Origin of the sequence: Denitromonas halophila (assembly GCF_007625155.1) — a bacterium.
GTDB classification, from domain to species: domain Bacteria; phylum Pseudomonadota; class Gammaproteobacteria; order Burkholderiales; family Rhodocyclaceae; genus Nitrogeniibacter; species Nitrogeniibacter halophilus.
This window is the reverse complement of the sequence record NZ_VMNK01000005.1, coordinates 1-56,233: the sequence shown is the minus strand read 5'-3', so window position 1 is coordinate 56,233 and position 56,233 is coordinate 1. Positions and strand designations below refer to the sequence as shown.

56 protein-coding genes (1 of these 56 cut by a window edge) are annotated in these 56,233 nt (G+C 62.3%); 21 read left to right on the top strand and 35 right to left on the bottom strand.

What is annotated here, in order from left to right; genetic code table 11:
* Positions 1-323, top strand: the 3' portion of a protein-coding gene (locus tag FHP91_RS06435; RefSeq protein WP_144308807.1) for a hypothetical protein. The gene continues 199 nt to the left of window position 1, outside the view; only the last 323 of its 522 coding nucleotides appear in the window; the start codon falls outside the window, past its left edge; its stop codon occupies positions 321-323.
* A gap of 40 nt (positions 324-363) precedes the next feature.
* Here FHP91_RS06435 and FHP91_RS06430 read toward each other — a convergent pair whose 3' ends face one another.
* The 5 genes from FHP91_RS06430 to FHP91_RS06410 all read right to left on the bottom strand — a co-directional run bounded on the left by FHP91_RS06430 (position 364) and on the right by FHP91_RS06410 (position 4,639).
* Positions 364-1,119 (bottom strand): UDP-2,3-diacylglucosamine diphosphatase, encoded by a 756-nt coding sequence (locus tag FHP91_RS06430; protein ID WP_246116237.1) that lies wholly within the window; start codon positions 1,117-1,119, stop codon positions 364-366.
* Positions 1,116-1,610: a peptidylprolyl isomerase gene (locus FHP91_RS06425; RefSeq protein WP_144308806.1), complete on the bottom strand. Its 495-nt coding sequence runs from the start codon at positions 1,608-1,610 to the stop codon at positions 1,116-1,118. Before FHP91_RS06425 ends, FHP91_RS06430 begins: the two co-directional genes overlap by 4 nt.
* 28 nt (positions 1,611-1,638) lie before the next feature.
* Entirely contained in the window at positions 1,639-2,199 is a 561-nt protein-coding gene (locus FHP91_RS06420) for a peptidylprolyl isomerase (protein ID WP_144308805.1), read from the bottom strand.
* Between the two features lie 74 nt (positions 2,200-2,273).
* Entirely contained in the window at positions 2,274-3,455 is a 1,182-nt protein-coding gene (locus FHP91_RS06415; protein WP_144308804.1) for a L,D-transpeptidase family protein, read from the bottom strand.
* Positions 3,452-4,639: a nuclear transport factor 2 family protein gene (locus FHP91_RS06410; protein WP_144308803.1), complete on the bottom strand. Its 1,188-nt coding sequence runs from the start codon at positions 4,637-4,639 to the stop codon at positions 3,452-3,454. The genes FHP91_RS06415 and FHP91_RS06410 overlap by 4 nt, the downstream gene beginning before the upstream one ends.
* Before the next feature lie 212 nt (positions 4,640-4,851).
* On the opposite strand from FHP91_RS06410, the gene cysS reads away from it, so the two are divergent.
* Both cysS and FHP91_RS06400 read left to right on the top strand, forming a co-directional pair.
* Complete coding sequence (cysS, locus tag FHP91_RS06405) at positions 4,852-6,231, top strand: cysteine--tRNA ligase (protein ID WP_144308802.1); 1,380 nt, start codon at positions 4,852-4,854, stop codon at positions 6,229-6,231.
* Between the two features lie 129 nt (positions 6,232-6,360).
* Entirely contained in the window at positions 6,361-7,011 is a 651-nt protein-coding gene (locus FHP91_RS06400; RefSeq protein ID WP_186301462.1) for a Crp/Fnr family transcriptional regulator, read from the top strand.
* Between the two features lie 105 nt (positions 7,012-7,116).
* Here FHP91_RS06400 and FHP91_RS06395 read toward each other — a convergent pair whose 3' ends face one another.
* The 4 genes from FHP91_RS06395 to grpE all read right to left on the bottom strand — a co-directional run bounded on the left by FHP91_RS06395 (position 7,117) and on the right by grpE (position 12,507).
* Complete coding sequence (locus FHP91_RS06395) at positions 7,117-8,238, bottom strand: ABC transporter substrate-binding protein (protein ID WP_144308801.1); 1,122 nt, start codon at positions 8,236-8,238, stop codon at positions 7,117-7,119.
* Between the two features lie 451 nt (positions 8,239-8,689).
* The gene (gene dnaJ, locus FHP91_RS06390; RefSeq protein ID WP_144308800.1) at positions 8,690-9,817 is read right to left on the bottom strand and encodes a molecular chaperone DnaJ; all 1,128 of its coding nucleotides are present in this window, start codon (positions 9,815-9,817) and stop codon (positions 8,690-8,692) included.
* 86 nt (positions 9,818-9,903) lie between these two features.
* Complete coding sequence (dnaK, locus tag FHP91_RS06385) at positions 9,904-11,832, bottom strand: molecular chaperone DnaK (protein WP_144308799.1); 1,929 nt, start codon at positions 11,830-11,832, stop codon at positions 9,904-9,906.
* 87 nt (positions 11,833-11,919) lie between these two features.
* Positions 11,920-12,507, bottom strand: a complete 588-nt coding sequence (gene grpE / locus FHP91_RS06380; RefSeq protein WP_144308798.1) for a nucleotide exchange factor GrpE — start codon at positions 12,505-12,507, stop codon at positions 11,920-11,922.
* Between the two features lie 198 nt (positions 12,508-12,705).
* Between grpE and FHP91_RS06375 the strand changes: the two genes are divergently transcribed.
* Entirely contained in the window at positions 12,706-14,067 is a 1,362-nt protein-coding gene (locus tag FHP91_RS06375) for a protein kinase domain-containing protein (RefSeq protein ID WP_144308797.1), read from the top strand.
* 8 nt (positions 14,068-14,075) lie between these two features.
* Here FHP91_RS06375 and trxC read toward each other — a convergent pair whose 3' ends face one another.
* Positions 14,076-14,513, bottom strand: a complete 438-nt coding sequence (gene trxC, locus FHP91_RS06370) for a thioredoxin TrxC (RefSeq protein ID WP_144308796.1) — start codon at positions 14,511-14,513, stop codon at positions 14,076-14,078.
* Positions 14,514-14,660: 147 nt separating this feature from the next.
* Here trxC and FHP91_RS06365 point away from each other — a divergent pair, with 147 nt between their 5' ends.
* Positions 14,661-15,191, top strand: coding sequence for an AP2 domain-containing protein (locus FHP91_RS06365; RefSeq protein WP_144308795.1), 531 nt, complete (start codon positions 14,661-14,663; stop codon positions 15,189-15,191).
* A 24-nt stretch (positions 15,192-15,215) separates the two neighbouring features.
* On the opposite strand, the gene FHP91_RS06360 is transcribed toward FHP91_RS06365, so the two are convergent.
* Genes FHP91_RS06360 through hrcA form a run of 3 tightly spaced genes read right to left on the bottom strand, consistent with a single transcriptional unit; the run spans position 15,216 to position 17,773 of the window.
* Entirely contained in the window at positions 15,216-15,614 is a 399-nt protein-coding gene (locus FHP91_RS06360) for a phage holin family protein (protein ID WP_246116236.1), read from the bottom strand.
* Complete coding sequence (gene hemH, locus FHP91_RS06355) at positions 15,611-16,723, bottom strand: ferrochelatase (RefSeq protein WP_144308794.1); 1,113 nt, start codon at positions 16,721-16,723, stop codon at positions 15,611-15,613. Before hemH ends, FHP91_RS06360 begins: the two co-directional genes overlap by 4 nt.
* Before the next feature lie 24 nt (positions 16,724-16,747).
* A complete protein-coding gene (hrcA, locus tag FHP91_RS06350; RefSeq protein ID WP_144308793.1) occupies positions 16,748-17,773 on the bottom strand; it encodes a heat-inducible transcriptional repressor HrcA in 1,026 nt (341 codons plus the stop codon).
* A gap of 126 nt (positions 17,774-17,899) precedes the next feature.
* On the opposite strand from hrcA, the gene FHP91_RS06345 reads away from it, so the two are divergent.
* Positions 17,900-18,784: an NAD kinase gene (locus FHP91_RS06345; protein ID WP_144308792.1), complete on the top strand. Its 885-nt coding sequence runs from the start codon at positions 17,900-17,902 to the stop codon at positions 18,782-18,784.
* Positions 18,785-18,814: 30 nt separating this feature from the next.
* Positions 18,815-20,482 carry a DNA repair protein RecN gene (gene recN, locus FHP91_RS06340; RefSeq protein ID WP_144308791.1) on the top strand — a complete coding sequence of 556 codons (1,668 nt, stop codon included), beginning with the start codon at positions 18,815-18,817 and terminating at the stop codon, positions 20,480-20,482.
* 1 nt (position 20,483) lies between these two features.
* Here the strand turns inward: recN and FHP91_RS06335 are convergent, their stop codons facing one another.
* Positions 20,484-21,044 (bottom strand): TMEM165/GDT1 family protein, encoded by a 561-nt coding sequence (locus FHP91_RS06335; protein WP_144308790.1) that lies wholly within the window; start codon positions 21,042-21,044, stop codon positions 20,484-20,486.
* 15 nt (positions 21,045-21,059) lie between these two features.
* Positions 21,060-21,500, bottom strand: a complete 441-nt coding sequence (gene fur / locus FHP91_RS06330; RefSeq protein WP_144173008.1) for a ferric iron uptake transcriptional regulator — start codon at positions 21,498-21,500, stop codon at positions 21,060-21,062.
* A 118-nt stretch (positions 21,501-21,618) separates the two neighbouring features.
* Here fur and FHP91_RS06325 point away from each other — a divergent pair, with 118 nt between their 5' ends.
* From FHP91_RS06325 to FHP91_RS06295, 7 genes are all read left to right on the top strand, one after another.
* On the top strand, positions 21,619-22,068 hold the full coding sequence (locus FHP91_RS06325; protein ID WP_246116235.1) for an outer membrane protein assembly factor BamE: 450 nt from the start codon (positions 21,619-21,621) through the stop codon (positions 22,066-22,068).
* Positions 22,065-22,880, top strand: coding sequence for a 4-hydroxy-tetrahydrodipicolinate reductase (dapB, locus tag FHP91_RS06320; protein ID WP_281281772.1), 816 nt, complete (start codon positions 22,065-22,067; stop codon positions 22,878-22,880). The genes FHP91_RS06325 and dapB overlap by 4 nt, the downstream gene beginning before the upstream one ends.
* Positions 22,881-22,994: 114 nt before the next feature.
* Positions 22,995-25,577 carry a response regulator gene (locus FHP91_RS06315; RefSeq protein ID WP_144308789.1) on the top strand — a complete coding sequence of 861 codons (2,583 nt, stop codon included), beginning with the start codon at positions 22,995-22,997 and terminating at the stop codon, positions 25,575-25,577.
* A gap of 247 nt (positions 25,578-25,824) precedes the next feature.
* Positions 25,825-26,964, top strand: a complete 1,140-nt coding sequence (gene carA / locus FHP91_RS06310) for a glutamine-hydrolyzing carbamoyl-phosphate synthase small subunit (RefSeq protein ID WP_144308788.1) — start codon at positions 25,825-25,827, stop codon at positions 26,962-26,964.
* A 78-nt stretch (positions 26,965-27,042) separates the two neighbouring features.
* Positions 27,043-30,261 (top strand): carbamoyl-phosphate synthase large subunit, encoded by a 3,219-nt coding sequence (gene carB / locus FHP91_RS06305; RefSeq protein ID WP_144308787.1) that lies wholly within the window; start codon positions 27,043-27,045, stop codon positions 30,259-30,261.
* 4 nt (positions 30,262-30,265) lie between these two features.
* Positions 30,266-30,742, top strand: coding sequence for a transcription elongation factor GreA (gene greA, locus FHP91_RS06300; protein WP_144308786.1), 477 nt, complete (start codon positions 30,266-30,268; stop codon positions 30,740-30,742).
* Positions 30,743-30,750: 8 nt separating this feature from the next.
* The gene (locus FHP91_RS06295) at positions 30,751-31,245 is read left to right on the top strand and encodes a DUF4149 domain-containing protein (RefSeq protein ID WP_144308785.1); all 495 of its coding nucleotides are present in this window, start codon (positions 30,751-30,753) and stop codon (positions 31,243-31,245) included.
* On the opposite strand, the gene FHP91_RS06290 is transcribed toward FHP91_RS06295, so the two are convergent.
* Positions 31,234-31,668, bottom strand: coding sequence for a YhbY family RNA-binding protein (locus tag FHP91_RS06290; RefSeq protein WP_144308784.1), 435 nt, complete (start codon positions 31,666-31,668; stop codon positions 31,234-31,236). The genes FHP91_RS06295 and FHP91_RS06290 overlap by 12 nt on opposite strands.
* A gap of 41 nt (positions 31,669-31,709) precedes the next feature.
* Here FHP91_RS06290 and FHP91_RS06285 point away from each other — a divergent pair, with 41 nt between their 5' ends.
* The 3 genes from FHP91_RS06285 to FHP91_RS06275 all read left to right on the top strand — a co-directional run bounded on the left by FHP91_RS06285 (position 31,710) and on the right by FHP91_RS06275 (position 36,195).
* Positions 31,710-32,336: an RlmE family RNA methyltransferase gene (locus FHP91_RS06285; RefSeq protein WP_144308783.1), complete on the top strand. Its 627-nt coding sequence runs from the start codon at positions 31,710-31,712 to the stop codon at positions 32,334-32,336.
* Between the two features lie 97 nt (positions 32,337-32,433).
* Complete coding sequence (ftsH, locus tag FHP91_RS06280) at positions 32,434-34,326, top strand: ATP-dependent zinc metalloprotease FtsH (protein WP_144173047.1); 1,893 nt, start codon at positions 32,434-32,436, stop codon at positions 34,324-34,326.
* An 87-nt stretch (positions 34,327-34,413) separates the two neighbouring features.
* Entirely contained in the window at positions 34,414-36,195 is a 1,782-nt protein-coding gene (locus FHP91_RS06275; protein ID WP_144308782.1) for a M61 family metallopeptidase, read from the top strand.
* A 55-nt stretch (positions 36,196-36,250) separates the two neighbouring features.
* Here the strand turns inward: FHP91_RS06275 and FHP91_RS06270 are convergent, their stop codons facing one another.
* The 4 genes from FHP91_RS06270 to FHP91_RS06255 all read right to left on the bottom strand — a co-directional run bounded on the left by FHP91_RS06270 (position 36,251) and on the right by FHP91_RS06255 (position 40,686).
* Positions 36,251-37,432: a vWA domain-containing protein gene (locus FHP91_RS06270; RefSeq protein WP_144308781.1), complete on the bottom strand. Its 1,182-nt coding sequence runs from the start codon at positions 37,430-37,432 to the stop codon at positions 36,251-36,253.
* 63 nt (positions 37,433-37,495) lie between these two features.
* The gene (locus tag FHP91_RS06265; protein ID WP_144308780.1) at positions 37,496-39,526 is read right to left on the bottom strand and encodes a TIR domain-containing protein; all 2,031 of its coding nucleotides are present in this window, start codon (positions 39,524-39,526) and stop codon (positions 37,496-37,498) included.
* 49 nt (positions 39,527-39,575) lie between these two features.
* On the bottom strand, positions 39,576-39,809 hold the full coding sequence (locus FHP91_RS06260) for a hypothetical protein (RefSeq protein ID WP_144308779.1): 234 nt from the start codon (positions 39,807-39,809) through the stop codon (positions 39,576-39,578).
* Between the two features lie 34 nt (positions 39,810-39,843).
* Complete coding sequence (locus FHP91_RS06255; RefSeq protein WP_144308778.1) at positions 39,844-40,686, bottom strand: AAA family ATPase; 843 nt, start codon at positions 40,684-40,686, stop codon at positions 39,844-39,846.
* A gap of 175 nt (positions 40,687-40,861) precedes the next feature.
* On the opposite strand from FHP91_RS06255, the gene FHP91_RS06250 reads away from it, so the two are divergent.
* The 3 genes from FHP91_RS06250 (at position 40,862) to FHP91_RS06240 (ending at position 42,630) form a co-directional block, all read left to right on the top strand.
* On the top strand, positions 40,862-41,794 hold the full coding sequence (locus FHP91_RS06250) for an SGNH/GDSL hydrolase family protein (protein ID WP_186301461.1): 933 nt from the start codon (positions 40,862-40,864) through the stop codon (positions 41,792-41,794).
* A 192-nt stretch (positions 41,795-41,986) separates the two neighbouring features.
* Positions 41,987-42,307 (top strand): c-type cytochrome, encoded by a 321-nt coding sequence (locus tag FHP91_RS06245; protein WP_186300180.1) that lies wholly within the window; start codon positions 41,987-41,989, stop codon positions 42,305-42,307.
* On the top strand, positions 42,304-42,630 hold the full coding sequence (locus tag FHP91_RS06240; RefSeq protein ID WP_144308777.1) for a c-type cytochrome: 327 nt from the start codon (positions 42,304-42,306) through the stop codon (positions 42,628-42,630). The genes FHP91_RS06245 and FHP91_RS06240 overlap by 4 nt, the downstream gene beginning before the upstream one ends.
* 33 nt (positions 42,631-42,663) lie before the next feature.
* On the opposite strand, the gene FHP91_RS06235 is transcribed toward FHP91_RS06240, so the two are convergent.
* From FHP91_RS06235 to FHP91_RS06180, 12 genes are all read right to left on the bottom strand, one after another.
* Positions 42,664-43,095 carry a DUF1841 family protein gene (locus FHP91_RS06235; protein WP_144308776.1) on the bottom strand — a complete coding sequence of 144 codons (432 nt, stop codon included), beginning with the start codon at positions 43,093-43,095 and terminating at the stop codon, positions 42,664-42,666.
* A complete protein-coding gene (gene nth / locus FHP91_RS06230; RefSeq protein ID WP_144308893.1) occupies positions 43,088-43,750 on the bottom strand; it encodes an endonuclease III in 663 nt (220 codons plus the stop codon). Before nth ends, FHP91_RS06235 begins: the two co-directional genes overlap by 8 nt.
* 19 nt (positions 43,751-43,769) lie before the next feature.
* Positions 43,770-44,462 (bottom strand): electron transport complex subunit E, encoded by a 693-nt coding sequence (locus tag FHP91_RS06225; protein WP_144308775.1) that lies wholly within the window; start codon positions 44,460-44,462, stop codon positions 43,770-43,772.
* Positions 44,459-45,151 (bottom strand): electron transport complex subunit RsxG, encoded by a 693-nt coding sequence (gene rsxG, locus FHP91_RS06220; RefSeq protein ID WP_144308774.1) that lies wholly within the window; start codon positions 45,149-45,151, stop codon positions 44,459-44,461. Before rsxG ends, FHP91_RS06225 begins: the two co-directional genes overlap by 4 nt.
* Positions 45,152-45,155: 4 nt before the next feature.
* Positions 45,156-46,145 (bottom strand): RnfABCDGE type electron transport complex subunit D, encoded by a 990-nt coding sequence (locus FHP91_RS06215; RefSeq protein WP_144308773.1) that lies wholly within the window; start codon positions 46,143-46,145, stop codon positions 45,156-45,158.
* On the bottom strand, positions 46,145-47,824 hold the full coding sequence (gene rsxC / locus FHP91_RS06210) for an electron transport complex subunit RsxC (RefSeq protein ID WP_144308772.1): 1,680 nt from the start codon (positions 47,822-47,824) through the stop codon (positions 46,145-46,147). Before rsxC ends, FHP91_RS06215 begins: the two co-directional genes overlap by 1 nt.
* Positions 47,821-48,372, bottom strand: coding sequence for an electron transport complex subunit RsxB (gene rsxB, locus FHP91_RS06205; RefSeq protein ID WP_144173078.1), 552 nt, complete (start codon positions 48,370-48,372; stop codon positions 47,821-47,823). Before rsxB ends, rsxC begins: the two co-directional genes overlap by 4 nt.
* A gap of 40 nt (positions 48,373-48,412) precedes the next feature.
* Positions 48,413-48,997, bottom strand: a complete 585-nt coding sequence (gene rsxA, locus FHP91_RS06200; protein WP_144173080.1) for an electron transport complex subunit RsxA — start codon at positions 48,995-48,997, stop codon at positions 48,413-48,415.
* A 93-nt stretch (positions 48,998-49,090) separates the two neighbouring features.
* Positions 49,091-50,104 (bottom strand): quinone-dependent dihydroorotate dehydrogenase, encoded by a 1,014-nt coding sequence (locus FHP91_RS06195; RefSeq protein ID WP_144308771.1) that lies wholly within the window; start codon positions 50,102-50,104, stop codon positions 49,091-49,093.
* Positions 50,105-50,146: 42 nt separating this feature from the next.
* On the bottom strand, positions 50,147-50,878 hold the full coding sequence (locus tag FHP91_RS06190; protein WP_144308770.1) for an arginyltransferase: 732 nt from the start codon (positions 50,876-50,878) through the stop codon (positions 50,147-50,149).
* Positions 50,879-50,881: 3 nt separating this feature from the next.
* Positions 50,882-51,598, bottom strand: a complete 717-nt coding sequence (gene aat, locus FHP91_RS06185; RefSeq protein WP_144308769.1) for a leucyl/phenylalanyl-tRNA--protein transferase — start codon at positions 51,596-51,598, stop codon at positions 50,882-50,884.
* On the bottom strand, positions 51,595-52,686 hold the full coding sequence (locus FHP91_RS06180) for an ABC transporter ATP-binding protein (RefSeq protein ID WP_144308892.1): 1,092 nt from the start codon (positions 52,684-52,686) through the stop codon (positions 51,595-51,597). The genes aat and FHP91_RS06180 overlap by 4 nt, the downstream gene beginning before the upstream one ends.
* 101 nt (positions 52,687-52,787) lie before the next feature.
* Here FHP91_RS06180 and FHP91_RS06175 point away from each other — a divergent pair, with 101 nt between their 5' ends.
* Positions 52,788-54,446, top strand: a complete 1,659-nt coding sequence (locus tag FHP91_RS06175) for an ABC transporter permease (protein WP_144308768.1) — start codon at positions 52,788-52,790, stop codon at positions 54,444-54,446.
* Between the two features lie 375 nt (positions 54,447-54,821).
* Here the strand turns inward: FHP91_RS06175 and FHP91_RS06165 are convergent, their stop codons facing one another.
* The 3 genes from FHP91_RS06165 to FHP91_RS06155 form a co-directional block, all read right to left on the bottom strand.
* Positions 54,822-55,124, bottom strand: a complete 303-nt coding sequence (locus FHP91_RS06165; RefSeq protein ID WP_144308767.1) for a hypothetical protein — start codon at positions 55,122-55,124, stop codon at positions 54,822-54,824.
* A gap of 24 nt (positions 55,125-55,148) precedes the next feature.
* Entirely contained in the window at positions 55,149-55,850 is a 702-nt protein-coding gene (locus FHP91_RS06160; protein ID WP_144308766.1) for a hypothetical protein, read from the bottom strand.
* A gap of 95 nt (positions 55,851-55,945) precedes the next feature.
* Positions 55,946-56,233, bottom strand: a 288-nt coding sequence (locus tag FHP91_RS06155; RefSeq protein WP_222105127.1) for a hypothetical protein, incomplete at its 5' end; no start/stop codon positions are given.

Below are 56,233 nucleotides of genomic sequence, written 5' to 3'. Positions count from 1 at the left end.
ACGAAGAGCGCTTCCCGCGCGGTCACTACAACATGGGCTTGTTGTGGGACCACGCGCGGATTGTCGATACGCCGTCGCGTCTCGTTTTTCCGCTTCGTTATGTACAACGCCAGGAGATTGGCGGAGGAATCCCCGATCAGCCGCGGCGTGTGACGCCGCGTCGGCCGGCGCAATTCCAGCTGCGCGATGGCGAACAGATTCGATGGACATGGGATAAGGGGGTGTTGTCGGGGCGTGCCGAGGTTGAGGGCGATACGGTGACGGTGACGGATGTTCCGTTGGTCTCGGGGGTGCCGTACAAGTTGCTGGAATTCTACAAGTAGTAGCTATCTGGCTGGTTTGTCGGTGATGGTTACCATGAGGTCAGATGAACAGTTCTTTTCGGGTCAGGGCGCCGTCCGTCCAGGCAAGGTAGGGTGCGGTTCCGTGCCAGTCTGAGAGCACCCAGCGCTCGCACGGCCGGCCATTGACGGAATGAATATGGGTGGCCGGGCGGTGGGTGTGTCCGTGGATCATCAGGTCGCATTCGGCGCTCTGGAAGGCTGAAACAACGGCGGATTCGTTGATATCCATGATGTCGGCCGTTTTTTGCTGCTTGCCAGCTTCGCTTTGCGCGCGGATGCTTTCGATAATGGCTCGGCGCTCGTCGAGCGGGCGGGCGAGAAATGTGGCTTGCCAGCCGGGGTTTCGGACTTGTTGTCGGAAGACTTGGTAGGCGTGGTCATCGGTGCACAGGACGTCGCCGTGCAAGAGAATTGCCGGGCGAGCACTCAGGGATAGCGTGACGGGCTCTGTGGCCAGCGTGATGCCGGTGGCGGTGCAGAAATCGGTCCCGATCAGGAAGTCACGGTTGCCTGCGACAAAGATGATCTCGGTGCCGGCCTTAGTCAGTTCGGCGAGGAGATCGGCAATGTGGCGGTGATACGGGGCGGCGAGATCGTCGTCGCCGGCCCAGTACTCGAAGAGATCGCCGAGGATGTACAGCGTTTTTGCCTGGCGGGCAGGCCCCGCCACGAAGGCCTCAAAGGCGCGGGTCGTGGCGGCCTCGGCCGCACACAGGTGCAGATCGGCAATGAAGAGAACCGGTCCTTCCACCTGTGTGTTCATGGGCGCGATCAAATGATCTCGGCGCGCTCGATGATGACGTCTTCGGTCGGCACGTCCTGGTGGAAGCCGGATGAGCCGGTCTTGACCGCGCGGATAGCGTCAACCGTCTCCAGGCCTTCGGTCACACGGCCGAAGACACAGTAGCCCCAGCCCTGCGGCGACGGGGAGCGGTGGTTCAGGAAGTCGTTGTCGGACACGTTGATGAAGAACTGGGCGGAGGCCGAGTGCGGGTCTTGGGTGCGCGCCATGGCAATCGTGCCTTTGTCGTTCTTCAGGCCGTTGTCGGCTTCGTTCTTGACCGGGTCGTTGGTCGGCTTCTGCTTCATGCCGGGCTCGAATCCGCCGCCCTGAATCATGAAGCCGTCGATCACACGGTGAAAAATGGTGTTGTTGTAGTGGCCGGCCTCGACATAGGCCAGGAAGTTCTTGACCGTCTCGGGTGCTTTTTCAGCGTCGAGTTCGAGGGTGATGGTGCCGTGGTTGGTGTGCAGTTTGACTGCCATGTGATGCTCCTTGCGTGTTCGGGTGAAATTATTTGGCGCTGGTGATTTCACGGGCGCTGCGAATGGTGATGTCCTCCGTGGGGACATCGCGATGACCGCCAGCGATGCCGGTCGGTGCGGCGCCAATGGCTTTGACCACGTCCATGCCTTCCACGACTTTGCCGAATACGGCGTAACCCCAACCATCAAACGAGGGGTAGTCGAGTTTGCTGTTGTCGACGAGGTTGATGAAAAACTGAGCGCTGGCCGAGTGCGGATCGCTGGTGCGTGCCATGGCGATGCTGCCGGGGACGTTGCTGAGGCCGTTCTTGGCTTCGTTCTTGATGGGCTCGCGGGTGCTCTTCTGCTTCATGCCGGGCTCAAAGCCGCCGCCCTGAATCATGAAACCGGGAATGACGCGGTGAAAGATCACGCCATTGTAGAAGCCGTCATTGACGTACTTGAGAAAATTCTGGGTTGTCACCGGTGCCGCCTTGTCATCGAGTTCGATGACGATCTGGCCTTTGTTGGTTTCGAGTGCGACCTTGGGGCCAGCGTAGGCGGCGCCTGTGGACAATGCAAAGCTCAGCGCGAGCAACAGTGCTTTCATGGTGTTTACCTGTGTCGGTTTTGGGGTGAGCGGGGTGGTGTGCCCCGGTACGTCAATTGCGAGAGATCAGCGAATCAGGCGTTGCCTTCATAGGCAATTCGCCACTGGCCGTCTTCCTTGATCCAGTATTGCTTCTTGCGCCGCTGGTCGTCGTGGTTGTTGCTTTCATAACGCTGATCGAAGCTTACTTCGACCAATTCGTCCTTGCCGGGGCTGCGCAGCATGCTGATGCGATCCAGTCCGACTTTGATCCAGGTCTTGCCGCCGGCTACTTTGCTTTTGTGCTTCGACCAACTGGCCAGATCGGTGCTGCCGCTCTTGAAGTTTCTGGCGTAGTGCTTGAGATAGCGGGCAACATCCCGGCTCTCCCAGTCTTTGCGCCAGGATTCGATGGCCGCATTGAGCGAACCGCGCTCTGCCTGCCAATCGTCCATCGACAGCCATTCGATCTGGTTGCTGATGATGACCGGTGTCAGCCCGACCTGAACATAATTGGACAGGGTGTTGAAGTCCTGATTGGCGAGCACCACGCAGCCCTCTGAAGCGCGCGGTGGGCGAGCATAGGTGTCTTGCGGCACGCCATGCAGCCAGATGCCGTAGCCGGTGCGGCCGACCCGTTTGTCCCACTCGTTGGGGTAGTTGATCGGGAAGGCGCCGTCGCCGTAGAGGTCGGGGAGCTTGCTGCGATCAATTTGGGAGATGACGTGATAGACGCCCACCGGCGTCTTGTTGTCGCCTTCGCGGATTTTTTCAGCGCCGGCCTTGCCGTGACTGGCATAGAAGTCGGCCACGAAACGCGGTGTACCGTTCTCGTTCTTGTAGACGTAGAGTCGGGCGCGGCGGGTATCGACCACCACTGCGTACTTCTGCTCAGCGCCCATTTGCAGCAAGTAGCGTGGTACGTAATGCGTCTGTGGTTTGTCACGGTAGGCGCTCAGCCGGGCCAGCGCTTCGTCACGCAGATCGTTGATCGCGCCACTGTTGCTGCCGGTGTTGCCGAAACCTTTGAGTGCGCCCCCGCGCGCGAGCAGGAGATCGCCTTTGATCAGGTGAGCCAGCCGGAAATTCGGATATACCTTGATGATGGCCTCGGTCTGCGCGAGTGCCTCGTCAAGACGCTTTGATTCAATGGCTTGAAACACCCGCAGCAGATCGGCATCCGGACCGCTGTCCGACAGTGTTGCCGCGGATACGCCAAGTGCGACCGTTGCGAGCGCCCCGATGACACCGAGGCGGAGGGTACTGAATACGTTCATTGGAGACCAATCAATTCCTGCTGAATGCGCCACCGGCCATCTTGCTGAACAAAGACCAGTGTTTTGTTGGTGGAGCCGCTAAAGCCCGATGAATCATAGTGTTGGCGGAATGTGGCTTTGGCCGTTTGGCCCTTGATCGTGACGTCGATATTTTCGAGCACGATTGAAATCTCACCGGGTTTGTCACCCACGCGCGCCTGACGTTCATTTTCCCACTGCGATCGGCTTCGGCCGCCTGGTACGCGGAAGTCTTTGGCGTAGTGCGACAGGTAGGCCTTGACGTCTTTGCGTGCCCAGTCGCGTGCCCAGCCGCTGAGTGCTTCGCGGACTGGATTGGTGGCGTCGACTTTGGCCGGCGCCTTGATGGGCGCGGTCGGTGTGGCTACGGCGACTGGCGCCGGAGGTGTTGGTGCGGCAGCGACTGGCGCGGGGGTCGGGGCAGGCGAAGCAACGGGGGCGGGGGTCGGGGCAGGCGTCGGAGTGGCCACGGCGACTGGCGCCGCTGGTGTTGGTGCGGCAGCGACTGGCGCGGGTGTCGGGGCAGGTGCCGGTATGACCACCACGGGTGGCGGCAAGGGCGTCTGTGCGGGCTTGGCAACGGCGACCGGTGCGACGGGCTTGGCTGGTGCTGGGTCGGCCTGAGCCATGACCACTGGCGGTGTGCGCCCGCCCGAAGCGGTCATGAGCTCGCGAATCAAGGCCAGTTTGGATTGCGCGACGGTATTGCTGGAGTCGAGCTGCAAGGCCTTATCGTAGGCCTGGCTGGCCATGCGGGCGTAGACATCGCCGAGGTTTTCGTGTGCCGTGGCGTAGCTCGGATGCGTGCGAATCGCCATTTCGAGCGCCGCCTTGGCTTTGTCGAAGGATTTTTGCTGGGCGTAGAGTACGGCCAGATTGTTGTACGGCTCGGGCAGCTCCGGATAGTCCTCGGTCAGCTTGCGGAATACACCGATCGCCTCTTCGACCTTGTTCAGTTCGGTGAGAGCGACGGCTTTCAGGAAGCGGGTCTGAGGATCCGTCGGATTGCTGGTCAAATCGACGTCAGCAACACGGATTGCTTCAGGGAATTGGCCACGCGCGACCAGGGCCTGGATTTCCTGAACAGACGCGACGGCGCTCTGCCCGAAAGCGAGGAACAGCGCAGCGGATGCGGCGTGCAGGACGGAGGAGTCGCGTTTTTTCATTGTGATATACTTCGGCACCAAATTTGCCGCCGTTGATAGCTCGAAAAACAACGGGGCATTCTACCAATAAACATCAGTCGAGTCTCACCCGGGGCGCTTTGCCGGTTGCCGACTTGCCGCCGAAAAAGGCGGGTTCCCCTTGTGGGGCCCGCCTTTTTTGCGATTGGCGTGGGCGTTGGTACGTAGGCCCCATCTGAACAGGCACTTGTCCCATGTTGATGATCCACAATTCCCTTTCGCGTGAAAAAGAGCCGTTCCGCCCGATAGAGGCCGGAAAAGTGCGGATGTATGTGTGCGGGATGACGGTATATGACTATTGCCATCTGGGGCACGCCCGGGTGATGGTGGTGTTCGACATGGTGGCGCGCTGGCTGCGGGCCAGTGACTACGATGTGACCTATGTGCGCAATATTACCGACATCGATGACAAAATCATCCGACGAGCGGGCGAAAATGGCGAATCGATTCGCGCCCTGACCGATCGATTCGTCGCGGCCATGCACGAAGACGCGGCCAAACTGGGCGTCTTGCCGCCCGATCATGAGCCGCGCGCGACCGAGTACGTCGAGGGCATGCTCGGCATGATCGGCCAACTCGAAACCCGCGGCCTGGCCTATGTGGCGGACAACGCCGATGTTTGCTATGCCGTTCGCAAGTTTGCACCCTATGGTCGTCTGTCGGGCAAAACGCTGGACGAGTTGCGGGCGGGCGAACGTGTGGATGTTGTCGATGGCAAGCGCGATCCGCTCGATTTTGTGCTCTGGAAGCGCGCCAAGGAAGATGACCCGCGTGACGCACGCTGGGCGTCGCCGTGGGGCGAAGGGCGTCCGGGATGGCACATCGAGTGCTCGGCCATGGGCTCGGCCTTGCTCGGCAAGCAGTTCGATATTCACGGCGGCGGCCAGGATCTGCAGTTTCCGCACCACGAGAACGAAATCGCCCAGAGCGAAGGCGCGCATGATTGCCAGTATGTGAATTACTGGATGCACAACGGATTCGTTCGAGTCGACAACGAAAAAATGTCGAAGAGCCTGGGCAATTTCTTCACCATTCGTGAGGTACTCAAGCAGTACGACGCCGAAGTCGTGCGCTTCTTCATCTTGCGTGCGCACTATCGCAGCCCCTTGAATTACAGCGACGCCCATCTCGATGATGCCCGCACGGCCTTGACGCGTCTGTACACGGCGCTCAAGCACGCGCCCGAGGCAGTGGCGTCGGTGGATTGGACAGGCGAGTTTGCGCTTCGCTTTCGCGCCGCGATGGATGACGATTTCAATACCGCTGAAGCCATGGCGGTGTTGTTTGAAATGGCTGCCGAGGTCAATCGCACGGCAAACGCGTCGCTGGCCTCGCAGTTGCAGGCGCTGGGGAATGTGCTCGGTTTGCTTGAGCGTTCGGCGACTAGCTTCTTGCAGGGGGGCGGTGACGCCGACGGTCTGGATGAAGCCGCCATTGAAGCGGCGATTGCCGAGCGCGTGGCCGCCAAGCGGGCGAAGGATTACGCGGCCGCTGACCGCATTCGCGCCGAGCTTCAGACGGCCGGCATCGTGCTTGAAGACACGGCCGAAGGCACGCTGTGGCGTCGAGCGTGACATGTTGAACATGCATGCGCGGCACGCGGGGCTGGATTCGGGCACACTTCGTTCATGACGCGAGTGCACCTTCTATCCCAGTGGTCCGGGCACACCGATTGTGCCAAATGTCCGGTGCGGGACTCGGCCTTGTTCTCCTCCTTGGCGCCCGAGCAAATTGCGCTGGTGCAGGGCAGTCTCGATGACCTGAAAATCGAGGCAAAGCGGGTGCTTTATCATCAGGGCGCTCGAAGTGACGCGCTCTATACCGTGCGAGAAGGCGCGATCAAGCTGGTGCGCCATGGCGCCGATGGATCGGCGCGCATTGTGCGCATCATCAAGCCGGGCGATCTGGCCGGTCTCGAGGTGCTGAGCGGGCGCGAATACGATGCGTCGGCTATCGCCATTGGTCCGGTACGGGTGTGCCGCTTGCCGCTGGCGACGCTCGATCGTTTGCGGACCATCGATTCAGGTCTTGGTCAGCGCATGCTGGAGAAAGCCGGCGACGCGCTGGCCGAAGCCCAGTTGTGGCTGGCCGAACTCACCGCAGGCAGCGCCCCGGCGCGCGTGCGCGTCGCACGCCTGCTGCTGCGTTTGAAGACCAAGCCGGGCAGCACTGAGGTGTTTCGCCTGGCCTCGTCGGATATCGCGGCCATCCTGGGGATTACCGTTGAAACCGCGAGTCGGGTGATCGCTGCGTTCAAGCGCAGTGGCGTTTTGACGCCGCCGGCGGCAGGTAGTTATGTCATGACGGCCGATTCAGATCGCTTGATGCAGGAAGCCGAAAGCCGCGCGGACTGAGTCGTGCCGGCTGTCGTACCGGTGTGTCCAGACGTGGCGCGGCGCAGCGAACGCGGGTGTCTTGACCGCTGTCTGACGACCCGCGCTCCGTCGCTTGGTGTGCACTCAGCGCAGATATTTTCCGCGGCTGATAATCGCCAGATCGACAAATTTCGAGGCCACGTGATCGCGGGGTGAAAAGCCGATCTTGACCCCGCCCGCATCCCAACCTTTCAGACTTTCCAGCGCCTTGATCAGCTTGTCGCGGGTCAGCTCCGCGCTCGCGCGCGTCAGGCCTTCCGTCAGCACCTTAGCCGCCATATAGCCTTCCAGTGAGGTGTAGGATATCTCGACTTTCGCCGCTTCTGCCGCGTTTCGGTAGGCCTGAACCACCTCGTGGTCAAAGCGGAAAGGGGAAGGGACGACCTGCGCAATCACCAGTCCGTGCGCGTTTTCGCCCAAGGTCTTGATCAGCTGATTGGCGCTGATGACTGACAAGCCATAGAGCATCGGACGCGCATCGCGTGTGCGCAATCCTTGCATGATTCCGATCGAGCTTTTGCCCGCGGTGACCATGATCAAGGCGGCGGGGTTGGTTTGCGCAATCTTGTCGGCGGCCTGCTCGGCGTCTTCGGCCGAGGCTTTGACCGGGACCTCGACCACGGCCGTCAAGCCTCGCCCGGCGAGCGCCTTGCGCGCCACGTCCAAGCCCGCGGTGCCAAAGCTGTCCGCATGGTGAACGACCCCAATGCTGGTGATGCCGGCGCTCACCAGATGGCTGACGATCTTTTCGATTTCCTGGCCATACGAGGCGCGCATGTGGAACACCTCGGGCTTCATGCTCCGCAGTATGTCTGCGCCGGTGTAGGGTGCAAAGAACGGTACTCGCGCTTCGGTGGCGACCGGAATCGTGCGCAGGCTGGGGCCGGTGCCGAAGCATCCGAACAGGGCAAACACCTGTCTGTCTTGAATGAGTGTCCGAGTGTTCTGCTCTGCACGTTCAGCATCGTAGGCGTCATCGAGCGTGATCAACTCGATCTTGCGCCCATGAACGCCACCGCCGCGATTGACCGTATCGAAATACAGGCCGGCGCCGCCAAGGTACTCACTGTTGAGTGTGGCCAGCGGGCCGCTTGCTGCGCCCGTCTGGCCGATCAGGATGCGCTCGGCGGTGACGCCGATTTCGGCATGAACCAGGGGTGTGGCCGCGAGCAGCAGTGCGGCGATCCAGGATTTGAGTGGTCGCATGGGCGTCCTCTAAGTAAGGGGGGCGTAGCTGCCCTTGGTTGGAGCACGGCGTTTCGGCGTATGCCCGGGCCTGGCGGCGTGCACGGGCAGGCATTGCGCGGTGACTCGCGGCGGGTGTGCTGGGTGGGTGCCGTGCTTTTGGCGGAGGCGGGTAGTGCGGCTGGATGTTCCGTGGCCGGAGTGTCCGAGTAATGCGGGTACGACGAGAGCGGTCGTGCGGTGCGGACGCGTGGCCGAAGGCGCTCGTGGCGAGCCGCCCGAAGTGAGATATGGCATTGCGTATGCCTTTTGTAAAAAAATGTCTCCTGCGGGCCGCAGTATAGCGAAGCTTCCGCGAACGTAAACGTTCGTTCGACGATGGCGTGACGAAAAGGCGGCAGGAGCGGATGTGCGGTCGATGCCGGCCGCAATGCAATCGGAGTGGCACGAATGGCCACTCCGGATTGGGGTCTTACTGGAAGAAGTCTTTTACCTTGTCCATCCAGGACTTGGCTTTCGGGTTTTGCCGGTCGGCGTTTTCTGAGCCAATGCTTTGAAATTCCTCGAGAAGCTCTTTCTGGCGTTCGGTCAGCTTGACCGGCGTTTCGACCAGCACATGGCACATCAGGTCACCCTGAACATGCGAGCGGACATTGCGAATCCCCTTGCCGCGCAGGCGGAAAACCTTGCCGGTCTGGGTTTCGGCAGGCACCTTGATGCGGGCCATACCGTCCAGTGTCGGGATCTCGATGTCGCCGCCCAGGGCTGCGGTGGCGAAGCTGATGGGCATTTCGCAGTGCAGATCGTCCCCCTCGCGCTGGAAGACGGCGTGCGGTTTGATATGGATTTCGACATAGAGGTCGCCTGACGGGCCGCCGTTGATGCCAGGCTCGCCATGACCGCCGTGACGCAGGCGCATGCCTTCGTCGATACCGGCGGGGATCTTCACTTCCAGCGTCTTTTGCTTCTTGACGCGGCCCGCGCCATGGCAGGTGGCGCAGGGGTCGGGAATGTACGAGCCCGAGCCGTGGCATTTCGGGCAGGTCTGCTGGATCGAGAAGAAACCTTGCTGGATGCGCACCTGACCCGCGCCGCCGCAGGTCGGGCAGGGCTTGGCGTGTGAGCCAGCTTTGGCGCCACTGCCACCGCAGGTGTCGCAGCGTTCCTGGGTGGGGATGCGAATGGTTTTTTCTGCACCGCGCGCGGCCTCTTCCAGCGAGATTTCGAGGTTGTAGCGCAAGTCTGCGCCGCGATAGACGTTGGAGCGTCCGCCGCGACCACCGCCGCCACCACCAAAAATATCGCCAAAGATGTCGCCAAAGGCGTCACCGAAGCCCTCGAAGCCCTGGCCGCCCGCACCGGCGCCCATGCTCGGATCGACGCCGGCATGGCCGTAGCGGTCGTAGGCGGCACGCTTGTCGGGTTCGGACAGCACCTCGTAGGCTTCTTTCACCTCTTTGAAGTGTTCTTCCGCATCCTTGCTGTCCGGGTTGCGGTCGGGGTGAAATTTCATCGCCAGCTTGCGATAAGCCTTTTTTAGGTCGGCGTCGGAGACGTCACGATTGACGCCGAGAATTTCGTAGAAGTCGCGCTTGGCCATGGTCTTGTATCAGCTCTGTCGTGGAAAGGCCGGACCGCGCTGCACGAGGTGCAGTACGGCCCGGCCGGATGTTGCGAGGGAGCGAATTACTTCTTCTCGTCCTGCACTTCGGTGAACTCGGCATCGACGACATCGGCGTCTTCGGCCTTGGCACCCTGGGCGCCTTCAGCAGCACCCGCCGCACCGGTTTGGGCCTGTGCGTCGGCGTACATCTTTTCGCCCAGCTTCTGGCTGACCTGACCGAGAGCCTCGGTCTTGGCCACGATGGTGTCCTTGTCGTTGGACTTCATCGCTTCTTCGGCTTCGACAACGGCCGCTTCGATCTGCGCCTTTTCGTCGGCCTCGATCTTGTCGCCGTGCTCGGTCAGCGCTTTCTTGATCGAGTGCACCAGCGTGTCGCAGGCGTTGCGGGCATCGACCAGTTCATGCGCCTTCTTGTCATCTTCGGCGTGCGCCTCGGCGTCGCGCACCATGCGCTCGACTTCCTCGTCGCTCAGGCCGGAGTTGGCCTTGATGGTGATCTTGTTTTCCTTGCCGGTGGCCTTGTCCTTGGCCGACACATGCAGGATGCCGTTGGCGTCGATGTCGAAGGTGACCTCGATCTGCGGCATGCCGCGCGGCGCCGGCGGGATGTCGGACAGGTTGAACTGGCCCAGGCTCTTGTTGCCGACGGCCATCTCGCGCTCGCCCTGCAACACATGGATGGTCACCGCGTTCTGGTTGTCTTCGGCGGTCGAGAATACCTGACTGGCCTTGGTCGGGATGGTGGTGTTCTTCTGGATCAGCTTGGTCATCACGCCGCCCATGGTCTCGATGCCGAGGCTCAGCGGGCTGACGTCGAGCAGCAGCACATCCTTGACTTCACCTTGCAGCACGCCACCCTGGATCGAGGCGCCGATGGCAACGGCTTCGTCCGGGTTCACATCGCGGCGGGCTTCCTTGCCGAAGAACTCCTTGACCTTGGCTTGCACCATGGGCATGCGGCTTTGACCGCCGACCAGGATCACGTCGTCGATGTCGGTCACTTTCAGGCCAGCATCCTTGAGCGCCACGCGGCAGGGCTCGATCGTGCGGCTCACCAGCTCTTCGACCAGCGACTCGAACTTGGCGCGGGTGATCTTCACGGCCAGGTGTTTCGGGCCGGAGGCGTCAGCAGTGATGTAGGGCAGGTTGACTTCGGTCTGACTGCCGGAAGAGAGCTCGATCTTGGCTTTCTCAGCCGCTTCTTTCAGGCGCTGCAGGGCCAGCACGTCTTTCTTCAGATCGACGCCCTGGTCTTTCTGGAACTCGGTGACGATATAGTCAATGATGCGCTGGTCGAAGTCTTCGCCGCCCAGGAAAGTGTCGCCATTGGTGGCCAGCACTTCAAACTGGTGCTCGCCGTCGAGGTCGGCGATCTCGATGATCGAGATGTCGAAGGTGCCGCCGCCCAGGTCATACACGGCCACCTTGGAGTCGCCCGGCTTCTTGTCCATGCCGAAAGCGAGTGCGGCTGCGGTCGGCTCGTTGATGATGCGCTTGACGTCCAGACCGGCGATTTTGCCGGCGTCCTTGGTGGCCTGGCGCTGGCTGTCGTTGAAGTAGGCTGGCACGGTGATGACCGCTTCGGTCACCTCTTCGCCGAGGTAGTCTTCGGCGGTTTTCTTCATCTTGCGCAGCACTTCGGCCGACACCTGCGGCGGGGCGATTTTCTTGCCGCGCACTTCCACCCAGGCGTCGCCGTTGTCGGCCTTGGCGATGGTGTAGGGCATCATCGCGATGTCTTTTTGGACTTCTTTTTCTTCGAAGCGACGGCCGATCAGACGCTTGATGGCGAACAGTGTGTTCTTGGCGTTGGTCACGGCCTGACGCTTGGCCGGGGCGCCGCACAGGATCTCGCCATCTTCGGCGTAAGCGACGACGGACGGCGTGGTGCGCGCGCCTTCGGAGTTTTCAATGACCTTGGGTTTTCCGCCTTCCATGACGGACACACAGCTGTTGGTGGTGCCCAGGTCGATACCGATGATCTTTCCCATGATGGTTCCTTTAACGAGATGCTTGTCTGGCCGGACCAGGCATCCGGTCCGTTGTTGAATTCAGAAGTGGGGGCGTGGTGCGAAATTTCAACCCGCTTTGGGCGCAGAAACGATCACCAGTGCCGGACGGATGACCCGCTCGTGCAGGCTGTAGCCGCGCTGGAGCACATTGATGACACGGTTCGGCTCGCCGTCGTCCGGCTGGGCGCTGATCGCCTGGTGCAGGTTGGGATCGAATTTTTCGCCCATCGGGTCGATGACAGCGAGGCCGGCGCCGTCGAAGGCGGCGGTCAGTTGCTTGAGTGTCAGCTCAACACCATTACGCAGGTTTTCGACCGTGCTGTTCTCGGCGGCGAGGGCAGCCTCAAGGCTGTCCTTGACCGGCAGCATGGCCTGCGCGAATTTTTCGGCGGCAAATTTACTGGCCTTGCCGATGTCTTCCTGCGCGCGACGACGCACGTTTTCGGTCTCGGCTTTGGCGCGCAACCAAGCATCGTGATGTTCGCTGGCTTTGAGTTCGGCCTGGCGCAGGGTTTCTTCCAGGCTCGGCATTACGTCGGCTTGCGCGGTGTCCTGGGCAGCTTCAATGGTGTTTTCTGTGGCGTCGGTGTCGGTCGCATTGACGTCGATAACCGGCGTTTGCTCGGGGGCTTCGGGCGTCTGTTTCTCTTGCATGGATCGGTCCTGATGCGGTTTGAGTTGGGCGATGCAGCCCTAGCTTGGGGCTGGGTCGCGGATTTCAAGCCAAAAAAGCGAAATTTGTTGTGCCCAGTAATGGTGCGATTTGCATCAAGCCGGGGAGGCGGGGGCATAATGATGCGTATCAAATACGGCGGCGTGTGTGTGCCGTCATGGCTTGGGTGGAGGATTTCAATGAGCGATCTCCCGGCACAGATCGGGAATTTCCGGATCATCAAGGAACTTGGCAAGGGCGCGACGGCGACCGTCTACCTGGCCGAGAGCCCGGACTATCCGGAGCCGGTGGCCTTGAAGTACATCCGCTTCGAAGACAAGTCCAAGGACGAAGCCAAGTGGAACCGGCGGCTGCTGAAACTGCTCAAGGCGGAGCGGGCGGTCGCCAGTCGACTCAACCATCCGCACATCATCCGTATCTTCGAGGGCGTGGTTGCCCACAAAGAAGCCTATGTGGTGATGGAGTATTTCGCCGGTGAATCCCTCGAGCGCTTCTGTACTTTCGCCCATTTGCTGCCGGTGCATCGAACCATCGGCATCGTATTCAAGTGCTGCATGGCGCTCGACTATGCCTATCGCCAGGGCGTGGTACACCGGGACATCAAGCCGGCGAACATCCTTGTGGATGAAAAGGACAACGTCAAGATCACCGATTTTGGCTTGGCCATGAACATCAACAAGAAGGTGGATACCGATTCGACCTTCATCATGGGCGTCGGCTCGCCGGCCTACATGTCGCCGGAGCAGATCAAGAGCTATCCGCTCAACCAGAAAACCGATCTCTACTCCTTGGGTGTGGTGCTTTTTCACATGCTCACGGGGCGTTTGCCGTTTCGCGCCAAGAATCCCGCGCAATTGATATACAAGATCATCAACGCCGATCCGCCTGCCGTGACACAGCTATTGCCGGATCTGCCGGAGCTGATGGATCGCGTGATACGCAAGTCGCTCGAAAAGGATCTGTACTCGCGCTACAAGAACGGCGCCGAGTTTGCCAAGGATCTGTCGGCCGTGCGCTACCAGCTGGTCGATGACAAGCTCCTGCCGCCGGACACCAGCCGCTTCTCGACCTTGCGCAAGCTGAGCTTTTTTACCGAGTTTGACGACATCGATGTCTGGGAGGCGCTACGCATCTCCACCTGGCGCACCGTGAAACCGAATACCACGGTGATTCGCGAGGGCGATCAGGATCAGCGCTTTGGTTTGGTGATTGAAGGCAAGGTCGAGCTGTCGGTGGCCAATAAACGGATCATAGAGTTGGGTGAAGACGAGGTGTTCGGTGAAACCGCGTTTCTCGATGAACTCGGCCACAAGCACGTGTTCACGGTGGTGTCGCTGACCGACGCGACTTTCCTCGAGATCAACCCGGCGGCGCTGGCCTTGTCGACTGACGAGAGTCAGGACCTGTTCCGCCGGCGCCTGACAACGACCATGGTCAAGCGCTTGAGCCTGCTCTCGGCGGATGTCGCGAAACACGCCCCGTCGGCCGCCAAAGGCCAGGCGCTGGCCGCGGGTGTTGATTTGCAACTGATGGACGACTGAGCGGCGGCTCAGAGGTTTTCGCGCGTCCAGGCGGCCAGTCGGCTCGCGTCCATGGCGCCGCTGATGCGGGCAACTTCCCGCCCGCCGCGGAACAAGACCAAGGTCGGAATGCTGCGAATGTTGTAGCGCCCGGCGAGCGCCTGCTCATCCTCCGTGTTGACCTTCAGCATGCGGGCTTCGGTCATCAGTGTCTTTGCCGTGGCTTCGAACGCCGGCGCCATTGAGCGACAGGGGCCGCACCAGGGCGCCCAGAAGTCGACCAGCACGGGCAGTTCGTCGTTGGCCAGATGCCGCTCGAAGGCCGGTGCGCCGGCCGGGATGACTTTGCCTTCGATGAGTGGCTCGCGACACTTACCGCAGCGCGCACCGTCGCCGAGGCGGTGAGCGGGAACACGATTGACGGCTTGGCAGTGCGGGCAGACGACCTGCGGTGTGTCGGCGGGCATGGGGTGTTCCTGATGATTAGCGATGGCTGATACATGGTGGCCGCCTGTCGGCTTTCAAGACCGTTCCTCTGCTGTCGGTAAAGTTTTTCTCTTCGCGGCCGAAAGCGTCCTTATGCCCCTCATCAAACCGGGCCGGAGGACGTTCGAGTGAGCCAAAGCAGCGTATATGGCATCAGCCGTGTCGATAATGAAGCGAGCCGTACCCATGGCTGGCTGGTCACGATCCAGCGCCGGGGGGTGATTTATCGGAAGCACTTCAGCGACGGCGTGTTCAGTGGCAAGCGCAAGGCCTTCTCGGCCGCCAAGAGCTATCGGGATGAGGTGATTGCCGCGCATCCGCCCTTGTCGATGCAGGAGTATTCGTCGATCCGAAAAAAGAACAATCGTTCTGGCGTGGTCGGCGTGTGCCGCTATTGCGCCTCCGAAACGCGAGACCTGCCCGAGGACAAGCAGCGCTGGTTCTGGGTGGCATCCTGGCCTTTGCCGGACGGTCGGCGCAAGCGGGTCAAGTTTTCGGTGAATAAATACGGCGAAGATGGCGCGTTCAAACTGGCGCTTGAGGCGCGCAATGCGGCGCTGAACAAACTCGATGGCGATTTCGATCCGGGTGCCGTGCGTCGGCGGCCGGCGCGCAAATCGCCGTCACACAACGGCGCAGACAAGTCGGCTCGACTCTGATGGTTTGGAAGGAGCCGGGCTGACTCAGCCCCGCCCGTCTGGCGGCCAGCGATTGACGCTGACGCGCACCGTTTTACTTCCGTCCGACAAGGCCATGCTGACCACCCAGGTGAGCAGGCTGTAGACCAGTGCCCCCCAGAATGCCGTGGAAAAATCCGGCACCAGCAATCCCGCGACAAGCCCGGAAACCAGCCAGAACAGCAGTCCGTTGATGACCAGGGTGAAGATGCCCAGGGTCAGCACCGTGATCGGCAGCGTGATCAGGATCAGCACCGGGCGGATCAGGGCGTTGACCAGACCGAGCAGCAGGGCGCTGATCAGCGCCGTGGTGTAGGAGGTCACCTCCAGCCCGTCCACCAACTCGGGCACCAGCATCAAGGCCACCGCATTGAGCGCCCAGCGCGCGATCAGCGTCACATTCACTTCGCGTCTCCGTTCTTGGCGCCGAGAGCGATGGCGCGTGCCTTGCCCACCTGACGATCCGCTGTGCTTCGGCGGGGGTCGGCCGCAAGCCAGTGGCCGGCGTGGCGGATCACCAGTGCGGTGAGCGCATGCATCCAGTCGTTGCGGGTGTTCAGGCAGGGGATGTAGTGGAAGCGCTCGCCGCCGTGGGTGAGGAAGGCTTCCTTGCACTCCATGGCGATCTCTTCCAGCGTTTCGAGGCAGTCTGACGAGAAGCCTGGGCACATCACGTCAACCGAGCGAACGCCTTGCTTGGGCAGGGCTTCGAGTGTGGGTTGGGTGTAGGGCTTGAGCCACTCGGCCTTGCCGAAGCGTGACTGGAAGGTGAGCATCACGCGCTCGGGCGCGATGTCCAGCGCGTCGGCCAGCAGGCGGGCGGTCTTGTGGCATTCGCAGTGGTAGGGGTCGCCTTGGTCCAGCGTGTAGCGCGGCACGCCGTGAAAGCTCAGGATCAGGCGGTCGGCCTGGCCATTTTTGGCCCAGTGCTCGGTCACGCTGGCGGCCAGCGCTGCGATGTAGCCGGGGTCGTCGTGGTAGCTGCGAATGAAGCGCAGTTCGGGCAGATTGCGCCAGGCGTGAATACTGCTGGCGACCTCGTCCATCACGCTGCCGACCGTGCTGCCGGCGTACTGCGGGTAGAGCGGCACGAGCAGGATGCGGTCGCAGCTCGCAGCGCGCAGCGCATCGAGTCGGTCGGGGATGGAAGGCTGGCCGTAACGCATGGCCCAGTCCACTTTCACGTCGTGATGTCCCGCTTCGGTCAGGAAACCGGCCAGCAACTTGGCCTGACGTTCGGTGTGCACGCGTAGCGGCGAGCCTTCATCGGTCCAGATGGATGCGTATTTTTCGGCAGACTTGGCGGGGCGGGTGTTGAGGATGATCAGGTTGAGGATAGGCCACCATGCCAGCCGGGGGATCTCGACCACGCGAGGGTCGGACAGAAACTGCTTGAGGTAGGGGCGCACGGCGGCTGCGGTGGGCGCCTCGGGCGAGCCGAGGTTGACCAGCAAGACGCCAATGCGCGGTGTGCTGCCGTGAGCATGCGTCGGTTCAGGCCGGTAACGGGCCATCAAGATGTCTCCGGAAAAGCGGGTTCAATTGTTGGACGACAGCGCGCTCGAGAGCAGGCGCGCGGTGATGTCGACGATGGGGATGACGCGCTCGTAGGCCATGCGGGTCGGGCCGATCACGCCCAGCGAGCCGACGACCTGGCCATCGACTTCGTAAGGTGCGGTGATCACGCTGCATTCGTCGAGTGGGGCCAGGCCCGACTCGCCGCCGATGAAAATCTGCACGCCTTCGGCCCGGTTGGACACATTGAGCAATTGCAGCAGACCGGTTTTCTGGTCGAACAGCTTGAACAGCTCGCGCAGGCGAACCATGTTGGACGACAGGTCTTCCACGTCGAGCAGATTGGTTTCACCTGACAGGATGTATTGGGAAGATTCCTCGACCGCTTTTGAGCCGACATCCACCGCGGCGGTCATCAGCTCCGACATGTCTGAATGCAGTTGTTCAAGCTCGGCCTTGAGTCGGTTGCGGATATCGTCGAAGTCCAACCCCGCGTATTGATGATTGAGGTAGTTGGCTGCGGTCACCAGCTCGGAGGGCGAATACTTGCGCTGAGTGATCAGGATGCGGTTTTGTACGTCACCGCGGGTGGTGACGATGATCAGCAGAATCCGGGTGTCGGACAGCGAGAGGAACTCGATCTGGCGGATGCGCACGACCTCGCGTCGCGGTGAAACCACGACGCCGGCGAAGTGGGTGAGTTGCGACAACAGGTTGGATGCGGCGCTGATTAGGCGCTGCGGCTGGTCAGGTTGCAATTGCTCCTTGAGTTCGAGCATCTGCGCCTTGTGCATGGGCCGGACGGTGAGCAGGTTGTCGACGAACAGGCGGTAGCCGCGCGAGGTCGGAATCCGGCCGGCCGAGGTGTGGGGGCTCGAAATGAAGCCCGCTTCTTCGAGATCCGACATGACGTTGCGGATGGTGGCCGGTGACAGTTCCAGCCCGGATTGCTTCGACAGCGCGCGCGATCCAATCGGCTGGCCGTCCGCGATATAGCGTTCGATCAGCGTCTTGAGCAGGATTCTGGAGCGTTCGTCGAGTTCAGCCATAGTGTTCGTTGTCCGCATCGGGCATGGATTTTAAGTAAGTCTGCCACGTGTGCCTAGCGCAGTGTCGGCGGCGTCATGCTTTGCGCCGTCGAATCGCCCGGATTCTTGTGGTTTAATCTTTGCCCTATGAATCCTGCGTTCAAGACGATCGCTCTGATCGGCAAATACCAAAGCCCCGATGTGGCCGCCGCCGTGCTGCAAATCGGTGATTTTCTGCGCGAGCGCGGGCTGAACGTGTTGATCGAGCAGGGGACGGCAAGTTCCACCCGGCTCGGTTCGGGCTTCGCCGTGGCGACTTACGAAGAGATCGGCGCTGGCGCCGATCTGGCCGTGGTGCTGGGTGGTGATGGCACGATGCTCAATGCCGCGCGGCGCCTGGCCGCGCATGGTGTGCCATTGGTTGGCGTCAACAAAGGGCGGCTGGGCTTTCTGACGGACATCGCGCGTGAGGTCATGGACGTCAGTCTGGGGGCAATTCTCGACGGCGAAGGCGTCGAGGCCCACCGATTCATGCTTGATGTGGTCGTCAAGCGTGGGCCCCGTAGCGTGTTTCATACGGTTGCCCTTAACGACGTTGTGGTTAACAAGGGCGACATTGGCCGCATGATTGAATTCGATGTGCGGATCGACGACGAGTTCGTCTATACCCAGCGCTCCGACGGCATGATCGTGTCCACCCCGACGGGCTCTACGGCCTACGCGCTGTCAGCCAACGGCCCGATCCTGCATCCCGACATGGTCGGTATCGCGCTCGTGCCCTTGTGTCCGCATACGCTCACGGCGCGCCCGATCACCTTGCCCGATAGCTGCACCATCGATATCACATTGCTCGCGCCGCATGACGCGCGGGTGCACTTCGATGGTCAGGAACGCTTCGATGCACGGGCGGGCGACAGTATTCGTGTGACCCGTTCGCCGCATTACCTCCGCCTCATTCATCCACCCGGCTACAGCTATTTCGCCATGCTGCGCGAGAAGCTCCACTGGAGCGCCTCGCCGCGCACGCCCTGACACCGGTTTTTTCGTCCCTACGGTCCATCCATGCTGCGTCGTCTTCATATCCGCGATTTCGTCATTGTTGATGCGCTCGAACTGCATTTCGATGCAGGCTTTGGCGCGCTCACCGGCGAGACCGGTGCGGGCAAGTCCATCCTGCTCGACGCGCTCGGCCTGGTGATGGGTGATCGTGCCGAAAGCGGAGTGGTTCGGGCGGGGCAGGCGCGGGCCGAGATGAGTGCCGAATTCGACCTGCCGGTAGCCGACGACCTGATGCAGTGGCTCGACGAGCAAGCCATCGAGGTGGACGACGACAGCTTGCTGCTGCGCCGCGTGGTCGACCAGACCGGCCGCTCGCGCGCCTGGATCAACGGTGTGAGTGTCACGCTCACGCAATTACGCGAGGTCGGCGGCTGGCTGGCTGATATCCACGGGCAGCACGCTCACCACGCCTTGCTGCGTGCTGATGCGCAGCGCAATTTGCTTGACACCTATGCAGGCCTGGAAGACCAGGTAAAGGCTGTTGCTGCCGCCTGGCAGCAGTGGCAAAAGGCTCGTCAGGCCTGCCAGCGGGCCGAGGCTGACGCCGCCGGTGTGGCGCAGGAGCGCGAACTGCTCGAATGGCAGGTGAAGGAGCTCGACGCGCTCGATTTCAATGCAGAAGCCTGGCGCGAACTCGAAGCCGAACACGCCCGGTTAGGTCACGCCACCGGGCTGCTCGAAGGCGTGTCGGCTGCGGTCAATGTGCTGGACGAAGGCGAGCAGCCGCTGATTGGCGAACTCGAGCGCTTGGCCGTACGGATTGCCGAACTGGCGGCGATCGACCCAACACTTCAAGAACTGCAAGAGCTTCTCAGCAGTGCGGCCATTCAGGCGGATGAGGCAGTTCACGGCCTGCGGCGCTATCGGGATCGTGTCGAGGCGGACCCCGAACGCCTAGCAGATATTGAAGCCCGTATTGCGGCCGTGACCGACATGGCGCGCAAACACCGGGTCAGCCCCGAGGCTCTGGCGGATGTGCTCGCCGAGCGCCGCGCCCGTCTGGACGCCTTGCTTTCGGAGGCCGATCCGGTCGCCCTGCAAGAGAAAGCCGAGGCAGCGCAGCGCGCCTACGCAACACTGGCGGCCGATTTGAGTGCGGCGCGTGCGCCGGTCGCTAAGGCCTTGTCTGAGCAGGTGACTGCCGCGATGCAGACGCTGGCGATGACCGGCGGCCAATTCGACATTGCCTTGCTGCCGACGCCGGAGGGCAGCGCGCATGGCAATGAAACCGTGGAATTTCAGGTGGCCGCCAACCCCAGTCAGCCGGTGCGGCCTTTGGCCAAAGTGGCGTCGGGCGGTGAGTTGTCGCGTATCGGGCTGGCGATTCAGGTGATCACCAGTCGCGCTGCGGCGGTGCCGACCTTGATTTTTGACGAAGTGGATGTCGGTATTGGCGGTCGGGTGGCCGAGATCGTTGGTCGCATGCTGCGCGAGCTGGGTGTGCAGCGCCAGGTGATGTGCGTGACCCACTTGCCGCAGGTGGCGGCGCAGGCCAACTGGCAATGGTCCATCGCCAAGACGCAGCGCGATGGCGAAACGGTGAGTACCGTGGCCGTGCTTGACGACGCAGCCCGCATCGATGAGATCGCCCGCATGCTCGGCGGCGTCAATATCACCGACACCACCCGCCAGCACGCCTCGGAAATCCTCGGCCTGACGCCAACCGCTTGAGTCAGTTGAGGGCGGTGATCAGCGCGGTGAGCATGAACCCCGCCGCGGCGACGCGTCGCATGATGTGACCGGGCAGGCGCTGGGCCAGGCGTTCGCCAACCAGTACTGCCGGTATGTTGGCAATCATCATGCCCAGCGTGGTGCCAAGTACGACCGAGGTCAATCCATCAAAGCGTGCGCCCAGCGCAACGGTCGCGAACTGGGTTTTGTCACCAATCTCCGCCACAAAAAACGCCACCAGCGCGATCATGAACACCCGCCACGCGGTGTGCGCGGGCGGGGTGGTGGTGTCGTCCAGCGTGTCGGGGAGAAGCGCCCACAGCCCGAATGCGACAAAGCTGATGACCAGGGCCCATTTCAGCCAGCCCTCCGGTAGCCACTGGGCCAGCCAGGCACCCGCCGCAGCGGCCAGCGCATGGTTGAGTACGGTGGCGATGAGGATGCCCCAGATGATGGCGCTGCGATGCTTCAATCGTGCGGCCAGCATGAAGGAGAGAAGTTGGGTTTTGTCGCCGATTTCGGCGACAGCGACCAGAGCGGTCGCCGTCAGAAAGGTTTCCAAGTACGCCTGCTTTGATTATTTTTCGTTGTTGTTTCGGTTGGGGCAGTTCTTGCGCAGGCATTCGACGTAGAGATACAGCGCATGCTCTTTCACCGCAAAACCGCGTTCTTTGGCGACGGCGACCTGGCGTTTTTCGATCTCGGGGTCGAAAAACTCTTCCACCGCACCGCATTCGACACACACCAGATGGTCGTGGTGCGCGCCTTCGTTCAGTTCGAACACGGCTTTGCCGGACTCGAAGTGATGGCGTTCGAGCAGCCCGGCCTGCTCGAATTGGGTGAGTACCCGATAGACCGTGGCCAGGCCAATGTCCATGTCGTCATTCATCAACAGACGATAGACATCCTCTGCGGTCAGGTGGCGCTGATCGGTGTGCTGGAACAGTTCGAGGATCTTCAGCCGCGGTAAAGTGGCTTTCAGACCCATGCTCTTGAGGCTCTGCGAATTTGATGGCATGTCGGTGTCGGCCCGCCAGATGTTGGGGAACACGAAAAGTTGGGCGAGACAGTATGATATATTTTTTGCCTTTTCCTGAGAATTCGGGCGTTATTCCACGCCGTTCCTTGAGCAGACCATGCACTCCAAAACCAAATTGATGACCGCAATGGCGGCGGCACTGCTGATCGCCGGCTGCAGCGTGACTGAGTATCTCAGCCCCTATCGCATCGACGTGCGCCAAGGAAACTATGTAACTCAGGACATGGTGTCGCACCTGAAAAAAGGCATGACCCGCGATCAAGTGCGCTTTGCGCTCGGTACGCCTTTGCTGTCGGATGCCTTCCATGCTGACCGCTGGGACTATGTTTATCGCTTTGCGCCTGGCAAAGGTGAAGCGGATCAGCGCGTGCTGACAGTGTTCTTCGAAGGCGATCAACTGGTGCGCGTCGAAGGCGATGTGGTGGCCGGCGATGCCGCTGGGCAACCTGAATCGACCGAGAACCGGATTCGCACGCTGTCCTTGAGTGGCCCTGAGGCGACACCCGCGGCAGAGGCCTCGACCGACGCACAGGAAGCGAAGAAGTGAGCGCACCTCAGCCAATCAAAATTGCCGTTGCCGGGGGCAGCGGCCGCATGGGCCGGATGCTGATCGAGGCCGTGCAACAGTCAGACGATCTGGTGCTGGCGTCGGTGTTCGACCGCGTCGGCAGCCCGTTCATCGGCCGTGACGCCGGTGAGCTGGTGGCCCAGCCTTGCGGCGTGATCATGACTGACGACGTGGCCGCAGCCATTGCGGCGGCCGATTGTGTCATCGACTTCACCCTGCCGGAAGGCTCGCTCGGGCATCTTGAGGTGGCGCGCCAGCTGGGTAAGGCCATGGTGATCGGCACCACCGGTTTCAATGCCGAGCAAAAAGGCCAGATCCAGCGCGCCGCCGAGAGTATTCCCGTCGTGTTCGCACCGAACATGGCGGTCGGCGTAAATGCCGTTTTCAAGCTGCTTGAAGTGGCTGCGCGCATTCTCGATCAGGGCTACGACATCGAGGTCATCGAGGCGCATCACCGGTTGAAGGTCGATGCGCCTTCCGGCACCGCGCTGCGCATGGGCGAAATTGTAGCCGCTGAGCTGGGTCGGGATCTTGAGCAATGTGCGATCTACGGTCGTGAAGGCGTGACCGGCAAGCGCAAAGACGAGACCATCGGCTTTTCGACGATCCGCGGTGGTGATGTGGTGGGTGATCACACGGTGCTGTTCGCGGGCATCGGCGAGCGGATCGAGATCACCCACAAATCGGGCAGTCGCATGCCCTACGCGCTGGGCGCCTTGCGCGGCGCGCGTTTCCTCGCCGGGCGTGAGAAGGGATTGTTCGACATGCAGGACGTTCTCGGCCTGCGTTGATGAGAGTGGCGACCTGATGCATCGCACTCAAGTAGCGATGCATCAGGCCGATAGCGCTTGTGATGGCCCGCTTTTTTGCTAGGGCCGCCATTGTGATCCGGGAAATCTATCCGCGTGGCCTCTCCAGCTTTTCAGGCGCTTCTTGAAGAACATCTTTCGCTTCAGTCGGGCGAAACGGTCGATGCGTGCTTGACGCGCCAGGGCTTCTCGGCCGAACAGGTCGCATTGTTGTCAGCGTTCATGACGGCCTGCGAAAAGAACTGTGCTCTGAGCGCCGACCGTTTGGCGGGTGCTCAGGAGCGGCTGGGCCTGGCCCTGCGCAATACCGACATGGGCCTGTGGGAGTGGGATCTTCGTACGGACGCCGTTCAGGTTGATACGAGCTGGCAGCGGATGCTCGGACTTGACGAGGACGAAAGCGTTAGCGGTTTCCCCGCCTTCTATTCGCGAATGAACGCCGACGATGTGGCGAGCTTCCGCGAGGCGGTGCTGGCGCACCTGCGGGGCGAAAAACATTCGTTCGAGATCACCTTCCGCGCCCGCGACAGCAAGGATGACTGGCGATGGTTGCAGGGGCGTGGTCGAGCCTTCGAAAAAGGTGCGGACGGGCGCTGGTCGCGCATGCTTGGCACCTACCGAGACGTGACGCAGGAGCGCATTGACGAGCAGGCGCTCCGCGAAGCGCGTGACGCCGCCGAAGACGCCAACCGCGCCAAAAGCGAATTTCTGGCCAACATGAGCCATGAAATTCGCACGCCGATGAACGGCATTATCGGTATGACCGAGCTGGCGCTCGATACGCCGCTCGACAGCGAGCAGCGCGAGTACCTCAATAACGTCAAGGCCTCTGGCGACGCGCTGCTGACGATTCTGAACGATATTCTTGATTTCTCGAAAATCGAGGCCGGCAAGATGGGTCTGGAGGCCATCGATTTTTCGATGCGCTCCGTCGTCTCCGATACGGCCAAAACCTTGGCGCTGAGGGCGCATCAGCAAGGCCTGGAGCTGGCCTACGAAATCGCCCCGGAGGTGCCCTCGGTGCTGAAGGGTGACCCTGGGCGGATCCGGCAGATTCTTCTCAACCTGGTTGGTAATGCGCTCAAGTTCACGCCGCGCGGACAGGTCATGATCAGCGTGACGCGGGTCGAGCGCAGCGGGGTGGGCACGACGCTTGCCGTGTCGGTCAAGGACTCCGGTATCGGGATTCCGCAAACCAAGCTGGCGTCGATCTTTGAGGCCTTCTCGCAAGCGGACACCTCGACCACGCGTAAATTCGGTGGCACCGGCCTCGGGCTGGCGATTTGCCAGCGCTTGGTGAGCTTGATGGGGGGCGTGTTGAGCGCGCAAAGCGAGGAGGGCGCTGGCAGCGAGTTTCGTTTTACGATGTGTTTGCCCGAAGTGGCCGCCGCCACGCAGCCCGATGCCAGCCTGATGCGGGGCCGGCGCGCGCTGATCGCCGACCGCAATTTGGTGCTCGGGCAGATGCTTTCAAAGATGCTTGACCGATGGGGCGTGCGTTGCGAGGTCGTCCAGACGGGCGACGGCATGGCAAGAGCGTTGCAGGTGGCGAGCGATAGCGGCGTGCCCTTTGATTTTGTGATGGCCGATTCCGGCATGGCGTCGCCGGGGGGCTTCGCGCTGGCTGAGCGACTCAAGGGCGAGACGGTCTGGCTCGACCGGATCGTGATGATGCTCACTACACATACCCAGCGGAAGGATCTGGCGCGCTGCAAGGATCTGGGCTTGTCGTCGCGCTTGATCAAGCCGTTTTCTGCCGACGAGGTGTGCGAGGTGCTCTCCGCGGCGCTGAGTGGTCAGAGCACCGTGGGCGAAGAGCTGTTCGAGTTCGACCCGGAACTGACGCTCACCCAGTTGAGCCACGGCCGGGACGATAGTCGCACTATCTTGCTGGTCGAAGACAACCCGATCAATCAGGCGGTGGCGACCAAGATGCTGGAAAAGGCCGGCCACCGCGTGACCGTGGCCGGCAACGGCCAGGAGGCCATCGAGGCGCTGGAGGCGTGCGAGTTCGATCTGATCCTGATGGACGTGCAGATGCCGGTGATGGGGGGTATCGAAGCGACACAAGCGATCCGGGCGCGCGAGGCACGGCGAAGCTGGGCGATGGCGGGTCAATGGAAGTCGCTGCCGATCATTGCCATGACGGCACATGCCATGGCGGGCGATCGCCAGCGCTGCCTGGAGGCCGGCATGGACGACTACGTGACCAAACCGATCAAGCCGGCCGATCTGTTCGCGGCCATTGCCAGAGTGTCTGGAGAGGCCGATCTGGAAACGATCGACCCCGATTTGTCCTTGTTGGAAATGTCCACGCGCAGCAGTGGCGTCAGTGTGATGGATCTGGATCAGACCCGGCAATTGCTCGATGGCGACGAAGGTGCCTTGAAGCAATTGGTCGATATCTTTTTTGCGGATTTTCCGAGCAGCCTTCAAAAGCTTAAGACCTCGGCCGGCGCGGGAGACCTGACAGCGCTCGCCGCCATTGCACACACCGTCAAGGGGTCGGTTGGCGTTTTTGGCGCGACACCGTCGCTCGAAGCGGCAGAGGCGGTCGAGCACGCGGCACGGGAAGGCAGTATTGAGCGCGCCCGCGAAGCGCTGCCCGGATTGCTGGATGCCCTGAATCAGTTGGGCAATGCCCTGCGCCGTTCAGTGCTGGCGCGGCCAGCGCGGTGAGGCACCATCTGGGCAAGTGTCGAGCCAGACGTAGCGTTGGCACCGATTTGACCGAGCGGCGACGCCATTTTTGAGCCCGTGCGTTTTTACCGACGTTGCCGGCGAGGCCGAATTTAGCTAGAATTCGGCGAATTTTCTTGTTGATTGCTGAGCGGGATGGGCCGGCTAGGCTTGTCCCGTTTTTCACGTGTGGAGCAGCGCGCGGTTGCGCTGAAATCCTATCAACGGTTGAACCAGGAGTTTCGTCGTGACTCAATTTCCGCGCGCCATCCTCGTCCTCGCTGACGGGACGGTTTTTAGCGGCAAAGGCATCGGTGCAGTTGGCCAGACCGTGGGCGAGGTTGTTTTCAATACCGCCATGTCGGGCTATCAGGAGATCCTCACCGATCCGAGCTATTCACGGCAGATCGTCACGCTGACTTACCCGCACATCGGCAACACCGGTGTGAACGCCGAGGACGTGGAATCCGGCCGGATCCACGCTGCCGGTCTGGTGATTCGTGACCTGCCTTTGCGCGCCTCCAACTGGCGTATGTCCAAAACACTGGACGCCTACCTTCGTGACGAAGGCGTGGTGGCCATTGCCGATATCGACACGCGTCGTCTGACCCGTGTGTTGCGCGAGAAGGGCGCCCAGGCCGGGTGCATCGTTACCGCGGGCGAAGATGGTGTGATCGACACCCAGGCGGCGCTGGCCGCTGCCCGCGCCTTTCCGGGCCTCGCTGGTATGGATCTGGCGAAGGAAGTCACGGCCGAGGCGACTCAGCAGTGGGCTGAGACCGAGTGGGATCTCGCGGACGGCTACGGCGCGCTCGACGCATCGAAGCACCACGTGGTGGCCTACGATTTCGGCGTCAAGCGCAACATCCTTCGCATGCTCGCGTCGCGCGGTTGCCGCCTGACCGTGGTGCCGGCACAAACGCCTGCCGACGAGGTGCTGGCTATGAATCCGGACGGCGTCTTCCTGTCGAACGGACCGGGTGATCCGGAGCCGTGCGACTACGCCATCAGCGCGATCAAGACCATCGTCGACAAGGGCGTGCCGACTTTCGGTATCTGCCTTGGGCATCAGCTGCTGGCGCTGGCCTCCGGTGGGCGCACAGCCAAGATGAAGTTCGGCCACCACGGTGCCAACCACCCGGTGAAAGATCTCGACTCTGGCCAGGTGATGATCACCAGCCAGAACCACGGTTTTGCCGTCGATGCCGACAGCCTGCCGGCCAATCTGCGCGCCACTCACGTGTCCTTGTTCGACGGCAGCTTGCAGGGCATTGCGCGCACCGACGCACCGGCCTTCAGCTTCCAGGGACACCCCGAGGCGAGCCCCGGCCCGCACGACGTCGCCTACCTGTTCGACCGCTTCATCAAACTGATGGATGCGCGTTAGTGATGTGACCGATCCCGGCACAAGCGGGATCGCTTTCTTTTCGACACATCACATTTACCGAGTTATCGAGGCAAGCACATGCCCAAGCGTACCGACTTAAACACTATCCTGATCATTGGCGCGGGTCCGATCATCATCGGCCAGGCCTGCGAATTCGACTATTCCGGCGCGCAAGCCTGCAAGGCCTTGCGCGAGGAAGGCTATCGCGTGGTGCTGGTGAATTCCAACCCCGCCACGATCATGACCGACCCGGAAACGGCCGACGTCACCTACATCGAGCCGATCACCTGGCAGGTGGTCGAGCGCATCATCGAAAAAGAGCGCCCCGACGCAATCCTGCCGACCATGGGCGGGCAGACCGCGCTGAATTGCGCGCTCGATCTGGCCAAGCACGGCGTGCTCGAAAAGTACAATGTTGAGCTGATCGGCGCCAAGCGCGAGGCCATCGACAAGGCTGAAGATCGCGAGAAGTTCAAGCAGGCGATGACCAAGATCGGTCTTGGCTCGGCGCGTTCGGGTATCGCCCACTCGATTGAAGAGGCCTACCAGGTCCAGGCCGGCATTGGTTTCCCGGTCATCATTCGGCCGTCTTTCACCATGGGTGGCAGCGGCGGCGGTATCGCCTACAACAACGAAGAATTCATTGATATCTGCAAGGGCGGCCTTGAGGCCAGCCCGACCAATGAGTTGCTGATCGAAGAGTCGCTGATCGGCTGGAAAGAATTCGAGATGGAAGTGGTTCGCGACCATGCGGACAACTGCATCATCGTGTGCTCGATCGAAAACCTCGATCCGATGGGCGTGCACACCGGCGATTCGATCACCGTCGCGCCGGCGCAGACGCTGACCGACAAGGAATACCAGATCCTGCGCAATGCCTCGATCGCTGTGCTGCGCGAGATCGGCGTCGATACCGGTGGCTCGAACGTACAGTTCGCCATCAACCCCGACGATGGCCGCATGATCGTCATCGAAATGAACCCGCGCGTGTCGCGCTCCTCGGCGCTGGCGTCCAAGGCCACTGGCTTCCCGATCGCCAAGGTCGCGGCCAAGCTGGCCGTTGGTTTCACGCTGGACGAGTTGAAGAACGACATCACCGGTGGCGCTACCCCGGCGTCTTTCGAGCCGTCGATCGACTACGTGGTCACCAAGATCCCGCGCTTTGCATTTGAGAAATTCCCGACCGCCAACGGTCGCCTGACCACCCAGATGAAATCGGTGGGCGAGGTGATGGCGATCGGCCGCAGCTTCCAGGAGTCGTTCCAGAAGGCCCTGCGTGGTCTGGAAGTCGGTGTCTATGGCCTCGATGAAATCGAGGCCGACCAGGATGAGCTGGAGCGCGAACTGGCCTATCCGGGCGCACAGCGCATCTGGTACGTGGGTCAGGGCTTCCGCGAAGGGATGACGCTGGACGAGGTGTTCAAGCTCACCAAGATCGATCCGTGGTTCCTGGCCCAGATCGAAGACATCGTGCTGACCGAGAAGTCGCTTTCCGGCCGTTCGCTCAAGCGTCTCGATGCCGATCAGATCCGTGCGCTCAAGCGCAAGGGCTTCTCTGATCGTCGCCTTTCCAAACTGCTGGCCACCGACGAAACCGCCGTGCGCCTGCACCGTCACGCCCTCGGCGTGCGCCCGGTGTACAAGCGCGTTGATACCTGCGCCGCGGAGTTCGCGACCTCGACCGCCTACATGTATTCGACCTACGAGGAAGAATGCGAAGCCGCACCGACCGGTCGTCGCAAGATCATGGTGCTTGGAGGCGGTCCGAACCGCATCGGCCAGGGCATTGAGTTCGACTACTGCTGCGTGCATGCCGCGCTGGCGCTGCGCGAAGACGGCTACGAGACCATCATGGTCAACTGCAACCCGGAGACCGTCTCGACCGACTACGACACCTCGGACCGCCTCTACTTTGAACCGATCACGCTCGAAGACGTGCTGGAGATCGTGCATATCGAGCAGCCCGAGGGCGTCATCGTCCAGTTTGGCGGCCAGACGCCGCTCAAGCGGGCGCGCGCGCTCGAAGCCAACGGCGTGCCGATCATCGGCACCAGCCCGGACATGATCGACGCCGCAGAAGACCGTGAGCGCTTCCAGAAGCTGCTTAACGACCTCGGCCTGAAGCAGCCGCCCAACCGCACGGCGCGTACGCCAGAAGCGGCGGTGCGCTTGGCGGCCGAAATCGGTTATCCGCTGGTGGTGCGGCCCAGCTATGTGCTCGGTGGCCGCGCGATGGAAATCGTGCACGAGCAGAAAGACCTCGAGCGCTACATGCGCGAGGCCGTCAAGGTCTCCAACGAGTCGCCCGTGCTGCTCGACCGTTTCCTGAACGATGCGACCGAAGTCGACGTCGATGCCTTGTCCGATGGTGACCAGGTGATCATCGGCGGCATCATGGAACACATCGAACAGGCCGGCGTGCACTCCGGTGACTCGGCCTGCTCGCTGCCGCCGTATTCGCTGCCTGCCGACCTGCAGGACGAACTGCGCCGACAGACCGCGGCCATGGCCAAGGCGCTCAAGGTGTGCGGCCTGATGAATGTGCAGTTCGCCATCCAGGGTGAGGGCGAGGCTGCCGTGGTGTATGTGCTGGAAGTGAACCCGCGCGCATCGCGCACCGTGCCCTTCGTCTCCAAGGCTTGCTCACTTCAGTTGGCCAAGATTGCGGCGCGCTGCATGGCCGGGCGCTCGCTGGCCGATCAAGGCATCGTCGGTGAGATCGTGCCGCCGTATTTCTCGGTGAAAGAGGCTGTCTTCCCGTTCAATAAATTCCCGGGTGTTGACACCATTCTCGGGCCCGAAATGAAGTCCACCGGCGAAGTGATGGGCGTTGGCCTCACTTTTGCCGAAGCCTTCGTCAAGTCGCAGATCGCCGCCGGCGTCAAGCTCCCGCAAGGCGGCACCGCCTTCATCAGCGTCAAGCCGACCGATCGCCCTGCGGCGGTGGATGTGGCGCGGCAGTTGCACGACCTGGGCTTTGGTCTGGTGGCAACGCGCGGTACGGCATCGGCAATCGAGGCGGCGGGGATTCCGGTCGCCGCGGTGAACAAGGTTAACGAAGGTCGTCCGCACATTGTGGACATGATCAAGAACAACGAAATCTCGCTGGTCATCAATACGGTCGAAGAGCGTCGTCAGGCAGTGACTGACTCGCGCTCGATTCGTACCAGTGCGCTGGCTGCCAAAGTGACGGTCTATACCACTGCAGAAGGCGCCCGCGCTGCCTGCATGGGCTTGCGTCACCTGAATCAACTGGAGGTGTACGCGCTGCAGTCGCTGCACGCGGAACTGAACTAAGACAATGAACAAGATTCCTTTGACCGTGAACGGAGCCGAGTTGCTCCGCCAAGAACTGCATCAACTCAAAACTGTCGAGCGCCCGAGTGTTATCGCGGCGATTGCCGAAGCGCGTTCGCATGGCGACCTGTCGGAGAATGCCGAGTACGATGCCGCCAAAGAGCGCCAGGGATTCGTCGAGGGGCGAATCAAGGAAGTCGAAGGCAAGTTGTCGATGGCGCAGATCATCGACCCGAGCGTGCTCGACGCCGACGGCCGTTGCGTGTTTGGCGCAACCATCGAACTCGAAGACCTTGAGACCGAAAGCGCTGTGACCTACCAGATCGTCGGCGACGATGAGGCCGACATCAAGTTGGGCAAGATTTCGATCAGCTCACCGATCGCGCGTGCCCTCATTGGCAAATACGCCGGTGATGTGGCCGAAGTGCAGGCACCCGGCGGCGTACGCGAGTACGAAATCATCGACGTTCGGTACATCTGAGTCATTCGATGACATTTACCGTCGCCCGCCTGCAGCGCCTGATCCTCACACTTTGGGTCGGTGCGATGTGGGCGGTGGCGTATCTGGTGGTGCCGGTGCTGTTCAGCGCGCTCGACAACCCGGTGTTGGCGGGGGCGCTGGCCGGCAGGTTGTTTGAAAACGTGGCATGGCTTGGGCTCGTATGTGGCGCCGGCCTGCTCGTTCTCCAGTTTTCACGGGGTCACGCTTCGCCGTTACCGCGTGTTGTGGTGATTTGTATCATCGGCATGTTGGCGCTGGTGTGTGTCGGGCAGTTCGTGATTGACCCGATGATTGCCGGTATCAAGGCCGAAGCCGGACCGGCTGGCGCCATGGCCGGGGCTCAGAAAGACCGCTTTGCCATGTGGCATGGCATCGCCAGCGTGCTCTATCTGTGTCAGAGCCTGCTGGGTGTCTTGGCCGTCTGGCGCGCCGCGGTGCCCGAAGGCACGATCGCGGACGCGTCAGCGCGTTCAGCCACGTGACTGGCGACGCGGTGCGCTGGTGCGCGCCGTGCGGGAGGCCGGTTTGCCGCGGTTTGCGGTGGTGTCGCGGGTGTAAGCTGCGCGTGCCTTCGGTTTGTCGACAGACGGGCGGGGGGCGCGTTTCTTGACTTCGACCGCCGGTTTCTCTTCGGCCGGGGCTTCACGCCAGAGCACGAGAATATTGCCGATATGCTGAATGCTGGCGGCGCCGGTCTGCTCGCAGATGTCGGCCATGAGCTGCTCTCTGGCATCGCGGTCTTCACCATAGACGCGGACCTTGATCAGTTCGTGGGCAGCCAGGTTGTGATTGATTTCTGCCAGCACCGAGGGGCTCAACCCGTTGCCCGCAACACTGACCACCGGATTCAGATGGTGGGCGCGGGCGCGAAGAGCACGTCGCTGGACGGGCGTGAGGTCAGTCATGTTGTTGATCCATTTGGGGAAAAGGACGCGATTCTACTCCTATGAAGCGTAGCAAGACCAGCAAGGCGTGGATGCGCGAGCATCTCAACGACACCTATGTACAGCAGGCGCGGGCCGCCGGTTATCGCGCCCGTGCGGCCTACAAGCTGCTTGAGATCGATGAAAAAGACAAACTGATCCGGCCGGGCATGGTGGTGGTCGATCTGGGTGCCGCGCCCGGCTCGTGGAGCCAGGTGGCGGCGCAGAAGGTCGGTGACAACGGGCGGGTGATCGCCCTCGACCTGCTTGAAGTGCTGGGTATGCCACGTGTGACCTTCATTCAGGGCGATTTTCAGGATCTCGCGGTGCTGCGCCAATTGGAGTCGACTCTCGATGGCCGGCCGGTCGATCTTGTTTTATCAGATATGGCCCCCAATGTATCCGGCATTGGTGCGGCGGATCAGGCACGATCGATTGGCCTGTGCGAGTTGGCGCTTGATTTCGCGGTTCAAAATCTGACGCCAGGGGGTAACTTCCTGGTGAAGGTGTTTCAGGGCAGCGGCTTTGATGCGTTCCGGCGCGCCATGCAGGCCGCTTTTCGTTCTGTGGTTGTTCGAAAGCCCGCCGCCTCGCGGGACCGCAGTTCCGAAGTCTATTTGTTGGGGCTGGGTGTCAAATCGGCCGATTAGAGGCAGGCAAGTGGTGTTTGTTTTGCCTGCGGGAACGTTCACCCATAGAATGGGTCTGCATCACTAGTGCCCCTGCCGGGCGTTCAAGGAAGTCGCGTTGAATAATCTTTTCAAGAATCTGGCGATCTGGATGGTGATCGGCGTCGTTTTGATGACGGTCTTCAACCAGTTCAATAAACAGCAGCTTTCGCAGAATACGATGGAGTATTCGCAGTTCATGCAGGAAGCGAAAGCCGGCAAGATCACCAAGGTCCTGATCGACGGACGTGTGGTGCGCGCCACGACCCAGGAAGGGCGGAACATCGTCGTCTATACGCCGGGTACGCAAGACCTGTGGATGGTCTCCGACCTGATGCGCTATGGCGTCAATGTCACGGCAGGCAAGCCGGAAGAAGAGCAGTCCTTCCTGGCCAGCATTTTCGTGTCCTGGTTCCCGATGTTGCTGCTGATCGGCGTGTGGATCTTCTTCATGCGGCAGATGCAGGGCGGCGGGCGTGGTGGCGCCTTCTCCTTCGGCAAATCGAAAGCGCGGATGCTCGACGAAAGCGCCAATACGGTGAATTTTGCCGATGTGGCCGGGTGCGATGAAGCCAAGGAAGAAGTGTCCGAACTGGTCGACTTCCTGCGTGACCCCTCCAAATTCCAGAAGCTGGGCGGCCGTATTCCGCGTGGCGTGCTGATGGTCGGCTCGCCGGGTACGGGTAAAACGTTGCTCGCCAAGGCGATTGCCGGCGAGGCGAAGGTGCCGTTCTTCAGCATTTCCGGTTCCGACTTCGTCGAGATGTTCGTCGGTGTCGGTGCCGCCCGCGTGCGCGACATGTTCGAGCAGGCCAAGAAGCAGGCGCCGTGCATCATCTTCATCGACGAGATCGATGCGGTTGGCCGTCAGCGTGGCGCTGGCCTGGGCGGCGGCAACGACGAGCGCGAACAGACCCTCAACCAGTTGCTGGTCGAGATGGACGGTTTCGAGGGGTCGGCGGGCGTGATCGTCATCGCCGCCACCAACCGTCCCGACGTGCTCGACCCCGCGCTGCTGCGTCCGGGTCGTTTCGACCGTCAGGTGGTTGTACCCCTGCCCGATATTCGTGGCCGCGAGCAGATCCTGCGGGTGCACATGCGCAAGGTGCCGATCGCGCCCGACGTCGAGCCGATGGTGCTGGCGCGCGGCACGCCGGGCTTTGCTGGTGCCGACCTGGCCAACCTGGTCAACGAAGCGGCCTTGTTCGCAGCGCGGGCAAGCAAGCGCCTCGTCGATATGGATGACTTCGAGAACGCCAAAGACAAGATCATGATGGGCGCAGCCCGTCGCTCGGTGGTGATGCCTGAAGAAGAGCGCCGCAATACGGCCTACCACGAGTCGGGTCATGCCGTGGTGGCCAAGCTGCTCGACAAGACCGATCCGGTGCATAAAGTCACGATCATTCCGCGTGGCCGCGCGCTTGGTGTGACCATGCAGTTGCCGGCAGAAGATCGTTACAGCCAGGATCGCGAACGTCTGTTGCAGACCATCGCCGTGCTGTTCGGTGGCCGTATTGCCGAAGAAATCTTCATGAAGCAGATGACCACGGGTGCATCCAACGACTTCCAGCGGGCGACCGACATGGCGCGCCGCATGGTGACGCAGTGGGGCATGTCCGACGTGCTCGGCCCGATGGTGTATGGCGAAGAAGACGGCGAGATTTTCCTCGGCCGTCAGGTCACCACGCACAAGAATGTGTCTGAATCGACGATGCAGAAAGTCGATGCCGAGATTCGTCGCATTCTTGATCAGCAGTACGCGATTGCACGCAAGCTGATCGAAGCCAATTCCGACAAGGTTGAGGCAATGACACAGGCCTTGCTTGAGTGGGAAACGCTGGACGCCGACCAGCTCGACGACATCATGGACGGCCGTGCGCCGCGTACGCCCAAGCCGGCTTCGATGCCGCCGACCCGACCGGGTGATGATTCGCCAGGTGCAGCGCCAACGGCGCCCGCGCCGGCGGCGTGATCGTCGTTGTGTGATTCGAATGGCCGGCCTATGCCGGCCATTTTTCCATTCATTCTCGATTTTTCGCACTGCCATCAGGACTGACGCATGACTGCTGCTCCGATTCGCTACTCCATTCAGCCTATTGATCTTGCAGGCCATCTGTTTTCAGTGAGTTGCGAGATCAGCGCACCGGCACCGGCGGGGCAGTGTCTGTCCTTGCCCGCCTGGATCCCTGGTAGCTACATGATTCGCGATTTCGCGCGAAACATTGTCAGCATCGCCGCCGAATCGGCGGGGAAACCGCTTGGATTGGAAAAACGTGACAAACACACCTGGCAGGCTGAGCCGGTGGCTGATGGCGCGGCGCTGCGGATTGTCTACACCGTCTATGCGTGGGACTTGTCGGTACGCACGGCGCACCTGGATCAAACGCATGGCTTCTTCAACGGGACGAGTGTCTTTCTGGCCGTTGAGGGGCAAACCGATCAACCCTGCCAGGTCGACATCTTGCCGCCACCGGCCGATGCCGTCGGCCATTGGCGCGTTGCCACGGCCATGCGCGAGGCGGTGGGTGTCGACGGGGCGGCGCACCGACATGGCTTTGGCTGGTACGAAGCCGACAGCTACGATGAGTTGATCGACCATCCGGTCGAGATGGGCGACTTTACGCTGGCGAGCTTCGACGCCGGCGGCGTGGTGCACGAGATCGTGCTGACTGGTCGGCACGACTGCGATCTGGCGCGGCTATGTGAGGATTTGGCACAGGTCTGCCAGTGGCAGATCGATCTGTTCGGCGCGCCGCCACCCATGTCGCGCTATGTGTTTTTGACCATGGTGGTGGGTGATGGCTATGGCGGGCTGGAACATCGCGCGTCCACCGCCTTGCTCACGCGTCGCGACGATCTGCCGTTCCATGGCATGGACAAACAGACCGAGGGCTACCAGCGCTTTCTCGGGCTGTGCAGTCATGAGTATTTCCATAGCTGGAACGTCAAGCGCATCCGGCCGGCGGCTTTCATCCCCTACGACTTGTCCCGCGAAACCCACACGCCCTTGTTGTGGTTGTTTGAAGGCTTCACGTCTTACTACGATGATCTGGCGCTGGTGCGTAGCGGGGTGCTCGCGGTCGAGGACTACCTCAGTTTGCTTGGCAAAACGATCACTCAGGTGCAACGTGGCGCCGGACGCCTCAAACAGAGCGTGGCCGCATCCTCTTTCGACGCGTGGACCAAGTACTACCGTCAGGACGAGAATGCCGCCAACGCGATCGTCAGCTATTACAGCAAGGGCGCACTGATTGCCTTGGCGCTGGATTTGCAGATCCGGCTGCACAGCGAGGGGGCGCAAAGTCTGGATGATGTGATGCGGGCCTTGTGGCAAGCGCATGGACAAACCGATATCGGCGTTACCGAAGAGACGGTGTTTTCGATTGTCAAAGCCGTCGGTGGCGCGACGATCGCCCGCTGGTTGCGCAAAGCGGTCAGCGCGGCCGAGGATGTGCCGCTGGCGCGCTGGCTGAAAAAGATCGGTGTGCAGGTGCAGATCGATGTGGCTGGCGCCCCCTCGCTCGGCGCACGCCTTGGCGCTACGTCGGGTCCCGCGGTGCTCTCGGTAGTGCATGAAGGTTCAGCCGCGCATCGGGCGGGCTTGTCTGCTGGCGATACTTTGATCGCCATCGATGATCTGAAAGTTTCGGCAGAGACGCTGATGCCGATGTTGGCGCGCCGCGCCGCAGGCAGTGCGGTGCGCATCCACGCTTTCCGCCGCGATGAGTTGATGTGTTTTGATGCCGTACTCGACCGTGGCGACAGCACCACCCGTCTCGCGCTGCTTGAGCGTCCGGCCACGCCCGTGCGTCGATTGCGGCATGCTTGGTTGGGGCGCTAGGCGGTCTTCAGTCGACCCACGGGGACGACAGGCTGAAAGCTGCGTGAAGCTGGAATCAGCGTTTTTTCGATAGCGCACTGATGGCGCGGCTGAGCCCGTCGAGCGTCAGCGGATACATGCGCTCCTCGCCGACGATATCGCGAATGATGCGGATCGACTGGCGGTACTCCCACAGCCGCTCGGGCTCGGGGTTGAGCCAGGCCGCCGAGGGGTAGGTTTCGAGCAGGCGGCGCAGCCAGTCCGCACCGGGCTCCTCGTTCATGTACTCGATGGCGCCGCCGGGCTGGACGATTTCATACGGGCTCATGGTCGCATCGCCGACAAAGATCAGTTTGTAATCCGGCCCGTAGGTGTGGATCACGTCCATGGTCGGCGTGCGCTCCGAGTGCCGGCGGTGGCCGTCGCGCCATACGTAGTCGTACACGCAGTTGTGGAAGTAGAAATATTCGAGGTGTTTGAACTCGGTGCGGCTGGCCGAAAAGAGTTCTTCGCAGACCTTGATGTGGTCGTCCATCGAGCCGCCAACGTCGAAAAACATCAGCACTTTCACTGCGTTGTGGCGTTCCGGCCGCATGTGCAGGTCCAGCCAGCCGGCGTTGCGGGCGGTGGCGGAGATGGTTTTGTCGAGGTCCAGCTCTTCGACGGCGCCCTCGCGGGCAAAGCGTCGCAAGCGGCGCAGCGCGACCTTGATGTTGCGGGTGCCGATCTCGACGCTGTCGTCCAGATTGCGGAACTCGCGCTTCTCCCACACTTTGACGGCCGTGCGATGACCCGCCGATTCGCCGCCAACGCGAATGCCTTCGGGGTGGTAGCCGTTGTTACCGAAAGGTGAGGTGCCGCCGGTGCCCACCCATTTGCTGCCGCCCTGGTGGCGTCCTTTTTGCTCTTCGAGGCGCTTGCGGAATTCGTCCATCAAGCTGTCCCAGCCGAGCTTTTCGAGGGCCGCTTTCTCTGCGGCGCTCAGATGCTTGGTCGCCAGCGCCTTGAGCCAGTCTTCGGGCAGGTCGACATTGAGACCGGGGATTTCAGTGACACCCGAAAAATAGCTGCCAAAGGCCTTGTCGAAGCGATCGTAGTGGCTCTCGTCCTTGACCAGACAGGTACGTGAGAACACATAAAAATCGTTGATCGAGTGTCCGCACACACGCTGCGACAGGCCTTCGAGCAAGGTCAGGAACTCCTTGGTGGAGACTGGGAGCTTGTGCTGGCGAAGATGGAGGAAAAACGGGATCAACACAGTGGTGCGGTTCCAGCGGTTTGGCGAGTCATGATGTCGCGCACGGCGTCGGCTGTCGAGCGATCAGCGTGCGCGGATTTCGACCAGTTCAAAAATGTCTTCTTCAATCTCGGCGTTGCTTGCGGCCTTGGTAGTGCGCACCATTTTGACATAGCGTTTGGCTTCGGGCGCGTACCACACATCGAAGTGAACCGTTGTCGGTTCAATATCGCGCATGGCGGAGCCGCCGGTCGCCAAGCGGGTGCTCCACACTTCGATGCGGACGGTGTCGAAGCTGCCCGCCGGCACACGTACGCGCTCACGGTCATCGACTTTTGCCACGGTGCTCCAGTCGCCCCAGCGGCCTTCGAGTTTTGGTGTGCTGATGCCGCGCCAGCGCCCGGAATTGGTGGGCGGGTCAAATGCGCCCATCCAGGGGCTGAACTCCCATCCGATGTCGCCCCAGTCGACCACTGTTGCTTGCGTACCGGGTGAGCGCCGAAGCACGGCGCGGGCGGGCTTGGGTGCCAGGACGCTCATGTTTTCGTACACCGTGTTGCCGTCCACCCGGTCGGTGGTGAATTGAAGCGTGCGTGCCGGGCTGGTGGGCCACTTGCCGCGGGTGCGGTAGATCCAGGTCTCGCCGGGCTGGGGGTGGGCAGATACGACCGGTGCCGGCGGCGGTGGTTTCGGGGTCGCGAGGACTTTCTGACGCGTGCTGCCGCCGGGGCCTGTTGCGGTGAGTGTCAGCGTGGCGGGTGTGGACAGTGGCACCTTGACGCAGTTGCGGGCGGCGGTGGGGAGGGCGCCCGGACGCGGTGTCAGGCTTAGCTGTGTACTGTTCTCGACCCGATAGCAGATGGTGGCGCCATCGGATTCGGCGCGGGCGTCGAGGCTGAGAATGCGCGGTGCGGCGGGCGCGGGGGGCGATTGGGGCGCCGGAGCAGGCGCGGGTGTCGACACAGCCACTGGGGCTGGCGGTGTGGGCGCAGGCGGCGCCTCGGCCTCGCCGGACAGTTGCCATTGCAGTGGTTCGCCCTCAAGTTGACTGACATGCAGCGCCGCCAGATGCTTGCCGGCTTCGGCGGGAGAGAAGGCGACGGTGTAGCTGCAGCCCCCACCGGCGCGCAGTGAGTCACCACAGGTGTCGACGATGATCCGGAAGCTGCTGTGCGCGTTGTCAGTCAGGGTGCTTTTCAGCGCGGCGGGCGCCTGACCGGTGTTTCGGAGCTTGAGTTCCAGCGTTGCGGTTTTTCCGAGCGCGATGGCGTCGAACCGACCTTCTTTGTGCTCGGCAACCAGGTGTGCCACAGGGGCCGGGGCTTCGGCAGCGGGGGCTTCGGGAACGGGGGCTTCGGGAACGGGGGCTTCGGGAACGGGGGCTTCGGGAACGGGGGCTTCGGGAACGGGGGCTTCGGCCGCAGGGGGCGTGGAGGCCGGCGTGGCAGGCGGGTGCGGGGTGTCGCGATTGAGCCAGAGCCACGTGCCGACGGCCGCGACGACCAGGGCGGCGAGGGCCCCCCAGCGGCCCCGGTGCTTGGCCGGTGACGCAGGCGTGACAGCGGGGGGCGCAGGAGTGATGGGCGGTGGGGCGGCGGGTTCGGGGGCTGCCGACGGGATGGGCGTGGGCGCATCGCCTGTGTGAAGAATCTTCTCGAGCGTACGGATGAGTTCGCCGGAGGTCGCTTCCCACTGTTTGTGATTGAGCTCAACGGCCTGCCGACGCACCAGCGGGCGGAGGTCTTCAGGGAGCGCCTCATAGGCCGGCATGGGCGCGCGGTCGAGCAGGACCGGTACGACACGGATGTCGCGCGCCAGCGCGGCGCGGGTTTCGAGACGGATGAAGTCGTGCGGGTCGTCGAGCCGCCGTCGGCCGTTGGCGTCGGTGGTCGATAACCATTCATCGCCGATCAGGACAATCAGGACGCGGCAGGACGCAACGGCGTTTTCGATCGCGTCGACGAAGTCCGTGCCCGGCTCAATGCCTTCCACGTCCATGAACACCCGGCCCGCGCCAAAGTGGCCGGCCAGCCGGTCATAGAGGCGGCCAGCGTAACCGGCTGAATCGTCCCGACGATAGCTTATGAAGATGCCATCCACACTCGCAGCCCTCATGCCTTCGTACTGCAAGCATAGCAGTGGCGCGCTGCCGGTGTGGCGCCGATTAGTCTTCTTCGGCTTCGATGCGGGCGCGCTGGCGCGCCATGTAGGCGCGGTGCAGCCCGGCGATGCAGAGAAGGAAGCCGACGAGCGTGACCAGCCCGAGCAGCATGCCGGCGCTGCCGGACATGATCAGGGGGGGCGGAGAGGGCTGGCTGGCGGCGACATAGATGCTGAAGCCGAAGACCATGAGGATGGGCATCACGGCGGTGCCGATCGCGAAGAGGATGACTTTCATGCGGTGTCTCGATGGTGCACGGAAATGGGTGGGCTTAGCGATTGCGCTTTGCCATGTAGGCGAGGCGTTCGAAGAGGTGGACGTCTTGTTCGTTCTTGAGCAGGGCGCCATGTAGCGGCGGCAGCACGGTCTGGTCGTCATTGCTATGCAGCGCTTCGGGCGGCAGGTCTTCGGCCATCAGCAGTTTGAGCCAGTCGATCAGCTCCGATGTTGAGGGCTTCTTCTTGAGACCGGGAATGCTGCGCAGGCCGAAGAACACTTCCATGGCTTCCTTGAGCAGGGCCGGTTTGATGCCCGGGTAGTGGACGTCGACGATGCGTTGCATGGTGTCGGCGTCGGGGAACTGGATGTAGTGGAAGAAGCAGCGGCGCAGAAAGGCGTCGGGGAGTTCCTTTTCGTTGTTGGAGGTGATGACAACGATCGGGCGGCGTTTGGCGGCGATGGTCTGGCGTGTTTCATAGACATGAAATTCCATGCGGTCGAGTTCGCGCAGCAGATCATTGGGGAACTCGATGTCGGCCTTGTCGATTTCGTCGATCAGCACCACGCAAGGTGTGTCTTGTTCAAAGGCCTGCCACAGCACGCCCTTGACGATGTAGTTGGCGATGTCCTTGACCTTGTCGTCGCCCAGTTGCGAATCGCGCAGACGTGAGACGGCGTCGTATTCGTACAGACCGTGCTGTGCCTTGGTGGTCGATTTGATGTGCCATTGCAGCAAGGGCAGGCCGAGCGCGGCGGCGACTTCCTCGGCCAGCATGGTCTTGCCGGTGCCGGGTTCGCCCTTGATGAGGAGCGGGCGCTGCAGCGTGATGGCCGCGTTCACTGCCAGTTTCAGGTCGTCTGTGGCGACATAGCTGTCGCTGCCTTCAAATCGCATGGCGTGTCCTGCCGGTTGGGGATCGTCGAAGCGCTGATTATATGCGCCGCACCAGAGCTTGTCAGAATCGAACGAGTGTTTGATTATTTGCTCGCTGAAGACTAAGTTGCTCATGTGCTGGCACCGCGGGGGCCGCCGGTGCGCTCATCAAAAAATAACGACAAGGAGACATTTTATGATCGAAATTCGTCACGTTGGCGCGGCGCTGGTGTTGTCGGCAGCTTGCACCATGGCGAACGCCGGGTGGTCGTCGCTGGTGGTGATTGGCGACAGCCTCTCGGACAACGGCAATGTATCGGCGTTGACCGGCGGTGCGCTTCCACCTCCACCGTATGTGGGCGGTCGGTTCAGCAATGGCCCGGTCGCGGCGGAGTACATGGCCGCCTCGCTGGGGGTTGGCTTGCAGGACTTCGCCCACGGCGGCGCCAAGACGGGCGTCGATCTTGTCGGCAATGACAGCTATCTGTGGAGCCTCGGCCTGAACGGCACCGGCATGGGCGCTCAGGTGGGCATGTTTGCGGCGAGTCTTGGCGGCGCAGCGGCGGACGCCAACGCGCTGTATATGGTGTGGGGCGGGCCGAACGATTTCTTTGAGCCGACCATGACGCCGGCCATGTCGGCGGCGAATATCGGGTCAGCGATTTCGGGCTTGTATGGCTTGGGGGCACGCAGTTTCTTTGTGCCGAACATGCCGGACCTGGGCCGTACGCCGGAGTTCCTCGGCACGGCGCTGGCCGGCACCATGACCGGGGCGTCCCTGGCGTTCAACGCGCTGCTTGACGCCGAGGTCATGAGCCTGGGGCTGGCCTTGCCCGACGCCAGCTTCATTCAGTTTGATACTTTCAACTTTTTCTCCGAGGTGCTGGCACGGCCCGGGGACTTTGGCATGACGAATGTTACTGGTGCGTGTATTGATAGTCTGGCGTGTTTGACGTCGCCGACTGAGCAAATGACGACCTTGTTCTGGGACGGCGTGCATCCGACGACGACCGCCCATGGACTGCTGGGGCTGGCCTTTGCGCGATCGGTTCCCGAGCCGTCAACGGCGTGGCTGGTGTTTGGCGTGTTGGGCATGCTGGGCTGGGTGCGCGGGCGCAGAAACGCCTGAGCAATGGCGTCGCCGCGTGTGGGTCTCGGGCGCGGCGACCACCGTACTGCCGGGGTGATGCGGGAAGTTTTTGATTTTTCGTGAGTTTTTGTGCGCCGCAGCGAAACGAGAATGGTTTGCATCGGGCCGAAGCCTGCCCGTAGAATCAGTCCGTCGTTTCCGCACACCCCCCAACCCAACAGAGGAGTCTCCATGAAGGGACGACGTCTCATTATTGCGACTGCCATGGTCGCTGCCTGTGTCCCCGCATGGGCTGTAGAAGGTAACGCCGACGCCGCAAAAGATAAAATATCCATGTGCGTCGGATGTCACGGAATCCCCGGATACCGGACAGCATTTCCCTCGGTGTACCACGTGCCCAAGCTGGGCGGTCAGCATCCGGCCTATATTGTCCAGGCGCTTCAGGCCTACCAGCGCGGGGATCGAGATCATCCGTCCATGCAGGCCATCGCGGCCAGTCTGAGTGAGCAGGACATGGCCGATCTGGCTGCGTATTACGGAGGGGCGAAATGAAGACCAAACGATTGCTGATCGCGGGCTGTCTGGCGGCCTTCATCATGCCGATGTCGGTGCTGGCCGGCAATGTGTCCGCCGGCAAGGAGAAGTCCGCGGTGTGTGCGGCCTGTCATGGGCAGACGGGGCAGAGTGTGTCGCCGGACTTTCCCAACTTGGGGGGGCAGCACGCCGATTATCTCTACCGCGCGCTGCTCGACTACAAGGCCGGGCATCGCAAGAACCCGATCATGGCAGCGCAGGTTGAGAGCCTGAGCAAGACTGACATGGCCGATCTTGCAGCCTACTTTGCCGCGCAGTCGGGGCTCTCGGTTAAACGCTGAGGCCGGCGCTGATCAACACGTCGGTGCTTGCCGTCAGGCGAGGCCGGCGCGTTTACGTACGGCCTCGACATAGGCCGCGCCGTCGGGCGGCTGCCGGTCGCGCTGGGCTTTCCAGATCACTTCACCGAGACATTCGAGCACTTCGTGCAAGGCGTCGTGTCGATCGCCCTTGCGCAGTTGCAGTTGCGCAAAGGCCGGCTTGAGTCCGGGCGGCTGGTTGATCGAGAGCTGTTCTTCGATGGCCAGATGCAGCGAGAGGTGGAGAAACGGATTCACCTGTCCGTCTTCGGGTGCGAATTCGTGCTCGATCGCATCTTTGTCCTCGAGCAAGGGCTGGTATTCCGGATGCAACTGGACGATATCCACCACCATGGACTCGAGCGGGGTGAGGATGCTGCCGTCGCGCTGTTTGCGCCAGGCTTCGAGGAAGAAGTGGCGGGCTTGGTCGCGGCTGGGATCAAACATGGTCTGGGCTTCCGGGTGGCGGGAGATCGGTCTTGTCGCGTGAATTGCACAGGTCGCGCACCAGGCAGCGGTCGCAGGCCGGCTTGCGTGCGGTGCATACATAGCGGCCGTGCAAAATCAGCCAGTGGTGCGCGTCGAGCAAATAGGGCTTGGGCACACGCCGCAGCAGCGCAGCTTCGACCGCGTCGACATTCTTGCCGGCGGCAAGACCAGTGCGGTTGGCGAGCCGGAAAATGTGGGTGTCGACCGCCATGGTCGGCTGACGAAAGATGGTGTTCAGCACCACGTTGGCGGTTTTTCGGCCGACGCCGGGCAGGGCGGTGAGTGCGTCGCGATCGGCGGGCACCTCGCCGCCATGGCGTTCCAGCAGCAAGTAAGACAGCGCGACGACGTTCTTGGCCTTGTTGCGGAACAGGCCGATGGTCTTGATGTGTTCGGTCACGCCCGCCTCACCCAAAGTGATCATGGCCTCCGGCGTGGGGGCCTCGGCAAACAGCTTGCGGGTGGCGATATTTACGCCCTTGTCGGTGGCCTGGGCCGACAGCACGACGGCCACCAGCAGTTGGTAGGGCGAGGCGTATTCGAGCTCGGTTTCCGGATTCGGGTTGGCCGCCTGGAATCGCGCGAACATCTCGGCGATGGCGGCCTTGCTCATCGGGCGGGCCATGCCGGGCTCAGCTCTCCGGTACGGCGTCGGCAGGTGCCTGCGGCGTCACCGGTGCGGCGTGTTTGCGCGCGGTGGCGCGGCTGTTGATCCAGTTGAAGGCGGCGATCAGGCAGCCGAGCGCAAAGAAGGCGCCGGGCGGCAGGATGGCAATCAGGAAACCGGGGTAGTCCGTGCCCAGCACCTTGATGGCCGATGCGCCTTCGATGATCAGATCGATGCCGCCAAACAGTGTGCCCGCGCCAATCAGCTCGCGCATGGTGCCCAGCACGGCCAGTACCAGCAGCAGTCCCACACCTTGAGCGATGCCGTCGAAGGTGGACACCAGCGGGTCATTCTTGGCGGCAAAGGCCTCGATACGCGCGAGCACGATGCAGTTGGTGACGATCAGTGGAATGAAGATGCCGAGCACCAGATACAGCTCGTGCAGATAGGCATTGAAGAGCAGATCGACCACGGTCACCAGCGAGGCGATGATCAGGATGAATACCGGGATGCGGATTTCGTAGGGGATGAAGTTGCGCAGCGTGGCGACTGACAGGTTGGCCAGTGCCATCACCACGATGGTGGCGATACCGAGGCTGACCGCGTTGACCATGGTGGTGCTGACCGCGAGGATGGGGCACAGGCCCAGCAGTTGCACCAGGCCGGGGTTTTGCTTCCACAGGCCGTTGATCCAGGTGTCTTTGCTGAAGGCGCTCATGGCTTAGCTCCTGCATTGGCGGCGGCGGTGATTCGCTCGCCGGTTTTTGCGTCGAACAGGCGGTGCTGGTTGGCGTCGGCCCAGGCCAGCGCACGGGCGGTAGCAGCAATGACGGCACGGGCGCTGATGGTGGCGCCGGCGCGTGCGTCAAAATCGCCACCGTCCTTGCGCACTTTCCAGCCGCTGGTGTCGCTGCCGGTCAGGCCACGGCCAACGAACTGGTTGATCCATGGGCGGGTCTTGTTGGGGTCTTTGCGCGGATCAACATAGTCGCCCAAGCCCGGTGTCTCTTTGTGGGCGGTGGCACGCACGCCGGTCAGGCGACCATCGGCACCGACGGCGACAATCAGATCAATCCCGCCGCCATAGCCGTCGGGTGCGCGGGCTTCGACGATCAGCGCGACCGGCTCGCCACGCTTGCGGGCACGATAGACCAGGCTGCCTTCATCGATGCCGAGTTCGGCGGGTGCGAGCACGGTAACGACATCGTCGAGCAGGGCGTTGTCGTAGCTCTCCGGTGCGAGGACTTCGGCAATCAGTTTGCGTTTGACCTCGGCCACGGCGGTGTCGATCGCCGGTTTGGTGTAGCGGTAGGTGAGCGCCATCGCAGCGGTAAATAGCGAGGCAAACAGGGTCAGGATCAGCGCGGTGCGGATCGAGGTGCGGGCGGCGGTGTATTCGGTGCTCACGCGCTCAATCTCCCTTGTGGCCGAACACGCGCGGCTGAGTCTTCATGTCGATCAGCGGCACACACAGGTTCATCAGCAGCACGGCGAAGGCGATGCCGTCGGGATAGGCGCCGAAGTTGCGGATCAGGTAGGTGATCAGTGCGATGCTGGCGGCGAAAATGAGCTTGCCGCGCGGCGTGGTGGCGCCCGATACCGGGTCGGTGACGATAAAGAAGGCCGCCAACAGCGTGCCCCCGCTCGCCAGATGGAACAGCGGTGAGGCGTAATGCGCCGGGTTGGCGATCCAGAACAGGCCGGAGATGAGGACCATGCCTGCGAGGAAAGCGGTAGGCAGGTGCCAGGTGATGACGCGGCGCTGGATCAGGAACAGACCGCCGGCCACGTAACCCAGGCCGATCCACTCCCAACCGCGCCCGCCGAGGATGCCGAAGGCTTCCCTGGCCAGAATGCCGTCTACATCGGTGCCGGAGCGCAGGCCGGTGCGGAGCGCATCGAGTGGCGTGGCACCGGTGACCGCGTCCAGACTCGCGCCGCCGATGAGTTGCAAATGGGTGGAGAGGTCCATCCAGCCAGCCGCAGGCCACTGCGACATGGCTGAGGGATAGGCGACGATCATCAGGCAATACGCGGCCATGGCCGGGTTGAACGGGTTCTGCCCGAGGCCGCCGTAGAGTTGCTTGACCGCCACGATCGACAGCACGGTGGCGAGGATGAGGATCCAGGCTGGCAGGATGGTCGGGAAGGTGAGGGCGATCAGCCAGGCGGTGACCACGGCGGACAGGTCAGAGACATACAGCCCGACCGGCTTTTTGCGTAGCTTGAGAATTGCTGCCTCGGCACCCACGGCACTGAGGGTGGCGATGATGATATTCACGACAATGCCGGCGCCGAACTGCCAGACGTAGAGCGCGATAGCCGGGAGCAGCGCGACCAGCACCGTGAACATCACCTGCTGCACGCTGGTGGGTTTGCGAACGAAAGGTGAAGTCAGCATCAATTCGATTCCGGCGCGTCGGCGGCAGTGTCTGGGGCGGCCTGGGCGGCACGGCGCGCGTCGGCTTCGGCGACCTGGGCGGCCTGCTCGGGCGTCAGCGCATCGGTGTTCTTTGGCTCGACGGCGGCTTTTTGTGCCTTGGCACGTTCGAGCGCCGCGGCGATGAGGGCGCGCTTGGCGTCGTCCGGGCCGGCTGGGGTATCGGTGGCCACAGCTGCGGGGGCATCCGTTGGTGCGGCGGCAAGTTTGGCTTTGGTGGCGGCGGCCTTGGCGGCGAGCTTTTCGGCTTTTTCGCGCTTCTCGCGGGCCTGGCGTTCGTTGCGGAATTCAAAGCGTTCGCGTGCGGCATCGGCAGCCGATTTTTCGCGTTCACGCGCCCAGATCTCGCCCTTGGCGAAACGGTAGTAGTCCACCAGACGGATCTGCGAGGGGCACACATAGGAGCAGCAACCGCATTCGATGCAGTCGAAGAGATGGTATTCCTGCGCCTTGCCGAAGTTGCGGGCGCGCGAGAACCAGTACAGCTCGAAGGGTTGCAGCTCGGCGGGGCAGACTACCGCGCAGGCGCCGCAGCGGATGCAGTTCATTTCCGGCGGCGGAGGCGGGAACAGCGTTGGTGAGGTGGCGATCAGGCAGTTGGTGGCTTTGGTGGCCGGCACGTCGAGGCGGGGCAGCTCGAAGCCCATCATCGGGCCGCCCATCAGGATGCGGCCGGTGTCGGGCTTGGGCTGACCCAGGGCGAGCAAGGCCTCGACGGGGGTGCCGATCAGGACTTCAAAGTTGCCGGGTTTGTCGACGTTGCCGGTGACCGTCATCACGCGCGAGACCAGCGGTTCGCCATGGTTGATGGCGCGATTGACGGCATAGGCGGTGCCGACGTTGAAACACTGCACGCCAAAATCGCCGCCCAGCTTGCCGTGCGGGATCTCGACGCCGGTGAGCACGCGGATCAGTTGTTTTTCGCCGCCGGCCGGATAGAGCGAGGGCACGGGAATGACGGTGATGTCGCCGCTCAGACCATGGATGGCCGTGCGCAAGGCTTCGATGGCCTGGGGTTTGTTGTCTTCGACGCCGAAGACGATCTCGCGCGCACCGGTGAGGTGCTTGAGGATCAGCGCGCCGGCCACAATGCCGTCGGCGCGTTCGCGCATGAGCCGGTCGTCACAGGTGATCCAGGGTTCGCACTCGGCGCCGTTGAGGATCAGGGTTTCGATGCCGCCGTCGACGCCGGCCTTGATATGGCTGGGAAAGGTCGCGCCGCCCAGACCGACGATGCCGTGGTCGCGCAGCCAGGCGAGGGCTTCTTTGGGGCTGGCGGACGCGTAGTCGAGGGTGGGGCGATCGATCCAGCGTTCGTCCCCGTCGGGTTCGATGACGACGCAGCGCGTCTGCAAGCCGGAGGCGTGGGCCATGGCGTGGGGTGTGATTTCGACGACGGTGCCTGAGGTGGGCGCGTGGACGGCGGTGCTCAGCGGGCTGTCGGGCAGGCCGATGCGCTCGCCCTTGAGCACTTTCTGACCCGGCACGACAATGCACTCGGCCGTCGCACGTGGGCTCTGGCGCAGCGGCACGATCAGCTGTTTGGGCAGCGGCGCGATCTGGATGGGCGAGCCGGCCGAGGCGTTTTTGTGCGTCTCGGGTTTGATGCCGCCCTTGAAACGGAACAGACCGGCGATCATGCGACATCCTTGATCTGGATGACCGGGTACTTCCATTTCCAGGTCTTCACGGTTTCTTTCAGCGGCTCCATGGTGATGCAGTCGACCGGACAGGGCGCGATGCACAGCTCGCAGCCGGTGCATTCGGCTTCGACAATGGTGTGCATCTGCTTGGCCGCACCAACGATGGCGTCCACCGGGCAGGCCTGGATGCACAGTGTGCAGCCGATGCAGGTTTGCTCGTCGATGACGGCAACCGATTTCGGCTTTTCGACGCCGTGTTCCTCGTCGAGCGGTTTGAATTCGCGGCCGAGCAGATCGGCCAGATGGCGGATACCTTCTTCGCCGCCCGGCGGGCACTGGTTGATGTCGGCCTCGCCATTGGCAATCGCTTCGGCGTAAGGCCGGCAGCCCGGAAAGCCGCATTGGCCGCACTGGGTTTGGGGCAGGATGGCGTCGATGTTGTCGACCAGCGGATCGCCTTCGACCTTGAAGAAGATGGCGGCAAAGCCGAGCGCAGCGCCGAGCACCAGGGCGATGCCGGTCATGACGAGAATGGCGGTCAGCATGGCAGGGCGTGTTTGGGCACGGGCAAATGGCGGGCTGCGGTCACTGGAAGCGGTCCAGTCCGGCAAAGCCCATGAAGGCGAGACTCATCAGGCCAGCGGTAATCATGGCGATCGCAGTGCCTTTGAAGGGGCCGGGGATGTCGGCGCCGTCGAGCCGCTCGCGGATGCCGGCGAAAAGCACCAGCGCCAGCGTGAAGCCGACCGAACTGCCGAAGCCGAAGAGCAGCGATTCGAACAGGTCGTGACGCAGACCCACGTTGAGCAAGGGCACGCCGAGCACCGCACAGTTGGTGGTGATCAGTGGCAGATAGATGCCGAGCACCTGGTGCAGCAGCGGGCTGGTTTTGTGGATGACCAGTTCGGTGAGCTGGACGATGGCGGCAATGACGACGATGAACGACAGGGTGCGCAGATACACCAGATCGTTGGGCACCAGCAGGTAGTGGTCGATCAGCCAGCTGGTGCCGCTGCCGAGGGTGAGCACAAACGTGGTGGCCGCGCCCATGCCGATGGCGGTCTCGAGTTTCTTGGAGACGCCCATGAAGGGGCACAGGCCAAGGATGCGCACCAGCACCACGTTGTTGACCAGAACCGCACCAAGAATCACGAAGAGATAACTGCTCATGCCAAGCCGTTCTTGTTGAAGCGGTGGATTATCCCCTGAGCGGAGGTGCCGCTCAACCCCGCTGCGGTTATAGGTATATGCATTTCGGCGCGGTCAGTAGTGCCGATCGGTGGCGGCGACACAGTCGCGGATCAGGCGCGGGCCGTGGTAGATGAGGCCGCTGTAGATCTGTACCAGGGCGGCACCGGCGTCGATTTTCTCACGCGCGTGCTCACCATTCAGAATGCCGCCCGCGCCAATGATGGGCACTTCGCCGCCGAGTTTGGCGGACAAGGCTCGGATCACGCGGGTGCTCGCGTCGCGCACCGGCCCGCCGGACAGGCCGCCGGTTTCGTCACCGTGGCGCAGGCCCTTGACCGCATCGCGGGCAATGGTGGTGTTGGTGGCGATGACCGCCTCGAAGCGGTGCTTGCGCACGGCGTCGGCGATCTGGGTGATCTGGTCGTCGTCGAGGTCGGGGGCAATCTTGAGTGCCAGCGGTACGTGCTTGCCGTGCTGGTCGGCCAGGCGTTCTTGCGCGGCCTTGAGCGGCCCGAGCAGGGCGTCGAGTTCGGTGGCGCCTTGCAGCGCGCGCAGGTTCTTGGTGTTCGGTGAGGAGATGTTGACCGTGACGTAGCTGGCCAGCGCATAGACCTTGTCGAGGCAGGCGAGGTAGTCATCGACCGCGCGCTCGATCGGCGTGTCTGCGTTTTTTCCGATGTTGATGCCCAGCACGCCGCGGTATTTGGCCGCGCGCACATTGGCGACCAGCGCATCGACGCCATGGTTGTTGAAGCCCATGCGGTTGATGATGCCTTCGACTTCTGGCAGGCGGAACAGGCGGGGCTTGGGGTTGCCCGGCTGGGGGCGCGGCGTGATGGTGCCGATTTCGAGAAAGCCGAAGCCGATGCGCGCCAGGCCATCGATGGCCTCGCCGTTCTTGTCCAGCCCGGCGGCCAGGCCGACCCGGTTGGGAAAGGCGATGCCCATCACCTCGGTGGGTACGGCGGGCAGGGGCTCGGCGGGGGGCAGGAGGCGGCCGCCGAGGCGCAGGGCATTCATGCCGAGGCCGTGGGCCTGCTCGGCATCCATCGAGAAGAATACAGATCGGATCAGGTCGTAGAGCATCGGCGGATTTTACTCTACCGCCGCTGCGTTTTGTGCGCCGCGTCAGGCCAAGGTGTCGGGGTTCAGCGTCTGCCATTGTCCGCCGATGCGGCCTTCGAGCGGTTTGAAGTGCGCCTTGTAGGCCATCTTGCGGCTGTCGCGAATCCAGTAGCCCAGGTAGAGATAGGGCAGATCCAGTGCCCGGCACACCTCAATCTGCCACAACACCCCCCAGGTGCCGTAGCTGGCGCCAGGGATGTTGGGGTCGAAATAGGTGTAGACGCTCGACAGCCCGTCGGTCAGGCGGTCGATGATGCACACCATGCGCAGCACACCCGCGTCGCGAAATTCAATCAGGCGGGTGTCGACATGGCTTTGCAGCAGAAAGTGGGCGTACTGCTCGCGGCTGTCCTGATCCATGCCGCCACCGGCGTGGCGTTGCTCCTGGTAGCGCTTGTAGAGCGCGTAGTGTTCGTCGTCAAAGCCCAATGGGCGTTCGGTGACCGACAAACGGCCAAGCCGCGCGGCGGTGCGCCGCTGGCTGCGGTTGGCGACGAACTGATCGACCGGAATGCGCACCGGCACGCAAGCCTGGCATTGATCGCAGTAGGGGCGGTAGGTGAACACGCCGCTGCGGCGAAAGCCATTGCGCACGAGCTCGGAGTAGATCGGCGTGTCGATCACATGATTGGGCGTGGCCACCTGCGAGCGGGCGCGCTCCGCGGGGAGATAGGAGCAGTCGTAGGGCCCGGTGACATAGAACTGAATCAGCGCGTAGGGGTAGTCCTTTTGCATGGCTTACTCCGAGGTGCGAACCCAATTGTGCCCGGCTTCTGGCGCCTTCGGCCAGTGTTGGGGCTCGGGCGCCGGGCCGATCAGCTGCGTCAGTGCCTGGCTGAATGCCGCGCGGGGGACCTCGACGCCGCCCATATTGCTCAGGTGCGTGGTGCTCATCTGGCAGTCGATCAGTCCCACTCCGCGTTGATCGAGAAAGCGCGCCAGATGCGCCAGCGCGACCTTGGAGGCGTCGCTGACCCGAGAAAACATGGATTCGCCAAAAAACGCCTGATCGAGTGCAATGCCGTACAGCCCGCCCACCAACTCACCATCTTGAAAGCATTCGACACTGTGAGCGTAGCCCAGTTCATGCAGGCGCAGATAGGCAGCCTGCATGTGCGCGGTAATCCAGGTGCCGTGGCCGTCGGCGCGCGGCGCGGCGCAGCCGGCCATGACTTGCGCAAAAGCGGTGTCGAAGCGCACCTCGAAACGATCGCTGCGCAGGGTCTTGGCGAGGGAACGGGTGATTTTGACCTGGCTCGGCAGCAAGACCATACGCGGGTCGGGGCTCCACCACATGATCGGCTCGCCTTCGCTGAACCACGGAAAGATGCCGCGGCGATAGGCGGCGAGCAACCAGGCAGGGGTGAGCTGACCACCTGCCGCGAGCAAGCCGTTGGGCTCGGCCAGCGCGCGGGTCAGTGGCGGAAAGTCGGGTGCTTCCAGCCAGGGAATCATGGCTGGGTGGCATGCGTCGGTGGCGGGACCGGCTCATAGAAGGTCACCACATGGTCGACATCGAGTCGAATGCCGATGCGCTCGCCGATGGCATGGTTGTGGTGGCTGGGCACCAGTGACAAGAGCTTGACGCCGTTGTCGAGCTTGAGCGTGTAGAGGATGTCGGCGCCGCGAAAGGCTTTCATCAGCACGGTGGCCGTGTCGGAGCTGGCATCGTCATGCACGATATCGTCGGGGCGCAGCAGCACATCGACCGTGGCATTGATCGGGCACACGCCGAGCGGGCCGCAATCGAGCGGGGTGTCGCTGCGCAGCGTGCCCAGCGCGATCTCGACCCGGTCGTCGCCGATCACCCGGCCCGGCACCAGCACGCCCTGGCCGACGAAATCGGCCACAAAGCGATTGATCGGGCGGTGGTAGAGGTCGTATGGCGTGGCGCGCTGCTGAATGCGGCCGCCGTGCATCAGGGCGATCACGTCGGCCACGGCAAAGGCTTCGTTCTGATCGTGAGTCACCAGAATGGCGGTGGTGCCGGTTTCCTTGAGAATCCGGCGCACTTCCAGCGAGAGGCGCTCGCGCAGTTCTACATCGAGGTTGGAGAAGGGCTCGTCCATCAGCAGCAGACTGGGCGCCGGCGCCAGGGCGCGGGCCAGCGCGACCCGCTGTTGCTGACCGCCGGAGAGCTCGTGCGGGTAGCGCCTGGCCTGTTGGCCGAGCCCGACCAGATCGAGCAGGGCATCGACCCGCTTTCGCTGGGCGTCGGCGTTCTGTTTGCCGAGGCCGAAGGCGATGTTCTCGCTCACATCGAGATGCGGAAACAGCGCGTAGTCCTGAAACACCATGCCGATGCGCCGACGCTCGGGGGGCAGGTGGGTGTGCACACTGCTGACACATTGCCCGTCAATCAGGATCTCGCCGTCGCGCACCCGCTCGAAGCCGGCAATCGCCCGCAGAACGGTGGTCTTGCCGCAACCCGACGGCCCGAGCAGGCAGCCGATCTCGCCTTCGGCCAGCGAGAAATCCAGGCGGTCGACGACCGGCTGTGTTCCGTAGGCGAGTGTGATCTGGCGAACATCGAGAAGCGTCATGGCAGAAAGTTCGGTGGTGTTGCGGGATGAGTGAATGCGATCCATTATAATTTCGTTCCTGCCCGAGGCGCGTCGGCCGTCGGGCTTTTTTCGGGAACAGGATGCATCGTCGTCTGACTCTGCTTGGCCAGTACCCCTGGTTGACGCCTGCCGCGCTAGGCATTGCTGCCTTGGCCGCGGTGCCAATTCTGGCGGTTTTCGCCAGCCTGGCCGATTTCAGCACCCTGGACACTTGGGCGCATCTGGCGTCGACGGTGCTGCCCGACTACATGCTCAATACGGTCATTTTGTGCGTCGGCGTCGGTCTGGGCGTGTCCAGCATTGGCGTGACTACCGCCTGGCTGACCGTGATGCACGACTTCCCCGGCCGCCGCTTCTTCGAGTGGGCGCTCATCTTGCCCCTTGCGGTACCGGCCTATGTGATGGCCTATGTGTACACCGACTTCCTGCAGTTCGTCGGCCCCCTGCAAAGCATGCTGCGCGAGTGGTTTGGCTGGCAGTACGGCGACTACTGGTTTCCCGACGTCCGAACCGTCGGTGGCGCGGTGGGTATGTTCGCCTTTGTGTTCTATCCCTATGTTTACATGCTGGCGCGCACCGCGTTTCTCGAGCGCGCCACTGGCGCCATGGAAGCCGGGCGCTCGCTCGGCCTCGGCCCGTGGGCCTGTTTTTTTCGGGTGTCCTTGCCCATGGCGCGCCCGGCCATCGTCGCCGGCACCGCGCTGGCGTTGATGGAAACCCTGGCCGACTTCGGCACGGTGTCGTATTTTGGCGTGCAGACCTTCACCACCGGTATCTACCGCGCCTGGTTCTCGCTGGGCGACCGGGCGGCGGCAGCTCAGCTATCGGCGGCGCTGCTGTCGGTCGTGGTGCTGGTGCTGGTGCTCGAGCACATCAGCCGTGGTCGGGCTCGCTTTAACGACACTTCGCGTCAGCAGCGCCCGCCGCTCGGGCGAAAGCTGTCACCGCTGGCGGGGGCCATCGCCGCGATTGCGTGTTTCTTGCCGCTGTTGTTCGGCTTTTTGCTGCCGGCCGGCTTGCTGCTTGAGATGGCGCTGACCGAAGGCGATGCGCATTTCGGCCCGCGCTTCTTCACGCTGGCGGGCAATAGCTTCATGCTCGCTTCGGTGACTGCGGTGCTCGGCGTGGCGCTGGCCATGCTGCTGGCTTACGCTAACCGACTGTCTCGCGGCCCGTTTACGCGCGGCCTGAATCGCCTGGTCGGACTCGGTTATGCCGTGCCCGGGACGGTGATTGCGGTGGGGGTGCTGATCCCGGTCACGCAACTCGACAACTGGCTGGCCGGGCAGTTCAAGACGCATTTCGATCTCAGTGTCGGCTTGATGCTCACTGGCGGCATGGTGGCGCTGGTGTATGCCTACCTGACGCGCTTTCTCAGCGTCGCGCTGCATGCCGTCGACACCGGCCTGGGCAAGATCACCCCGTCCATGGATGAAGCCGCGCGCAGCCTGGGCGCGGGTGCGTGGGCTAGTTTGCGGCGGGTGCATATGCCCATGCTCAAGGGTAGCTTGCTGACGGCGGGCTTGATGGTGTTCGTGGATGTGATGAAAGAGCTGCCCGCCACGCTGGTGATGCGCCCGTTCAACCTCGATACCTTGGCCACCCAGGCCTTCAATCTGGCCTCCGACGAACGACTGGCCGAAGCCTCGACCGCCGCCTTGACGATTGTCGCGGTAGGTCTGGTGCCGGTCATTATCTTGTCGGGGCAGATTGCGCGGCAGCGCCTGGGGCGCGCGTAGATAAAGCATTTTGGTTCTTGGGCGGGAAGCGGACTACTTTTGATGCTTGCTGTCGTCCGGCAAAAACCTCTCAGGCACATGCGGCGCGTGAAATCCCTCCACCTGCGCCTCGAAGTGCTGGCGCAGTGCGATCGCCCGCTCTCGTGCGCCTTCCTCACCGTATTTGTCGACCCTGAAGCTGCGCCCACTTACTTTCAAGTAACGTGGCGGGCGGGCAGCCCAGACAGCATATTCAACCGGCTTTCCGGATGCGAGCGTAAATGTGCGCCCGGCGTGAGTGCTGGCGGCCGTACGATTGGCCTCGCTCGCACAAGGGCGTTTCCTGGTTATAGGGCGAGTGCTTGAGGATCGGGGCGTCGGCAGGGCGAGGCCGCCTCAAGCCATCACGTGCACAAGCCAGGTGATCGGTCGGGCCACGGTGCGCCCGAGCCAGTCGAGCACGGCGAGTTGAAAGGCGTTCCAGCGGGTGCCGGTGGTTTGCTTTGGCTCGTCTTCGAGGTCCGGGCTGCAGCGCATTTGCGACCAGCCTTTGTAGTCCTTCACTTTGGGGGTGGCGGTGGCGAGGTTTTGGAATTCTGGAAGGTGCTTGTAACTGGTTGTTGGTAGGTGGATGTCGATGACGTTCGCTTGGCTGCGGGCTCTGATTTCCCAATGTTCCCCGAACGGTTTAGATGTCATGAAACCCCGCCCATTCTTGAGTGCCTATTCGTCATCCTTCAGCAGCTCAATCGCGACTTGCTGACAAGTAGGCATGCTGACCAGAACGGTTCTGCCTTGGGCATCGGTTCTGCCCGTGATGACGCGACCGTCCTCGAGCGTCATGCGAAAACGACGATTGACGATTGGAGAGTCAGAACCATTCCATGTGAGGACGGGAAATACATGAAAGCCGTCGGGCGATGGAACACACCCCTCTTCCGGTTCGTCGTCCAGAACTGCGTCGGGAGCAGAGGCTTGGGGTGACGAATCCACGGTTGAACCGAGGATAAGGTCGTTCTCATTGACGATAGCGAGGTCAGGCTGCGCTTGGTTTGAATGCGTTGCTTGCCCCACGGTGTTTGCTTTGCTTCCACAACTCCAGATGCCTATCGCGACCGATACGATTGCAATCACCAGAAGCATGAAGAAATACCATGTAACGATTCGCCCTGGGGTCGTTCCGATGCGAAGAGAGACCCGCTTCGTGCTTAGCACTACGGTTGAGGCAATCCATGCGGGAAGGGCAAACAGGTAGAACTCTGGTACGAACGGTGCGTATATGAGCGAAAGGACAAAAAGCTGGAGCGGATCCAGCGGCGCTCCGCAGCCTGGATTGGCCAAAGACAGGGCAAGAATGATCGCGATGGGAGGAGCCAGGAATGCGAAGCTCCCCTTAAGCAATCCAGTGGATGCGAGTTTTGTCATCTTGAAAATCCAGGTATTTGGTAACCGCACACCACTGCAAGGTCATCTACGATGTTCATAGCCATCTGGCGTCCGTCTGGTAGTCGATCCGTCGTTCAAGGCTGCGCTCTAGTCAGCCATGTCACCGGCCGCGCCACGGTGCGCCCGAGCCCATCGAGCACGGCCAGCTGAAAGGCGTTCCAGCGGGTGCCACTGGTTTGTTTGGGCTCGCCTTCGAGGTCCGGGTCGCAACGCATCTGGGACCAGCCCTGATAATCCTTAACCTCGGGGATGGTGGTGGGGAGGTTTTGGAATTCTGGTTGGTCTCTCAACGTTGTTTCCGGGAGGACATTTTTGGCGTCAACAACCTCCATTCCCCAGTACTGACCAATCGGCTTCGACGT

Bases quoted from the DNA above. Each gene is read 5' to 3' on its own strand.
- FHP91_RS06425 (WP_144308806.1), bottom strand. From the start codon at position 1,610: ATGGCAGTCAAACTGCACACCAACCACGGCACCATCACCCTCGAACTC.
- FHP91_RS06420 (WP_144308805.1), bottom strand. From the start codon at position 2,199: ATGAAAGCACTGTTGCTCGCGCTGAGCTTTGCATTGTCCACAGGCGCC.
- FHP91_RS06415 (WP_144308804.1), bottom strand. From the start codon at position 3,455: ATGAACGTATTCAGTACCCTCCGCCTCGGTGTCATCGGGGCGCTCGCA.
- FHP91_RS06410 (WP_144308803.1), bottom strand. From the start codon at position 4,639: ATGAAAAAACGCGACTCCTCCGTCCTGCACGCCGCATCCGCTGCGCTG.
- cysS (WP_144308802.1), top strand. From the start codon at position 4,852: ATGTTGATGATCCACAATTCCCTTTCGCGTGAAAAAGAGCCGTTCCGC.
- FHP91_RS06395 (WP_144308801.1), bottom strand. From the start codon at position 8,238: ATGCGACCACTCAAATCCTGGATCGCCGCACTGCTGCTCGCGGCCACA.
- dnaJ (WP_144308800.1), bottom strand. From the start codon at position 9,817: ATGGCCAAGCGCGACTTCTACGAAATTCTCGGCGTCAATCGTGACGTC.
- dnaK (WP_144308799.1), bottom strand. From the start codon at position 11,832: ATGGGAAAGATCATCGGTATCGACCTGGGCACCACCAACAGCTGTGTG.
- grpE (WP_144308798.1), bottom strand. From the start codon at position 12,507: ATGCAAGAGAAACAGACGCCCGAAGCCCCCGAGCAAACGCCGGTTATC.
- FHP91_RS06375 (WP_144308797.1), top strand. From the start codon at position 12,706: ATGAGCGATCTCCCGGCACAGATCGGGAATTTCCGGATCATCAAGGAA.
- trxC (WP_144308796.1), bottom strand. From the start codon at position 14,513: ATGCCCGCCGACACACCGCAGGTCGTCTGCCCGCACTGCCAAGCCGTC.
- hemH (WP_144308794.1), bottom strand. From the start codon at position 16,723: ATGGCCCGTTACCGGCCTGAACCGACGCATGCTCACGGCAGCACACCG.
- hrcA (WP_144308793.1), bottom strand. From the start codon at position 17,773: ATGGCTGAACTCGACGAACGCTCCAGAATCCTGCTCAAGACGCTGATC.
- FHP91_RS06345 (WP_144308792.1), top strand. From the start codon at position 17,900: ATGAATCCTGCGTTCAAGACGATCGCTCTGATCGGCAAATACCAAAGC.
- recN (WP_144308791.1), top strand. From the start codon at position 18,815: ATGCTGCGTCGTCTTCATATCCGCGATTTCGTCATTGTTGATGCGCTC.
- fur (WP_144173008.1), bottom strand. From the start codon at position 21,500: ATGCCATCAAATTCGCAGAGCCTCAAGAGCATGGGTCTGAAAGCCACT.
- FHP91_RS06325 (WP_246116235.1), top strand. From the start codon at position 21,619: ATGCACTCCAAAACCAAATTGATGACCGCAATGGCGGCGGCACTGCTG.
- carB (WP_144308787.1), top strand. From the start codon at position 27,043: ATGCCCAAGCGTACCGACTTAAACACTATCCTGATCATTGGCGCGGGT.
- greA (WP_144308786.1), top strand. From the start codon at position 30,266: ATGAACAAGATTCCTTTGACCGTGAACGGAGCCGAGTTGCTCCGCCAA.
- FHP91_RS06295 (WP_144308785.1), top strand. From the start codon at position 30,751: ATGACATTTACCGTCGCCCGCCTGCAGCGCCTGATCCTCACACTTTGG.
- FHP91_RS06290 (WP_144308784.1), bottom strand. From the start codon at position 31,668: ATGACTGACCTCACGCCCGTCCAGCGACGTGCTCTTCGCGCCCGCGCC.
- FHP91_RS06285 (WP_144308783.1), top strand. From the start codon at position 31,710: ATGAAGCGTAGCAAGACCAGCAAGGCGTGGATGCGCGAGCATCTCAAC.
- FHP91_RS06275 (WP_144308782.1), top strand. From the start codon at position 34,414: ATGACTGCTGCTCCGATTCGCTACTCCATTCAGCCTATTGATCTTGCA.
- FHP91_RS06265 (WP_144308780.1), bottom strand. From the start codon at position 39,526: ATGAGGGCTGCGAGTGTGGATGGCATCTTCATAAGCTATCGTCGGGAC.
- FHP91_RS06260 (WP_144308779.1), bottom strand. From the start codon at position 39,809: ATGAAAGTCATCCTCTTCGCGATCGGCACCGCCGTGATGCCCATCCTC.
- FHP91_RS06255 (WP_144308778.1), bottom strand. From the start codon at position 40,686: ATGCGATTTGAAGGCAGCGACAGCTATGTCGCCACAGACGACCTGAAA.
- FHP91_RS06250 (WP_186301461.1), top strand. From the start codon at position 40,862: ATGATCGAAATTCGTCACGTTGGCGCGGCGCTGGTGTTGTCGGCAGCT.
- FHP91_RS06245 (WP_186300180.1), top strand. From the start codon at position 41,987: ATGAAGGGACGACGTCTCATTATTGCGACTGCCATGGTCGCTGCCTGT.
- FHP91_RS06240 (WP_144308777.1), top strand. From the start codon at position 42,304: ATGAAGACCAAACGATTGCTGATCGCGGGCTGTCTGGCGGCCTTCATC.
- FHP91_RS06235 (WP_144308776.1), bottom strand. From the start codon at position 43,095: ATGTTTGATCCCAGCCGCGACCAAGCCCGCCACTTCTTCCTCGAAGCC.
- nth (WP_144308893.1), bottom strand. From the start codon at position 43,750: ATGAGCAAGGCCGCCATCGCCGAGATGTTCGCGCGATTCCAGGCGGCC.
- FHP91_RS06225 (WP_144308775.1), bottom strand. From the start codon at position 44,462: ATGAGCGCCTTCAGCAAAGACACCTGGATCAACGGCCTGTGGAAGCAA.
- FHP91_RS06215 (WP_144308773.1), bottom strand. From the start codon at position 46,145: ATGCTGACTTCACCTTTCGTTCGCAAACCCACCAGCGTGCAGCAGGTG.
- rsxC (WP_144308772.1), bottom strand. From the start codon at position 47,824: ATGATCGCCGGTCTGTTCCGTTTCAAGGGCGGCATCAAACCCGAGACG.
- rsxB (WP_144173078.1), bottom strand. From the start codon at position 48,372: ATGCTGACCGCCATTCTCGTCATGACCGGCATCGCCCTGGTGCTCGGC.
- rsxA (WP_144173080.1), bottom strand. From the start codon at position 48,997: ATGAGCAGTTATCTCTTCGTGATTCTTGGTGCGGTTCTGGTCAACAAC.
- FHP91_RS06195 (WP_144308771.1), bottom strand. From the start codon at position 50,104: ATGCTCTACGACCTGATCCGATCTGTATTCTTCTCGATGGATGCCGAG.
- FHP91_RS06190 (WP_144308770.1), bottom strand. From the start codon at position 50,878: ATGCAAAAGGACTACCCCTACGCGCTGATTCAGTTCTATGTCACCGGG.
- aat (WP_144308769.1), bottom strand. From the start codon at position 51,598: ATGATTCCCTGGCTGGAAGCACCCGACTTTCCGCCACTGACCCGCGCG.
- FHP91_RS06180 (WP_144308892.1), bottom strand. From the start codon at position 52,686: ATGACGCTTCTCGATGTTCGCCAGATCACACTCGCCTACGGAACACAG.
- FHP91_RS06175 (WP_144308768.1), top strand. From the start codon at position 52,788: ATGCATCGTCGTCTGACTCTGCTTGGCCAGTACCCCTGGTTGACGCCT.
- FHP91_RS06165 (WP_144308767.1), bottom strand. From the start codon at position 55,124: ATGACATCTAAACCGTTCGGGGAACATTGGGAAATCAGAGCCCGCAGC.
- FHP91_RS06160 (WP_144308766.1), bottom strand. From the start codon at position 55,850: ATGACAAAACTCGCATCCACTGGATTGCTTAAGGGGAGCTTCGCATTC.